This is a genomic window from Kribbella sp. NPDC050459, assembly GCF_040655315.1.
Taxonomy (GTDB): Bacteria; Actinomycetota; Actinomycetes; order Propionibacteriales; family Kribbellaceae; genus Kribbella.
Genome location: NZ_JBFAJQ010000017.1, coordinates 1 through 55116, shown reverse-complemented (window position 1 = coordinate 55116; position 55116 = coordinate 1). Strand labels below are relative to the sequence as shown.

Annotated in this window: 67 protein-coding genes and 1 pseudogene (1 of these 68 only partly in view); 64 read left to right on the top strand and 4 right to left on the bottom strand. The window is 67.8% G+C overall.

Annotated elements, in window-relative coordinates; all coding sequences use genetic code 11:
• A protein-coding gene (locus AB0I12_RS37470) for a RidA family protein (protein ID WP_355699428.1) crosses the window boundary here: on the top strand, positions 1–195 show its final stretch. The gene continues 210 nt to the left of window position 1, outside the view; 195 of the gene's 405 nt are visible here — the last part of the coding sequence; its start codon lies beyond the left edge, outside the window; its stop codon occupies positions 193–195.
• Positions 196–200: 5 nt separating this feature from the next.
• On the opposite strand, the gene AB0I12_RS37465 is transcribed toward AB0I12_RS37470, so the two are convergent.
• On the bottom strand, positions 201–803 hold the full coding sequence (locus tag AB0I12_RS37465; protein WP_359939483.1) for an SMI1/KNR4 family protein: 603 nt from the start codon (positions 801–803) through the stop codon (positions 201–203).
• A gap of 52 nt (positions 804–855) precedes the next feature.
• Between AB0I12_RS37465 and AB0I12_RS37460 the strand changes: the two genes are divergently transcribed.
• The 49 genes and pseudogenes from AB0I12_RS37460 (at position 856) to AB0I12_RS37220 (ending at position 44195) form a co-directional block, all read left to right on the top strand.
• Positions 856–1665 carry an IclR family transcriptional regulator gene (locus tag AB0I12_RS37460; RefSeq protein ID WP_359939481.1) on the top strand — a complete coding sequence of 270 codons (810 nt, stop codon included), beginning with the start codon at positions 856–858 and terminating at the stop codon, positions 1663–1665.
• Positions 1665–2840 carry an MFS transporter gene (locus AB0I12_RS37455; protein WP_359939479.1) on the top strand — a complete coding sequence of 392 codons (1176 nt, stop codon included), beginning with the start codon at positions 1665–1667 and terminating at the stop codon, positions 2838–2840. The genes AB0I12_RS37460 and AB0I12_RS37455 overlap by 1 nt, the downstream gene beginning before the upstream one ends.
• A gap of 216 nt (positions 2841–3056) precedes the next feature.
• A complete protein-coding gene (rplJ, locus tag AB0I12_RS37450; protein ID WP_359939476.1) occupies positions 3057–3677 on the top strand; it encodes a 50S ribosomal protein L10 in 621 nt (206 codons plus the stop codon).
• Between the two features lie 63 nt (positions 3678–3740).
• Entirely contained in the window at positions 3741–4130 is a 390-nt protein-coding gene (gene rplL, locus AB0I12_RS37445; protein WP_134107138.1) for a 50S ribosomal protein L7/L12, read from the top strand.
• Between the two features lie 223 nt (positions 4131–4353).
• Positions 4354–5301: an ABC transporter ATP-binding protein gene (locus AB0I12_RS37440; RefSeq protein ID WP_359939473.1), complete on the top strand. Its 948-nt coding sequence runs from the start codon at positions 4354–4356 to the stop codon at positions 5299–5301.
• Positions 5298–6071, top strand: coding sequence for an ABC transporter permease (locus tag AB0I12_RS37435; protein ID WP_359939470.1), 774 nt, complete (start codon positions 5298–5300; stop codon positions 6069–6071). Before AB0I12_RS37440 ends, AB0I12_RS37435 begins: the two co-directional genes overlap by 4 nt.
• A 1-nt stretch (position 6072) precedes the next feature.
• Entirely contained in the window at positions 6073–6903 is an 831-nt protein-coding gene (locus tag AB0I12_RS37430; RefSeq protein ID WP_359939467.1) for an ABC transporter permease, read from the top strand.
• A 1-nt stretch (position 6904) separates the two neighbouring features.
• Positions 6905–8242, top strand: coding sequence for an MCE family protein (locus tag AB0I12_RS37425; RefSeq protein WP_359939464.1), 1338 nt, complete (start codon positions 6905–6907; stop codon positions 8240–8242).
• Positions 8239–9270: an MCE family protein gene (locus AB0I12_RS37420; protein ID WP_359939461.1), complete on the top strand. Its 1032-nt coding sequence runs from the start codon at positions 8239–8241 to the stop codon at positions 9268–9270. The genes AB0I12_RS37425 and AB0I12_RS37420 overlap by 4 nt, the downstream gene beginning before the upstream one ends.
• Positions 9267–10280: an MCE family protein gene (locus AB0I12_RS37415; protein ID WP_359939459.1), complete on the top strand. Its 1014-nt coding sequence runs from the start codon at positions 9267–9269 to the stop codon at positions 10278–10280. Before AB0I12_RS37420 ends, AB0I12_RS37415 begins: the two co-directional genes overlap by 4 nt.
• Positions 10280–11467 carry an MCE family protein gene (locus AB0I12_RS37410; protein ID WP_359939456.1) on the top strand — a complete coding sequence of 396 codons (1188 nt, stop codon included), beginning with the start codon at positions 10280–10282 and terminating at the stop codon, positions 11465–11467. Before AB0I12_RS37415 ends, AB0I12_RS37410 begins: the two co-directional genes overlap by 1 nt.
• Positions 11464–12693: an MCE family protein gene (locus AB0I12_RS37405; RefSeq protein WP_359939453.1), complete on the top strand. Its 1230-nt coding sequence runs from the start codon at positions 11464–11466 to the stop codon at positions 12691–12693. Before AB0I12_RS37410 ends, AB0I12_RS37405 begins: the two co-directional genes overlap by 4 nt.
• Positions 12690–13982, top strand: a complete 1293-nt coding sequence (locus AB0I12_RS37400; RefSeq protein WP_359939450.1) for an MlaD family protein — start codon at positions 12690–12692, stop codon at positions 13980–13982. The genes AB0I12_RS37405 and AB0I12_RS37400 overlap by 4 nt, the downstream gene beginning before the upstream one ends.
• Complete coding sequence (locus tag AB0I12_RS37395) at positions 13979–14470, top strand: hypothetical protein (RefSeq protein ID WP_359939447.1); 492 nt, start codon at positions 13979–13981, stop codon at positions 14468–14470. Before AB0I12_RS37400 ends, AB0I12_RS37395 begins: the two co-directional genes overlap by 4 nt.
• The gene (locus tag AB0I12_RS37390; protein ID WP_359939444.1) at positions 14470–15264 is read left to right on the top strand and encodes a hypothetical protein; all 795 of its coding nucleotides are present in this window, start codon (positions 14470–14472) and stop codon (positions 15262–15264) included. The genes AB0I12_RS37395 and AB0I12_RS37390 overlap by 1 nt, the downstream gene beginning before the upstream one ends.
• A 262-nt stretch (positions 15265–15526) precedes the next feature.
• Positions 15527–19009 (top strand): DNA-directed RNA polymerase subunit beta, encoded by a 3483-nt coding sequence (gene rpoB / locus AB0I12_RS37385; RefSeq protein WP_359939441.1) that lies wholly within the window; start codon positions 15527–15529, stop codon positions 19007–19009.
• A gap of 68 nt (positions 19010–19077) precedes the next feature.
• Positions 19078–22938, top strand: coding sequence for a DNA-directed RNA polymerase subunit beta' (locus tag AB0I12_RS37380; protein ID WP_359939438.1), 3861 nt, complete (start codon positions 19078–19080; stop codon positions 22936–22938).
• Positions 22939–23103: 165 nt separating this feature from the next.
• Positions 23104–24414 (top strand): nuclear transport factor 2 family protein, encoded by a 1311-nt coding sequence (locus AB0I12_RS37375; RefSeq protein ID WP_359939435.1) that lies wholly within the window; start codon positions 23104–23106, stop codon positions 24412–24414.
• Positions 24407–25168, top strand: coding sequence for a maleylpyruvate isomerase N-terminal domain-containing protein (locus AB0I12_RS37370; RefSeq protein WP_359939432.1), 762 nt, complete (start codon positions 24407–24409; stop codon positions 25166–25168). The genes AB0I12_RS37375 and AB0I12_RS37370 overlap by 8 nt, the downstream gene beginning before the upstream one ends.
• 278 nt (positions 25169–25446) lie before the next feature.
• Positions 25447–25821 (top strand): 30S ribosomal protein S12, encoded by a 375-nt coding sequence (rpsL, locus tag AB0I12_RS37365; protein WP_130384649.1) that lies wholly within the window; start codon positions 25447–25449, stop codon positions 25819–25821.
• The gene (gene rpsG / locus AB0I12_RS37360) at positions 25821–26291 is read left to right on the top strand and encodes a 30S ribosomal protein S7 (protein WP_131286359.1); all 471 of its coding nucleotides are present in this window, start codon (positions 25821–25823) and stop codon (positions 26289–26291) included. Before rpsL ends, rpsG begins: the two co-directional genes overlap by 1 nt.
• A 71-nt stretch (positions 26292–26362) precedes the next feature.
• A complete protein-coding gene (fusA, locus tag AB0I12_RS37355; RefSeq protein ID WP_359939427.1) occupies positions 26363–28474 on the top strand; it encodes an elongation factor G in 2112 nt (703 codons plus the stop codon).
• 72 nt (positions 28475–28546) lie between these two features.
• Positions 28547–29740: an elongation factor Tu gene (gene tuf, locus AB0I12_RS37350; protein ID WP_359939424.1), complete on the top strand. Its 1194-nt coding sequence runs from the start codon at positions 28547–28549 to the stop codon at positions 29738–29740.
• A 360-nt stretch (positions 29741–30100) separates the two neighbouring features.
• On the top strand, positions 30101–30409 hold the full coding sequence (rpsJ, locus tag AB0I12_RS37345; protein WP_012923688.1) for a 30S ribosomal protein S10: 309 nt from the start codon (positions 30101–30103) through the stop codon (positions 30407–30409).
• 16 nt (positions 30410–30425) lie between these two features.
• Positions 30426–31082, top strand: coding sequence for a 50S ribosomal protein L3 (rplC, locus tag AB0I12_RS37340; RefSeq protein WP_359939421.1), 657 nt, complete (start codon positions 30426–30428; stop codon positions 31080–31082).
• Positions 31079–31771 (top strand): 50S ribosomal protein L4, encoded by a 693-nt coding sequence (gene rplD, locus AB0I12_RS37335; RefSeq protein ID WP_359939418.1) that lies wholly within the window; start codon positions 31079–31081, stop codon positions 31769–31771. The genes rplC and rplD overlap by 4 nt, the downstream gene beginning before the upstream one ends.
• Entirely contained in the window at positions 31768–32073 is a 306-nt protein-coding gene (rplW, locus tag AB0I12_RS37330; protein ID WP_130384643.1) for a 50S ribosomal protein L23, read from the top strand. Before rplD ends, rplW begins: the two co-directional genes overlap by 4 nt.
• On the top strand, positions 32073–32906 hold the full coding sequence (gene rplB, locus AB0I12_RS37325) for a 50S ribosomal protein L2 (RefSeq protein ID WP_355482555.1): 834 nt from the start codon (positions 32073–32075) through the stop codon (positions 32904–32906). Before rplW ends, rplB begins: the two co-directional genes overlap by 1 nt.
• A gap of 16 nt (positions 32907–32922) precedes the next feature.
• Positions 32923–33204: a 30S ribosomal protein S19 gene (rpsS, locus tag AB0I12_RS37320; RefSeq protein ID WP_130384641.1), complete on the top strand. Its 282-nt coding sequence runs from the start codon at positions 32923–32925 to the stop codon at positions 33202–33204.
• A gap of 54 nt (positions 33205–33258) precedes the next feature.
• Positions 33259–33648: pseudogene (gene rplV / locus AB0I12_RS37315) on the top strand (50S ribosomal protein L22); the annotation flags it as partial.
• A gap of 214 nt (positions 33649–33862) precedes the next feature.
• On the top strand, positions 33863–34708 hold the full coding sequence (gene rpsC, locus AB0I12_RS37310; protein ID WP_359939413.1) for a 30S ribosomal protein S3: 846 nt from the start codon (positions 33863–33865) through the stop codon (positions 34706–34708).
• Positions 34709–34711: 3 nt separating this feature from the next.
• On the top strand, positions 34712–35131 hold the full coding sequence (rplP, locus tag AB0I12_RS37305; protein ID WP_355699452.1) for a 50S ribosomal protein L16: 420 nt from the start codon (positions 34712–34714) through the stop codon (positions 35129–35131).
• Positions 35131–35412, top strand: coding sequence for a 50S ribosomal protein L29 (gene rpmC / locus AB0I12_RS37300; protein WP_355699453.1), 282 nt, complete (start codon positions 35131–35133; stop codon positions 35410–35412). The genes rplP and rpmC overlap by 1 nt, the downstream gene beginning before the upstream one ends.
• Complete coding sequence (gene rpsQ, locus AB0I12_RS37295; RefSeq protein WP_355482561.1) at positions 35409–35705, top strand: 30S ribosomal protein S17; 297 nt, start codon at positions 35409–35411, stop codon at positions 35703–35705. The genes rpmC and rpsQ overlap by 4 nt, the downstream gene beginning before the upstream one ends.
• Before the next feature lie 91 nt (positions 35706–35796).
• Complete coding sequence (gene rplN / locus AB0I12_RS37290) at positions 35797–36165, top strand: 50S ribosomal protein L14 (RefSeq protein WP_012923677.1); 369 nt, start codon at positions 35797–35799, stop codon at positions 36163–36165.
• 1 nt (position 36166) lies between these two features.
• Positions 36167–36556 (top strand): 50S ribosomal protein L24, encoded by a 390-nt coding sequence (gene rplX, locus AB0I12_RS37285; RefSeq protein WP_355699454.1) that lies wholly within the window; start codon positions 36167–36169, stop codon positions 36554–36556.
• The gene (gene rplE / locus AB0I12_RS37280) at positions 36556–37128 is read left to right on the top strand and encodes a 50S ribosomal protein L5 (protein WP_359939407.1); all 573 of its coding nucleotides are present in this window, start codon (positions 36556–36558) and stop codon (positions 37126–37128) included. Before rplX ends, rplE begins: the two co-directional genes overlap by 1 nt.
• A 1-nt stretch (position 37129) precedes the next feature.
• Positions 37130–37315: a type Z 30S ribosomal protein S14 gene (locus tag AB0I12_RS37275; RefSeq protein WP_012923674.1), complete on the top strand. Its 186-nt coding sequence runs from the start codon at positions 37130–37132 to the stop codon at positions 37313–37315.
• 94 nt (positions 37316–37409) lie between these two features.
• Positions 37410–37817: a 30S ribosomal protein S8 gene (gene rpsH, locus AB0I12_RS37270; RefSeq protein WP_131286345.1), complete on the top strand. Its 408-nt coding sequence runs from the start codon at positions 37410–37412 to the stop codon at positions 37815–37817.
• Between the two features lie 27 nt (positions 37818–37844).
• Positions 37845–38387, top strand: coding sequence for a 50S ribosomal protein L6 (rplF, locus tag AB0I12_RS37265; RefSeq protein WP_329003453.1), 543 nt, complete (start codon positions 37845–37847; stop codon positions 38385–38387).
• Between the two features lie 2 nt (positions 38388–38389).
• Positions 38390–38773 (top strand): 50S ribosomal protein L18, encoded by a 384-nt coding sequence (rplR, locus tag AB0I12_RS37260; protein WP_133789404.1) that lies wholly within the window; start codon positions 38390–38392, stop codon positions 38771–38773.
• 28 nt (positions 38774–38801) lie between these two features.
• Entirely contained in the window at positions 38802–39401 is a 600-nt protein-coding gene (gene rpsE / locus AB0I12_RS37255) for a 30S ribosomal protein S5 (protein WP_359939401.1), read from the top strand.
• Positions 39401–39583 carry a 50S ribosomal protein L30 gene (rpmD, locus tag AB0I12_RS37250; protein ID WP_355482575.1) on the top strand — a complete coding sequence of 61 codons (183 nt, stop codon included), beginning with the start codon at positions 39401–39403 and terminating at the stop codon, positions 39581–39583. The genes rpsE and rpmD overlap by 1 nt, the downstream gene beginning before the upstream one ends.
• 1 nt (position 39584) lies before the next feature.
• Positions 39585–40025, top strand: a complete 441-nt coding sequence (gene rplO, locus AB0I12_RS37245) for a 50S ribosomal protein L15 (RefSeq protein ID WP_167205895.1) — start codon at positions 39585–39587, stop codon at positions 40023–40025.
• A gap of 135 nt (positions 40026–40160) precedes the next feature.
• On the top strand, positions 40161–41462 hold the full coding sequence (gene secY / locus AB0I12_RS37240; protein ID WP_359939397.1) for a preprotein translocase subunit SecY: 1302 nt from the start codon (positions 40161–40163) through the stop codon (positions 41460–41462).
• On the top strand, positions 41462–42034 hold the full coding sequence (locus AB0I12_RS37235; RefSeq protein ID WP_355699458.1) for an adenylate kinase: 573 nt from the start codon (positions 41462–41464) through the stop codon (positions 42032–42034). The genes secY and AB0I12_RS37235 overlap by 1 nt, the downstream gene beginning before the upstream one ends.
• A 10-nt stretch (positions 42035–42044) precedes the next feature.
• Positions 42045–42869, top strand: a complete 825-nt coding sequence (gene map, locus AB0I12_RS37230; RefSeq protein WP_359939819.1) for a type I methionyl aminopeptidase — start codon at positions 42045–42047, stop codon at positions 42867–42869.
• Between the two features lie 64 nt (positions 42870–42933).
• Positions 42934–43380, top strand: coding sequence for a DUF1707 domain-containing protein (locus AB0I12_RS37225; protein ID WP_355699459.1), 447 nt, complete (start codon positions 42934–42936; stop codon positions 43378–43380).
• 11 nt (positions 43381–43391) lie between these two features.
• Positions 43392–44195 (top strand): hypothetical protein, encoded by an 804-nt coding sequence (locus AB0I12_RS37220; RefSeq protein ID WP_359939393.1) that lies wholly within the window; start codon positions 43392–43394, stop codon positions 44193–44195.
• On the opposite strand, the gene AB0I12_RS37215 is transcribed toward AB0I12_RS37220, so the two are convergent.
• Positions 44173–45024 (bottom strand): NAD(P)-binding domain-containing protein, encoded by an 852-nt coding sequence (locus AB0I12_RS37215; RefSeq protein WP_359939390.1) that lies wholly within the window; start codon positions 45022–45024, stop codon positions 44173–44175. The genes AB0I12_RS37220 and AB0I12_RS37215 overlap by 23 nt on opposite strands.
• A gap of 76 nt (positions 45025–45100) precedes the next feature.
• Here AB0I12_RS37215 and AB0I12_RS37210 point away from each other — a divergent pair, with 76 nt between their 5' ends.
• The 14 genes from AB0I12_RS37210 to AB0I12_RS37145 all read left to right on the top strand — a co-directional run bounded on the left by AB0I12_RS37210 (position 45101) and on the right by AB0I12_RS37145 (position 53587).
• Positions 45101–45424, top strand: coding sequence for a helix-turn-helix domain-containing protein (locus tag AB0I12_RS37210; protein ID WP_359939387.1), 324 nt, complete (start codon positions 45101–45103; stop codon positions 45422–45424).
• A gap of 92 nt (positions 45425–45516) precedes the next feature.
• Positions 45517–45738: a translation initiation factor IF-1 gene (gene infA / locus AB0I12_RS37205; RefSeq protein ID WP_012923661.1), complete on the top strand. Its 222-nt coding sequence runs from the start codon at positions 45517–45519 to the stop codon at positions 45736–45738.
• 35 nt (positions 45739–45773) lie between these two features.
• Positions 45774–45887 carry a 50S ribosomal protein L36 gene (rpmJ, locus tag AB0I12_RS37200; RefSeq protein ID WP_008361054.1) on the top strand — a complete coding sequence of 38 codons (114 nt, stop codon included), beginning with the start codon at positions 45774–45776 and terminating at the stop codon, positions 45885–45887.
• Positions 45888–46058: 171 nt separating this feature from the next.
• Positions 46059–46430 (top strand): 30S ribosomal protein S13, encoded by a 372-nt coding sequence (gene rpsM / locus AB0I12_RS37195; RefSeq protein WP_141854777.1) that lies wholly within the window; start codon positions 46059–46061, stop codon positions 46428–46430.
• 38 nt (positions 46431–46468) lie between these two features.
• On the top strand, positions 46469–46876 hold the full coding sequence (gene rpsK / locus AB0I12_RS37190; protein WP_131286332.1) for a 30S ribosomal protein S11: 408 nt from the start codon (positions 46469–46471) through the stop codon (positions 46874–46876).
• Positions 46877–46895: 19 nt separating this feature from the next.
• Positions 46896–47504, top strand: coding sequence for a 30S ribosomal protein S4 (gene rpsD / locus AB0I12_RS37185; protein ID WP_355482591.1), 609 nt, complete (start codon positions 46896–46898; stop codon positions 47502–47504).
• 100 nt (positions 47505–47604) lie between these two features.
• Positions 47605–48630, top strand: a complete 1026-nt coding sequence (locus AB0I12_RS37180; RefSeq protein WP_130384620.1) for a DNA-directed RNA polymerase subunit alpha — start codon at positions 47605–47607, stop codon at positions 48628–48630.
• A gap of 67 nt (positions 48631–48697) precedes the next feature.
• Positions 48698–49246, top strand: a complete 549-nt coding sequence (gene rplQ / locus AB0I12_RS37175; protein ID WP_359939379.1) for a 50S ribosomal protein L17 — start codon at positions 48698–48700, stop codon at positions 49244–49246.
• A gap of 72 nt (positions 49247–49318) precedes the next feature.
• Positions 49319–50131, top strand: coding sequence for a tRNA pseudouridine(38-40) synthase TruA (gene truA / locus AB0I12_RS37170; protein ID WP_359939376.1), 813 nt, complete (start codon positions 49319–49321; stop codon positions 50129–50131).
• A complete protein-coding gene (locus AB0I12_RS37165; protein WP_359939373.1) occupies positions 50124–50723 on the top strand; it encodes a methyltransferase in 600 nt (199 codons plus the stop codon). The genes truA and AB0I12_RS37165 overlap by 8 nt, the downstream gene beginning before the upstream one ends.
• 39 nt (positions 50724–50762) lie before the next feature.
• Positions 50763–51050: a hypothetical protein gene (locus AB0I12_RS37160; RefSeq protein ID WP_359939370.1), complete on the top strand. Its 288-nt coding sequence runs from the start codon at positions 50763–50765 to the stop codon at positions 51048–51050.
• Positions 51047–52234 (top strand): zeta toxin family protein, encoded by a 1188-nt coding sequence (locus AB0I12_RS37155; protein WP_359939367.1) that lies wholly within the window; start codon positions 51047–51049, stop codon positions 52232–52234. Before AB0I12_RS37160 ends, AB0I12_RS37155 begins: the two co-directional genes overlap by 4 nt.
• Before the next feature lie 65 nt (positions 52235–52299).
• The gene (locus tag AB0I12_RS37150; protein ID WP_359939364.1) at positions 52300–52833 is read left to right on the top strand and encodes a SigE family RNA polymerase sigma factor; all 534 of its coding nucleotides are present in this window, start codon (positions 52300–52302) and stop codon (positions 52831–52833) included.
• On the top strand, positions 52826–53587 hold the full coding sequence (locus AB0I12_RS37145) for a hypothetical protein (protein WP_359939361.1): 762 nt from the start codon (positions 52826–52828) through the stop codon (positions 53585–53587). Before AB0I12_RS37150 ends, AB0I12_RS37145 begins: the two co-directional genes overlap by 8 nt.
• 1 nt (position 53588) lies before the next feature.
• On the opposite strand, the gene AB0I12_RS37140 is transcribed toward AB0I12_RS37145, so the two are convergent.
• The gene (locus AB0I12_RS37140) at positions 53589–54755 is read right to left on the bottom strand and encodes a hypothetical protein (RefSeq protein ID WP_359939358.1); all 1167 of its coding nucleotides are present in this window, start codon (positions 54753–54755) and stop codon (positions 53589–53591) included.
• On the bottom strand, positions 54752–54961 hold the full coding sequence (locus AB0I12_RS37135) for a hypothetical protein (protein WP_359939355.1): 210 nt from the start codon (positions 54959–54961) through the stop codon (positions 54752–54754). The genes AB0I12_RS37140 and AB0I12_RS37135 overlap by 4 nt, the downstream gene beginning before the upstream one ends.
• Positions 54962–55116 lie beyond the last annotated feature (155 nt).

Genomic DNA, 55116 nt, shown 5'->3' with positions numbered 1-55116 from the left:
AGCATCGACGACGTGGTGATGCTGCGCGTCTACCTCACCGAGCGCGACAACTTCGCCGCGATGAACGAGGCGTACGACGAGTTCGTGTCGGCCCGCACGCCGAGCGGCGTCCTGCCGTCGCGCACCACCGTGTTCACCGGCCTGCCGCTGCCGGACATGCTCGTCGAGATCGACGCGCTGGCTGTCCTGAGCTAGTTGAGCTAGTTCTGCACCGGTGCCCGGACCAGCGGCTCGCCGTTGACGGACTGCTGGTCCGGGCCCCGATCCCACCAGAGCTCCTGGTGGATGGTGAGGTACGGGTACCAGCCGTTGACGCCGGTGCCGTGGTGCAAGGAGTGCACCACCTCCGCGAGGTAGGACGCGAGGCTCGGCCAGCCGGCCCTGAAGTCTCCTGATCCGTCGTGAAGCGCCATGCCCAGGCGCCCCCGTGCTGGGCCCGGGCGCAGGTCGATGACCTGCAGGTCCCCGTCGCTGTCGGCCCACGGGATCCAGGCCGGATGCCAGTACGGCTCCGAGGCCGGCGGGTGGACGGTGAACCCGTCGTACTCCGCGGCCAGGTCCATCCGCAGCTGCCAGTTCACGGCGATCTCGGACGCGCTCGACGGGAGCGCCTCCGGCAGCAGATTCGCCCACGACATCACGCCGTTGTGGCAGCTCAGCGATTCGACCAGCTCAGGCGGCAGTTCGACCGCGTCGCCTTTGAGTTCTGCGCCGGTGGCCGGGGGTGCGAGGACGTCGTACGTCGCGGGAGCGTGCCGGGCGAGCCAGTGGTCGATCCGGCCCCAAGAGGCGGTGATGCTCACCCGCTGGACACTACATCGACAAGCTTCCCGTATCGCGGGATATGGTTTCACAATGCAGGAAACGCGCGGTTCGGTGCAGTCGATCGACCGCGCTGTCGCGATCCTCCGGTGCTTCGACGCGCGGACGCCGGACCTCGGGATCAGCGACCTGGCCCGGGCCACCGGCCTGTCCACCAGCACCGTGCACCGGCTGCTGCTGGCCATGCAGGAGAACGGGCTCGTCCGGCAGACCGCGCACCGCCGCTACGCGATCGGTCCGCTGGTCGTGCAGTTGGCGCACAGCGGCGGGGTCCCGGCTGGCCTGCGCGACGCTGCTCTGCCGGTGCTACGTGCACTCCGCGATGACACAGGGGAGACCGCGGCCGTGCACGAACTGCTCTCGTCAGGGCAGCGCGTCGTGCTCGATCAGGTCGAGAGCCACCACCAGTTGCGCCGCACTTACACGGAGTTCGGTCTCCCGGTGGCACTGCCGCTCGGTGCGCCGGGCAAGGCGCTGCTGGCATTCCTGCCGCTCGAGCAGCAGCAGGAGGTGCTGCAGGGCCCGCTGGAGCAGGTGCAACCGGCAACCATCACCGACCCGGAGGTCCTCGCGGAGCAGTTCACGGAGATCCGTCGGCGCGGTTATGCGATGTCGCGGATCGAGCGGACGCCGGGGATCTGCAGTGTGGCGGCACCGGTGTTCGGCTACTCCGGCTCGGTCGCCGGGTGTCTGAGTGTCTCCGGCCCCGAGCTGCGGATGCCGGTCGAGCGGATGGAGGAGTACGGGATGCGGGTCGCCGAGGCAGCCTGGTCGGTGTCGGAGCTGCTGGGAGCGACCCCGGCCGCCCGGGACCGCAGTACGGCGCTGGCCGGCGGCCGGTGATGCGCAGCCTTTGGAAGATCGCCCCCGCTGTCTATCTGCCCGCTCTGCTCTACGGAATCGGGCAGGGCGCCATCGCACCCGTAGTAGCGCTGTCTGCCACCCACTTGGGCGCATCAGTTGCTGTGGCCGGCCTGGTTGTCGCTGCTGCCGGACTGGGGCAGGTGATCGGTGACATCCCGGCCGGGGCACTCACCAACCGCATCGGCGAGCGCAGCGCGATGCTGGCCGCCACCGTCCTCGTTGCGCTGGCCCTCGTGGCCTGTCTGGTGGTCCCGACGGTCTGGGGACTCGCAGTGGCGATCGGCTGCACCGGTCTGGCCGGCGCGGTCTGGGGCCTTGCACGGCAGGCCTATCTGAGTGAGGCAGTGCCGATCGAGCTCAGGGCGCGGGCCCTGTCCACGCTGGGCGGCGTACAGCGCATCGGCTCGTTCATCGGGCCGTTCCTCGGAGCAGGCGCGATGAAGTTCCTCGGTACCGACGGTGCGTACTGGGTGCACCTGGTGGCCGCCGTACTGGCCTGTGCGGTTCTGGTGAGCCTGCCGGACGTTGCCAACAGGCGCGGAAAAGGCCCGCTGGCCGCACAGTCCACCTGGGGTGTCATCCGCGACCACATCCCCGTACTGCGGACACTTGGCGTCGGAGCGTTGCTCGTCGGGGCCGTCCGGGCGTCGCGCCAGGTTGTGATCCCGCTGTGGGCGCAGCACATCGGACTGGATCCGCAGACGACCAGTGTGATCTTCGGGCTGTCCGGAGCCGTCGACATGTTGCTGTTCTATCCGGCTGGATCCGTGATGGACCGGCTCGGCCGGAAGTGGGTCGCCGTACCGTCGATGATCGTGCTGGGGCTGGCGCACCTGCTGCTCCCGCTGACGCACACCACGGCCACGCTGACCGCGGTCGCGCTGCTGATGGGGATCGGCAACGGCCTGGGCGCCGGCGTGATCATGACGCTCGGCGCGGACGCCTCACCGCCGGTGGGGCGGGCCCAGTTCCTCGGCGCGTTCAGGCTGTTCGCCGATACCGGCAACGGCGCCGGACCTCTGCTGCTGGCAGGGGCGACCGCGTTGCTGGGACTCGGGCCGGCGATCGTGATCATGGCGGGTACCGGCTGGGCCGCGGCCACGGCGATGCACCGCTGGATCCCGCCGCATCCGAGGACGGAACAGCCCACGTGAACCACCGATTTGGCTAAACACCTGTCCACCAGGCACACTGTCTACTGCCGAAGACCGCTGGTTGCTGCCCTAGGTAGCTGAAGGTCCCACTCAGGTGGGCGGCCCGCGCAGGTGACTTGGAAGTGACACTGTACGTTTCACGCCCTTGCGCCTGCGCAGGGGCGATTTTCTTTGTTCAGGGGTCCGAGGCGTGGAAGCCGATAGAAGGAGACCCCCATGGCGAGGCCGGACAAGGCAGCCGCTGTCGCGGAGCTGACGGACGAGTTCCGTAGCTCCAACGGCGCCGTGCTGACCGAGTACCGCGGTCTCACCGTCGCGCAGCTGAAGCAACTTCGGACTGCGCTCGGTGACGACGTGAACTACGCCGTGGTGAAGAACACGCTGACCAAGATCGCGGCCAAGGACGCGGGTGTCGACTCGTTCGACTCGCTCCTCGAGGGCCCCTCGGCGATCGCCTTTATCAAGGGCGACCCGGTGGTTGCGGCCAAGGGACTGCGTGACTTCGCCAAGGCGAACCCCCTGCTCGTCATCAAGGGTGGAGTGCTGGACGGTAAGGCACTCGGCTCTGACGAGATCAGCAAGCTCGCTGACCTGGAGTCGCGTGAGGTTCTCCTCGCGAAGCTCGCAGGTGCGATGAAGGCGGCCCCGCAGCAAGCGGTGTCGCTGTTCGCTGCTCCGCTGTCGCAGGCCGCGCGCCTGTTCGCGGCGCTGCAGGAGAAGTTGCCGGCCGACGCCGCTCCGGCGGACGTCCAGGACACGGTGCAGGACACCGTCCAGGACACGGCCGAGGCACCTGCCGAGGCGAGCACCGAGGAGACCGCCGCAGCGGACAGCTGAGGCATCTCACCGCAACACCCCATCAGTGATCACCAAGCACCATCGTTAGGAAGGACCGCCATCATGGCGAAGCTCAGCACCGAAGAGCTCCTCGGCCAGTTCAAGGAACTGACCCTGCTGGAGCTGTCGGAGTTCGTTAAGGCGTTCGAGGAGGAGTTCGGCGTCACCGCCGCCGCCCCGGTCGCCGTTGCCGCCGCTCCGGCCGCTGGTGGGGGCGCCCCCGCCGAAGAGGCCGCGGAGCAGGACGAGTTCGACGTCGTTCTGGAGAGCGCCGGCGACAAGAAGATCCAGGTCATCAAGGAGGTGCGCGGTCTCACGAGCCTCGGCCTGAAGGAGGCCAAGGACCTCGTCGAGTCGGCCCCGAAGGCCGTCCTGGAGAAGGTCGACAAGGCTGCCGCGGAGAAGGCCAAGGAGGCCCTCGAGGGCGCCGGCGCCACCGTCACCCTGAAGTGACCTCAGTTACGTTCCGTCAAGGAGCGTAACGAATGTGTAGAGAAGGGCGGTCCCCGCAAGGGGGCCGCCCTTCTGCCGTTACGTGATGGTTAGTATCGCAATCGCTTGACTTCCAGGGGTTACGCAAAACCGTACTCGTGCGTAACCTAGGCCACTGCTCCCTCGTTGGAACCCGCGTACTCGTCGGTTCGGGGCACCCAGAACATTCCCGTGAGGAGGACCGGTGGGCGTCGAAGTCCGCGTAGAAGGTCTCACCAAGTCCTTCGGTAGCCAGCTGATCTGGGGCGACGTGTCCCTGACTCTGCCGGCCGGTGAGATCTGCGTGATGCTCGGCCCGTCCGGTACCGGCAAGTCCGTGTTCCTGAAGACGCTGATCGGTCTGATCAAGCCCGACCGCGGGCATGTCTGGATCGAGGGCACCGACATCGCCACCTGCAGCGAGCGCGAGCTGTACGACGTCCGCCGGCTGTTCGGCGTGCTGTTCCAGGACGGCGCGATGTTCGGCTCGATGAACCTCTACGACAACGTCGCGTTCCCGCTCCGCGAGCACACCAAGAAGTCCGAATCCGACATCCGCTCCATCGTGATGGAGAAGATGGAGATGGTCGGCCTGGTCGGCGCCGAGCGGAAGCTGCCCGGCGAGATCTCCGGCGGTATGCGCAAAAGAGCCGGCCTGGCCCGGGCGCTCGTCCTGGACCCCGAGATCCTGCTCGTCGACGAACCCGACTCCGGCCTCGACCCGGTCCGGACGTCGTTCCTCAACCAGGTCATGATCGACCTGAACGAAGCCTTCGGCGCGACCTTCCTGATCGTCACCCACGACATCAACACCGCGCGGACGGTGCCGGACAACATCGGCATGCTGTACCACCGGCACCTGGCGATGTTCGGCCCGCGGGAGATGCTGCTGTCCAGCGAGGAGCCGGTGATCCGGCAGTTCCTGAACGCGCAGATGATCGGCCCGATCGGCATGTCCGAGGAGAAGGACGCCGACGAGCTGGCCCGGGAGATCGGCCAGGAGCTGCCCCCGCTGCCGCCGATCCCGATCCAGCAGCTGCCCAGCAGCGGCATGCTCCGCCCGACCCAGCGCCCGCCGGGCGAATGGTGCCGTGAGAACGGCATCGTCCCGCCACCCGGATCGTTCGAGGCGAAGGCCGTGGGGGCGCGGTGACTGTTTCCGCGACCGCCCCGCTGAAGCACGCTGGTTCGCTCTTCGCTTTCGCTCTCGACACCGGCCGGGCCACGTTCCGGCGGCCGTTCCAGCTGAAGGAGTTCCTGCAGCAGGCCTGGTTCGTCGCGAGCGTGACGATCATCCCGACCGCGCTGGTCGCGATCCCGTTCGGCGCGGTGATCGCGCTACAGGTCGGCGGCCTGATCAAGCAGTTCGGCGCGCAGGCGTTCACCGGTTCGGCCGCCGTGCTGGCCGTCGTCCGGGAGGCGTCGCCGATCGCGACCGCGCTGCTGATCGCGGGCGCCGGCGGTTCGGCGATCTGCGCGGACCTCGGCTCGCGGAAGATCCGCGAGGAGCTGGACGCGATGATGGTGCTCGGCATCGACCCGATCCAGCGGCTGGTGGTGCCGCGGGTGCTGGCGACGATGCTGGTCGCGTTCTTCCTGAACGGGTTCGTCAGCGTGGTCGGCGTGATGGGCGGCTACGTCTTCAACGTCGTCCTCCAGGACGGCACGCCCGGCAGTTACATCGCGAGCTTCACCGCGCTCGCCCACCTGCCCGACCTGTGGCAGGGGCAGGTCAAGGCGCTGGTCTTCGGCTTCATCGCCGCGGTCGTTGCGTCGTACAAGGGCTGCAACGCGGGCGGCGGCCCGAAGGGCGTCGGCGATGCCGTGAACCAGTCCGTCGTGATCACGTTCATGCTGCTGTTCGTCGCGAACTTCTCGATGACCGCGATCTACTTCCAGCTCGTCCCGCCGAAGGGGGCCTGACATGTCGGCCCTGATGGACGTGCTGGTCAGGAAGCCGCTGAGCTCGCTCGACCACCTCGGTGAGCAGCTCGCCTTCTACATCAAGGCGCTGGCCTGGTCCGGCAAGTCCGTCACGCGGTATCGCAAGGAGATCTTCAGGCTGCTCGCCGAGGTCACGCTCGGCAGCGGCGCACTCGCGGTGATCGGCGGCACGGTCGGAGTGATCACGTTCCTGGCGTTCTTCACCGGCACCGAGGTCGGTCTGCAGGGCTACTCGGCGCTGAACCAGATCGGCACGTCGGCGTTCGCCGGTTTCGTGTCGGCGTACATCAACACCCGCGAGATCGGGCCGCTGATCGCCGGGATCGCGCTCGCCGCGACCGTCGGCTGCGGTTTCACCGCCCAGCTCGGCGCGATGCGGATCAGCGAGGAGATCGACGCCCTTGAGGTGATGGCGATCCCGTCGCTGCCGTTCCTGGTCACCACCCGGATCATCGCCGGACTGATCGCCGTGATCCCCTTGTACGTCGTGGGTCTGCTGGCGTCGTACTTCGCGACCAGACTCACCGTGACGACGTTCTACGGGCAGAGTACGGGCACGTACGACCATTACTTCCACCTGTTCCTGCCACCCGGAGACGTGCTCTGGTCGTTCGGCAAGGTGCTGGTGTTCGCGGTGCTGGTGATCCTGGTGCACTGCTACCACGGCTACCACGCGACCGGCGGTCCGGCGGGTGTGGGCGTGGCCGTCGGCCGGGCCGTCCGGACGTCGATCGTCGTGATCAACGTCGTCGACCTGCTGCTGTCGATGGCCATCTGGGGTACGACGACCACCGTCAGGCTGGCGGGCTGACATGACCAGACTGATCTCGCACAAGGTGCTGGGCGTCGCGTTCATCGGCGTCCTGGTGTTCCTGCTGTGGCTGACCTACGCGTTCTACGCCAAGGTCTTCACCAAGACCGTGAACGTCGAGCTGAAGACCAGCCACATCGGCCTGCAGTTGAACGAGCACGCCGACGTGAAGCTGCGCGGCATCATCGTCGGCGAGGTGCGCGGCGTCTCGACGGACGGCGACGAGGCGACCGTCGACCTGGCGCTCAAGCCGGACCAGGTGGACGAGATCTCCGCCGCGGTCAGCGCGCGGATCCTGCCGAAGACGCTGTTCGGCGAGAAGTACGTCGCGCTGGTGCCGCCGACCGGCACCGAAGCGACCGGAGGCCGCCATATCAAGGCCGGCGACGTGATCAGCCGGGACAAGACCGCGGTCGGCATCGAGATCGAGAAGGTGCTGAACGACGCCCTGCCGCTGCTCCAGGCGGTCGACCCGGCCGACCTGAACGCCACGCTGAACACGCTCGCGACCGCGCTCGAGGGCCGCGGCGCCGAGATCGCCGGCACCCTCACCCAGCTCGACGGGTACCTGAAGAAGCTGAACCCGCACGTCCCGAAGCTGATGGACGCCCTCGCCAAGCTGACCCAGGTCGCGGACCTGTACGGCGACGCGACGCCGGACCTGGTCCGCGCGCTGCGGAACCTGACCATCACCGGCAACACGGTGGTCGAGAAGCAGAAGCAGCTGCAGCAGTTCTTCGTCGACGTGCAGAACCTGTCCACCACCGGGAACACGTTCCTGAAGGAGAACGAGGACCGGGTGATCCGGCTCGGCCAGGTCAGCCGCCCGGTGCTGGACCTGCTCGAGCGGTACTCACCCGAGGTGCCGTGCTTCCTGCAGGTGATGACCGACACCGCCCCGATCCTGAACGACACGTTCCGGGACGGCCGGCTGAACATCAACCTCGAGCTGATCACCAATCAGCCCACGCCGTACGAGCCGAACGAGAAGCCCGTGTACGCCGACCACCGCGGCCCGACCTGTGTCGGCAAGAACTACAGCCACCCGGGGGCGAAGCCGGGCCCCTACACGCAGGAGAACCCGGCGCCGTACATCACCGGTGACGACGGCGTGATCGGCGACCACAACAAGAACCAGCGCTTCCCGCTCGACCTGAAGCTGAACCGGGCGATGCCGGGCTTCGCGATGGACACCCAGGGCGTCGGCACACTGGCCGAGCAGGACGTCGTCAACTCGATCGTCGGCCCGGAGATGGGCGTGCCTGCGAACGAGGTCCCGGATCTGACCACGCTCATGGTCGGCCCGCTGCTCCGCGGAGGGCAGGTGAACCTAAGGTGACCTTCTTCGACAAGAAGACCACGTTCGACACCGTGCGGCTCGGGATCTTCGTGGTGGTGACCACGATCGCGACCGCGCTGCTGGCGGTGACGATCGGAAACATCAGCTTCAACCCGACCACGAAGTACCGGGCGGTCTTCACCGACGCGGTCGGGCTGAACCAGGGCGACGACATCCGGATCGCCGGCGTGAAGGTCGGCCAGGTCGACAAGATCCAGCTGTACCAGGACAAGCTCGCGATGGTGACGTTCAGCGTCGACTCCGACCAGGTGATCGACACCTCCACGCACGCGACGCTGCGGTACCGGAACCTGGTCGGCAACCGCTACGTCGCGCTCACCGACGGCGTCGGCGGCGGCGACCGGCTGAAGAAGAACGGCATCATCCCGAAGGAGCGGACGACGCCGGCGCTCGACCTGTCGGTGCTCTTCAACGGGTTCAAGCCGCTGTTCACCGCGCTCACCCCGGCGGACGTGAACCAGTTCGCGTTCGAGGTGATCAAGGTGCTGCAGGGCGAGGGCGGCACGATCGAGTCGCTGCTGGCCAAGACCGCGTCGCTGACCACCACGCTGGCCGACGCCGACCAGGTGATCGGCGACCTGATCACGAACCTGACCGGCACGCTGCAGATCGTCTCCCAGCGGCAGGCGAACTTCTCTCAGCTGCTGGTCAACCTGCAGCAGTTCATCACCGGCCTCAGCCAGGACATCACCCCGATCCTCGGCTCGCTGACCTCGATCAACTCGCTGAACACCAAGACCGCCGGCCTGCTGCAGCAGACCCGGGTGCCGATCAAGGCCGACCTGGACAAGCTCCGCGCGGTCGCCACCACGCTGGACGACACCCAGTCGATCTGGGTGAAGACCCTGCAATTCATGCCGGAGAAGCTCAACACGATGACCCGTACCGCGTCGTACGGCTCCTGGTTCAACTTCTACCTGTGCAACTTCGACGGCAACGTCACGCTGCCCACCGGAACCCGGATCCCCGTCTCGTACCAGCTCAACTCGGCGAGGTGCGCGAAGTGAAACCGTTCCGCGAGCAGAACCAGGTGACGATCGGCGTGATCGGGCTGACCGTGATCGGCCTGATCATGCTGGCCGCGTTCAAGGCGCAGGACCTGCCGCTGATCGGCGGCGGGACGAAGTACTCCGCGCAGTTCTCCGAGGCCGGCGGGCTGAAGCCGAACGACGAGATCCGGGTCGCCGGCGTCCGGGTCGGCAAGGTCCGCAAGGTCGAGCTCGAGGGCACCCACGTCCGGGTCGACTTCGTGGTCGACAAGGGCGTGAAGCTCGGCGACGAGACCGGCGCCGAGATGAAGATCAAGACGCTGCTCGGCCAGAAGTACCTGAAGCTCGACCCGGCCGGTTCCGGCGAGCTGAAGCCGGGCTCGGAGATCCCGCTGGCCCGGACCATCTCGGCGTACGACGTCGTGGACGCCTTCACCGACCTGGCCAACACCACCGAGCGGATCAACACCGCGCAGCTGGCCAAGGCCCTGGACACGCTGTCGGCGACCTTCAAGAACACGCCGGAAGAGGTGCAGGCCTCGCTGACCGGCCTGTCCCGCCTGTCCCGCAACGTGGCCAAGCGCGACGAGCAGCTCAAACTGCTGCTCCAGCACTCGAATGTGGTCACCAAGGTCCTCGCCGACCGCAACCAGCAGCTGATCAAGCTGATGAAGGACGGCAACACCGTCTTCCAGGCCGTGCAGGCCCGGCGGGCGCTGATCCACCAGCTGCTGGTGTCGACGCAGAAGCTGTCCGCGCAGATCACCGCGCTGGTCCGGGAGAACCGCAAGGACCTCGGGCCGACGCTGCAGAAGGTCAACGCGGTGCTCGCCGTCCTCCTGCAGAACCAGAACTCGCTGGACGCGAGCATCAAGGGCCTGGCGCCGTTCGTCCGCGTCTTCACCAACACCCTCGGCACCGGGCCCTGGTTCGACACCTACCTGCAGAACCTGGTGCCGGTCCCGGAGATCCCGCTGCCCAAGGTGCCGATTCCCGGACTGCCGACGATCCTGGGAGGTGGCGGCTGATGAAGGTCAACGCACTGTCCCGGTTGATCGCGGTCGGCGTGGTCGTGGTGATCCTCGCGGTCAGCGTCGTGACGCTGTGGCCGAAACCCGAGCGGGTGACGGCGACGGCGTACTTCCCGCGTGCGGTCTCGGTGTACCCGGGCTCGGACGTCCGGATCCTCGGCATCAAGGTCGGCGAGGTGGAGAGCGTCACCCCGGCCGGCCGGACGGTCCGGGTGAAGTTCTGGTGGGAGGCCAAGCACAAGGTGCCGGCCACCGCGAAGGCGGTGATCGCGTCGCCGTCGATCGTCGCGGACCGGTACGTGCAGCTCACCCCGGCGTACTCCAAGGGCGCCGTGATGGCCGACGGCGCGCAGATCCCGATCGAGCGCACCGCCGTACCGCTGGAGCTCGACCAGATCTACCAGAGCCTCAACGACCTGTCGGTGGCGCTCGGGCCGAAGGGCGCGAACGACCAGGGCGCGCTGGCCCGGCTGCTGGACGTCTCGGCGAAGAACCTGAACGGCCAGGGCGCCAAGCTGAACCAGACCATCACCGACGTCTCCAAGCTGACCAGCACGCTGTCCGGCAACTCGTCGGCGCTGTTCAACACGATCCGGCAGCTGCAGACCTTCGTGTCCGCTCTGGCCGCGAACGACCAGTTGGTCCGGCAGTTCAACACGAACTTCGCCGCGGTCTCGACCACTCTGGCCGGTGAACGCAAGGACCTGGGCGCGTCGCTGTCCCTGCTGGCGACCGCGCTCGGTGAGGTTGCGACGTTCGTCAAGGAGAACCGGACACTGGTGAAGAACACGGTCTCCGGCGCCACCAAGCTGTCGCAGATCCTGGTCAACGAGAAGGCCGCGCTGGCTGAGGTGCTCGACACCGCGCCGCTCGGCCTCGGCAACCTGGCCCGGATCTACAACCCGCAGTTCGGCACGCTGGACCAGCGGATCAACCCCGGGCAGCTCGACGACCCGGCGACGTTCGTGTGCTCGCTGCTGCTGCAGGCGAACCAGCCCTTGTCGACGTGCACAACGCTGAAGCCGGTCCTCGACGCGCTTGCGAAGCTGCCGCTGCTCAAGCAGCTGACCGGCACCGGGCCGACCAGCGGCGGCCCTGCCGGTACGCCGTGGGCGCCGAAGCCGCAGGCCCCGCTGAACAGTCCTGACCCGGTCGACCCGACGCTCGGGGGGCTGGTCCGATGAAGCGCCGTACGTCGATCTTTGCCGGAGTCGCCGCGCTCGCGATGCTGCTGAGCGGCTGTGACTTCAGCGTGTACTCGTTGCCGCTGCCCGGCGGCGCGAAGATCAAGGGGCCGTCGTACACGGTCACCGTCGAGTTCACCGACGTCCTCGACCTGGTGCCGAAGTCGACGGTGAAGGTCGACGACGTCACCGTCGGCACGGTCGAGAAGGTCTGGCTGGAGGGGTACGTCGCGAAGGTGCGGATCCGGCTGCCGAAGAGCCTCGACCTGCCGGACAACACGCACGCGACGATCCGCCAGACCAGCCTGCTGGGCGAGAAGTTCGTGTCGCTGTCGCGGCCGACCGGGACCGAGAAGGCGCGCGGCAAGCTCGACAACGGCGAGCTGATCCCGCTGTCCAGGACGACCAGCAACGTCGAGGTCGAGGAAGTGCTGTCCGCGCTCTCGCTGCTGCTGAACGGCGGCGGCGTGGCCCAGCTGCAGATCATCACCCAGGAGCTGAACAAGGCGCTCACCGGCAACGAGCCGGCGATCCGCAGCGTGCTGACGCAGCTGAACACGTTCGTCGGCACTCTGGACCAGAACAAGGCGCGCATCGTCACCGCGATCAAGTCCGTGGACGCCCTGGCCAAGAAGCTGAACGCGCAGAAGGCGACGCTCGCGACCGCGATCGACTCGCTGCCGGCCTCGATCGCGACGCTGGACAAGCAGCGGGCCGCGCTGGTCAAGACGCTGCAGGCGCTGGCCACGCTGGGCAACACCGCGACCCGGGTGATCACCTCGGCCCAGAAGGACCTGGTGGCCAACCTGAAGTCGCTCTACCCGATCCTCACCAAGCTGGCCGAGGCGGGGGAGAACCTGCCGAAGTCGCTGGAGCTGCTGTTCACCTATCCGTTCCCCGACAACGCCGCCAAGGCCGCGAAGGGTGACTACACCAACCTCGGGATCACGCTCGACGTGAACACCAAGAAGGCACTCGACAACCTGCTGGGCATCCAGTTGCCGACCGCCGGCCCGACCGCGATCCCGACCGGCCGGATCAGCCTCCCGGTGCACCTGCCGACGAGTCAGGCGCCGGGCAGCGTGCTGCCGTCGCTGCCGGTCCCGACGGGGACCACGACGACCTGCATCACGGTGCTCGGGCTGCCGGTCTGCTCGCCGACGCTGAACCGGTCCGGGCTCGATCCCGACCTGGCGAAGGCCCTGATGCCGGGGGTGGTCGGATGATCACCAGAGCGGTCCGGATCCAGCTGATGGTGTTCCTGCTGATCACTGTCGTCGGCGTCGCGTTCGTCGGCGCCCGGTACGCCCAGATCGACCAGCTGATCGTCGACGACGACTACACGGTGAGCGCCAGCTTCGCCGAGTCCGGCGGCATCTTCACCGGCGCCGAGGTGACGTACCGCGGCCAGCCGGTCGGCCGGGTCGGTCAGCTGAAGCTGCTCAGCGACGGCGTCCAGGTGAATCTGGACATCGACAAGAAGGTCAAGATCCCGAACGACCTGCTCGCCGTGGTCGCGAACCGGTCCGCGATCGGCGAGCAGTACGTCGACCTGCAGCCGCGCCGCGACGGGGCGCCGTACCTGCAGGACAACTCGCGGATCGACCGCGCGGACACCGCGATCCCGATCGACACCACCGAGCTGCTGCTGAACCTCGACCAGCTGGTGAACTCGGTCGACAAGAACAGCCTGCGGACCACGGTCCGCGAGCTCGGGACCGCGCTCAAGGGCAAGGGCACCGACCTGCAGAAGATCATCGACAGCTCCGGCAAGCTGATCGACGACGCGGACGCCAACGTGCTGCAGACGATCAAGCTGATCAACGACGGCGACACCGTGCTCGCCACCCAGGTGGCCAGCGGCGACGCGATCAAGACCTGGGCGAAGAACCTGGCGCTGCTGTCCGACACCCTGGTCAGCTCGGACGCCAACCTGCGCAAGGTCATCGACCAGGGGTCACTGGCATCCACGCAGGTCACGGGGCTGATCCAGGAGAACAGTGCGTCGATCGCGGTGCTGCTCGGTAACCTCCTGACGGTGAACGAACTGACCGCGGTCCGGCTGGACGCCGTCGAGCAGCTGCTGGTGGTGTACCCGGCGGTGTCGATGGGCGGCTACGTCGTACCGGCCAAGGACCCGGGCACCGGCCATTACGACGCGCACTTCGGCCTGGTCGTGGGACTCCAGCCGCCGGCCTGCCGGCCCGGGTACGGCGGCACCGACAAGCGGGTCCCGCAGGACCTCAAGAACACCCCCGCGAACACCAAGGCCGGCTGTACGGCGAACCCGGGCAGCGGGATCAACGTCCGCGGCTCACAGAACAAGCCGACCCCGTCGTCGCGGGAGGACCTGAACCGCGGCGGGTACGGGATCGGCTACGACCCGGCGACCGGCGCCGCGGGCGGAACCGATGGGATGCCGCAGCTGACCCTGGGCTCCACCGGTGGACAGCAGGAGCTGCTCGGCAGCGACTCCTGGAAGGCACTCATCCTCGGACCGGTGACCAGCAAGTGATCGCACGCAACGGCCGGCTCGTGCTGGCCTGGGCGCTCAGCGTCCTGCTCATCGTGGCGCTCGCGGGCCTCACGCTGTCGGTGGTCGCGCTGAGCAAGCAGCGGGCCGACGACTCGCAGCGCGACGGCGCGATGAAGGCGGCGCGGCAGTTGGCGCTGGACTTCACGACGTACGACTACACGACGTCGGAGGCGGACTTCAAGCGTGTGACCGACGAGTCGACCGGGCAGTTCAAACAGGAGTTCGAGGCCGGGATCGCCGCGGTGAAGACCGAGGTCGTGACGAACAAGGCGACCTCCAAGGGGGACGTCAAGGAAGCAGCCGTGGTCTCGAACGACAAGGACTCCGCCCAGGTGCTGGTGATCGTGAACGCGGTGGTGACGAACACGGCCTCGGCCGAAGGCGTCCAGCGCCGCTACCGGATCAAGCTGGACATGGTCCGCGAGCAGAACCGCTGGCTGACCGCCGACCTCCAGGTGGTGGGCTGATGCCTCGCTACCGCCCCCGCGTCGCCGGTTCCCGCCGCCCCCGCCCGGCGTCCGAGGTCCCGGAGACGCCGGAGACCCCGCAGCTCCCCGAACCGCCGGGACCGGGCAACTGGAAGCGGATGCCCGCACGCGGCGGCGGCTACTGGGTCCGGGCCGACCCGGAGCCCGAGGTCGAGCAGACGCCTGCGGAGACCGCCGAGGACACGGCTGCGGACGCTCAAGGGGATGTGACCCCGGCCACAGAGGAGCCCCTGGAGGACCTTCCCGAGAAGTCTCCAGCTGCCGAAATCTCTACGGAGAGTGAGCAGAAGCGGGGTCTGGGGACCACGTTGACGGCCGCCCTGGCGGTGGTTGTGGTGCTGACGCTGACCGTCGCTGCGGTGCTCGGGGTGAAGGCGTGGCACGGCAAGCAGGCCGAGGACGCCCGCAGCCAGGCCGCGGCGGCCGGGCGGAAGGCGGCCGAGACGGCGCTCAGCTACGACTACCGCGACCTGGACAAGAGCTTCGCCGCGGCGCGGGCGACGATGACCCCGGATTTCGCCGCCAAGTTCGACGAGACCGCGAAGGTCGCCGGCGAACTGGCCACCAAGACCAAGGCGACGGTGAAGGCCGAGGTCCGCGAGGTCGGGGTCCGCGACGGCGACGCCGACCGGGTCACGCTGATCATCTTCGTCAACCAGACGACCACCAGCACGATCACGAAGGGTAGTCCCCGGGTGGACCTGAACCGGACCCGGTTCACGATGGTCCGAAACGGCGACCGATGGCTGGTCCAGGAGATCGCCGGACTGTAATCTCTTCCTAACTCCGCACCAGAGGGGCGCCGGGTGTCTCGTGGGTGATCTACCCGCTGGAGACTCCGGGTCGGTCCTTGACGGAGAGGGTGGTCCGACGGCAAACTGTTGGACCCCATTGGACAGGCTTGCCTGGATCATGTAGCCTATTGCTTTGCGCTGCCTTTCTCTCGCCTCTGCTCGGGTCTCCGACTTGACTGGGGCGGCTTGGCGTGCGCTCCCAGCACCGATGTGATTTTGCGAGCCCGTGGAAGGACGCCCCTTGGTCGCCTCGCGCAACCCCCAGTCCGACAGCATTTCCAACGTCACCGGCCCCCGCCGCATCTCCTTCGCAAAGATCTCCGAGCCGCTCCAGGTTCCGGATCTGCTTGCGCTGCAGGTGGACAGTTTCGACTGGCTGGTCGGTAACGAAACGTGGCAGGCCCGGGTGGCCGCCGCTGAGGCCGAGGGGCGGTCGGACCTGTCCGGCCCCAGCGGCCTGGAAGAGATTTTCGAGGAGATCTCCCCGATCGAGGACTTCAGCGGCACCATGTCGCTGTCGTTCCGCGACCACCGTTTCGAGCCGCCGAAGAACACGGTCGACGAGTGCAAGGAGCGCGACGTCACGTACTCCGCGCCGCTGTTCGTCACGGCCGAGTTCATGAACAACGAGACCGGCGAGATCAAGAGCCAGACCGTGTTCATGGGCGACTTCCCGCTGATGACCCGCAAGGGCACGTTCGTGATCAACGGCACCGAGCGCGTCGTCGTGTCGCAGCTCGTCCGTTCGCCCGGTGTGTACTTCGAGCGCACGCCGGACAAGACGTCCGACAAGGACATCTTCACCGCCAAGATCATCCCGTCGCGCGGCGCGTGGCTGGAGTTCGAGGTGGACAAGCGCGACATGGTCGGCGTCCGCCTCGACCGCAAGCGCAAGCAGAACGTCACCGTCCTGCTGAAGGCGCTCGGCTGGACCGACGCGCAGATCCTCGAGGAGTTCGGGGACTACGAGTCGATCCGCCTGACCCTGGAGAAGGACCACACCTCCGGCCAGGACGACGCGCTGCTGGACATCTACCGCAAGCTGCGTCCGGGTGAGCCGCCGACCCGCGAGGCCGCGCAGGCGCTGCTGGAGAACTACTACTTCAACGGCAAGCGCTACGACCTGGCCAAGGTCGGTCGCTACAAGATCAACAAGAAGCTCGGCCGGGACGAGGCGCACGACCAGGCGGTGCTGACCGTCGACGACATCGTCGCCACGATCAAGTACCTGGTCGCCCTGCACGAGGGCAAGACCGAGCTGCCGGCCCCGCGCGGCGAGATCGTGGTCGAAGAGGACGACATCGACCACTTCGGCAACCGGCGCCTGCGGACCGTCGGCGAGCTGATCCAGAACCAGCTGCGCACCGGCCTGGCCCGGATGGAGCGCGTGGTCCGGGAGCGGATGACGACCCAGGACGTCGAGGCGATCACGCCGCAGACCCTGATCAACATCCGTCCGGTGGTGGCGGCGCTGAAGGAGTTCTTCGGCACCTCCCAGCTGTCGCAGTTCATGGACCAGACCAACCCGGTCGCGGGCCTGACCCACAAGCGCCGGCTGAACGCGCTCGGCCCGGGTGGTCTGAGCCGTGAGCGGGCCGGCTTCGAGGTCCGTGACGTGCACCCGTCGCACTACGGCCGGATGTGCCCGATCGAGACCCCGGAAGGCCCGAACATCGGCCTGATCGGCTCGCTCGCGTCGTACGGCCGGGTGAACGCGTTCGGCTTCGTCGAGACGCCGTACCGCAAGGTCGTCGACGGCCAGGTCACCGACCAGGTGGACTACCTGACCGCCGACGAGGAGGACCGCTTCGTCATCGCGCAGGCGAACGCCGCGCTGAACGACGAGAACCGGTTCGCCGAGGAGCGCGTGCTGGTCCGTCGCCGGCACGGCGAGGTCGAGCTCGTGCCGGTCGAGGACGTGGACTACATGGACGTCTCGCCGCGCCAGATGGTGTCGGTGGCGACCGCGCTGATCCCGTTCCTCGAGCACGACGACGCCAACCGCGCGCTGATGGGTTCGAACATGCAGCGCCAGGCGGTGCCGCTGATCACCTCGGACGCCCCGCTGGTCGGTACCGGCATGGAGTTCCGCGGTGCGGTCGACGCCGGCGACGTGGTCGTGGCCGACAAGGCCGGTGTGGTCAAGGAGGTCTCGGCCGACCTGATCGAGATCGCCGCCGACGACGGCACCTACCAGACCTACCGGATGGCGAAGTTCCGCCGCTCGAACCAGGGCACCTGCATCAACCAGCGCCCGCTGGTCGACGCCGGGGCCCGGGTCGAGATCGGGACGCCGCTGGCCGACGGTCCCTGCACCGACGAGGGCGAGATGGCCCTCGGCCGGAACATGCTGGTCGCGTTCATGACCTGGGAGGGCTACAACTACGAGGACGCGATCATCCTCAGCCAGCGCGTCGTGCAGCAGGACCTGCTGACCTCGATCCACATCGAGGAGCACGAGGTCGACGCCCGCGACACCAAGCTGGGCCCGGAGGAGATCACCCGGGACATCCCGAACGTCTCCGACGAGATGCTGTCCGACCTGGACGAGCGCGGCATCATCCGGATCGGCGCCGAGGTCACCACCGGTGACATCCTGGTCGGCAAGGTCACCCCGAAGGGCGAGACCGAGCTGACCCCGGAGGAGCGGCTGCTGCGCGCGATCTTCGGTGAGAAGGCGCGCGAGGTCCGCGACACGTCGCTGAAGGTCCCGCACGGCGAGGAGGGCACCGTCATCGGCGTCCGGGTCTTCGACCGGGACAACGGCGACGAGCTGCCGCCGGGCGTCAACCAGCTGGTCCGGGTGTACGTCGCCCAGAAGCGGAAGATCTCGGTCGGCGACAAGCTGGCCGGCCGGCACGGCAACAAGGGCGTCATCTCGAAGATCCTGCCGGTCGAGGACATGCCGTTCCTCGAGGACGGCACCCACGTCGACGTGATCCTGAACCCGCTGGGCGTGCCCGGCCGGATGAACGTCGGCCAGGTGCTGGAGACCCACCTCGGCTGGATCGCCTCCCGCGGCTGGGAGGTCGACCCGGAGAACGAGGAGGAGTGGGCGCAGCGGCTGATCAAGATCGGCGCCGGTGCGGCCGAGCCGATGACGAACGTCGCCACTCCGGTGTTCGACGGCGCTACGGAGGACGAGGTCACCGGCCTGCTGAGCTCCACGCTGCCGAACCGGGACGGCGTCCGGATGGTCAACGGGCAGGGCAAGGCGAAGCTGTTCGACGGCCGTTCGGGTGAGCCGTTCCCGGACCCGATCGGTGTCGGCTACATGTACATCCTGAAGCTGCACCACCTGGTCGACGACAAGATCCACGCGCGCTCGACCGGTCCGTACTCGATGATCACCCAGCAGCCGCTGGGCGGTAAGGCCCAGTTCGGTGGCCAGCGGTTCGGCGAGATGGAGGTGTGGGCCCTGGAGGCCTACGGTGCCGCCTTCGCGCTGCAGGAGCTGCTGACCATCAAGTCCGACGACGTCGTCGGACGGGTCAAGGTGTACGAGGCGATCGTCAAGGGCGAGAACATCCCGGAGCCGGGTATCCCGGAGTCGTTCAAGGTTCTGGTCAAGGAAATGCAGTCCCTCTGCCTCAATGTCGAGGTGCTCTCGTCCGACGGAAGCCGGGTCGAGATGCGCGACAGCGAGGAGGACGTCTTCCGGGCGGCGGAGGAACTGGGAATCGACCTGTCCCGGCGCGAGCCGAACAGCGTCGAGGAGGTCTGAGCGGGTTGCCGCTTGACATCAACAACCAACTCACTCAGACCACTTTTAGCAACGGGAGATAACACATCGTGCTCGACGTGAACTTCTTCGACGAGCTTCGGATCGGCCTGGCGACCGCGGATGAGATCCGCCAGTGGTCGCACGGCGAGGTCAAGAAGCCGGAGACGATCAACTACCGGACCCTCAAGCCCGAGCGTGACGGTCTGTTCTGCGAGAAGATCTTCGGTCCCACCCGGGACTGGGAGTGCTACTGCGGCAAGTACAAGCGCGTTCGCTTCAAGGGCATCATCTGCGAGCGGTGTGGCGTCGAGGTCACCCGCTCCAAGGTGCGCCGCGAGCGGATGGGCCACATCGAGCTGGCCGCGCCGGTCACCCACATCTGGTACTTCAAGGGTGTCCCGTCGCGGCTCGGCTACCTGCTCGACCTCGCCCCGAAGGACCTGGAGAAGGTCATCTACTTCGCGGCGTACATGATCACCGACGTCGACGACGAGGCCCGGCACCGCGATCTGTCCTCGCTCGAGGGCCGGGTGGACGTGGAGCGCAAGCAGCTCGAGAACCGTCGTGACAACGACATCGAGCAGCGGATGAAGAAGCTCGAGGAGGACCTGGCGCAGCTCGAGGCCGAGGGCGCCAAGGCCGACGTACGCCGCAAGGTCAAGGAAGGCGCCGAGCGTGAGGTCAAGCAGCTGCGCGACCGCTCGCAGCGTGAGATCGACCGCCTCGACGAGGTCTGGACCCGGTTCAAGAACCTGAAGGTCCAGGACCTCGAGGGCGACGAGATCCTCTACCGCGCCATGAAGGAGCGGTTCGGCAAGTACTTCGAGGGCGCCATGGGCGCCGCCGCGATCCAGCGCCGGCTGGAGACCTTCGACCTGAAGGCCGAGGCGGACAACCTGCGCGAGACGATCAAGACCGGTAAGGGGCAGCGCAAGACCCGCGCCCTGAAGCGGCTGAAGGTCGTCACCGCGTTCCTGGCGACCAACAACAGCCCGATGGGCATGGTGCTGGACTGCGTCCCGGTGATCCCGCCGGACCTGCGCCCGATGGTGCAGCTCGACGGTGGCCGGTTCGCGACCTCGGACCTGAACGACCTGTACCGCCGGGTGATCAACCGGAACAACCGGCTCAAGCGACTGCTCGACCTGGGCGCGCCGGAGATCATCGTCAACAACGAGAAGCGGATGCTGCAGGAGGCCGTCGACGCGCTGTTCGACAACGGCCGCCGCGGCCGTCCGGTCACCGGCCCGGGCAACCGGCCGCTGAAGTCGCTGTCCGACATGCTCAAGGGCAAGCAGGGCCGCTTCCGGCAGAACCTGCTCGGTAAGCGCGTCGACTACTCCGGTCGTTCGGTGATCGTCGTCGGCCCGCAGCTGAAGCTGCACCAGTGCGGTCTGCCGAAGGCGATGGCGCTGGAGCTGTTCAAGCCGTTCGTGATGAAGCGGCTGGTCGACCTCAACCACGCGCAGAACATCAAGTCCGCCAAGCGGATGGTCGAGCGTCAGCGCGCCCAGGTCTGGGACGTGCTGGAAGAGGTCATCACCGAGCACCCGGTCCTGCTGAACCGTGCACCTACGCTGCACCGGCTCGGCATCCAGGCGTTCGAGCCGCAGCTGATCGAGGGCAAGGCGATCCAGATCCACCCGCTCGTCTGCTCCGCGTTCAACGCGGACTTCGACGGGGACCAGATGGCGGTGCACCTGCCGCTGTCGGCCGAGGCGCAGGCCGAGGCCCGGATCCTGATGCTGTCGACGAACAACATCCTGAAGCCGGCCGACGGCCGTCCGGTCACGATGCCGACCCAGGACATGGTCATCGGCATCTACTTCCTGACCATGCTGAAGGAAGGCGCCAAGGGCGAGGGCCGGGCGTTCAGCTCGGTGGCCGAGGCGCTGATGGCCTTCGACCGCAACGAGCTGTCGCTGCAGGCCAAGATCACCATCCGGCTGGACGGGTCGGCCGCTCCGGCCGGCGCGACCGCGCTGCCGGGCGGCGGGTTCTCGCTGGAGACCACGCTGGGCCGGGCGCTGTTCAACGAGGCGCTGCCGGCGGACTACCCGTTCGTCGACACCGAGGTGGGCAAGAAGCAGCTCGGCGGGATCGTCAACGACCTGGCCGAGCGGTACACCAAGGTCGAGGTGGCGCACGCGCTGGACGCGCTGAAGGACCTCGGTTACTACTGGTCCACCCGTTCGGGTGTCACGGTGTCGATCGACGACTTCAGCACGCCGCCGTCGAAGCCCGAGATCATGGCCCGGTACGAGTCCCAGGCCGAGAAGGTCCAGAAGCAGTTCGAGCGGGGTCTGATCACCTCGTCCGAGCGGCGTCAGGAGCTGATCGAGATCTGGACCGGCGCCAACGCCGAGGTCGGCAAGGCGATGGAGGAGAACTTCGCCAAGGACAACCCGATCTGGATGATGGTGCACTCCGGTGCCCGAGGCAACATGATGCAGATCCGGCAGATCTCCGGTATGCGTGGTCTGGTGGCCAACCCGAAGGGCGAGATCATCGCCCGGCCGATCAAGTCCAACTTCCGTGAGGGCCTGTCGGTGGTCGAGTACTTCATCGCCACCCACGGCGCCCGGAAGGGTCTGGCCGACACCGCGCTGCGGACCGCCGACTCGGGGTACCTGACCCGGCGTCTGGTGGACGTGTCGCAGGACGTCATCATCCGCGAGGAGGACTGCGGGACCGAGCGGGGCCTGCCGAAGCAGATCGGCGAGAAGGGCCCGGACGGCAAGGTCGTGCACGCCGAGAACGTGGAGACCAGCGCGTACGCGCGGACCCTGGCCACCGACGCCCTGGACGCCGACGGCAACGTCGTGCTCGCCGGTGGCGCCGACCTGGGCGACGTGTCGATCGCGAAGCTGGTCGCGGCCGGCCTCGAAGAGGTCAAGGTCCGGTCGGTGCTCACCTGTGACGCCAAGACCGGTACCTGCGCGAAGTGCTACGGCCGTTCGCTGGCGACCGGCAAGCCGGTCGACATCGGCGAGGCGGTCGGCATCATCGCGGCCCAGTCCATCGGTGAGCCGGGGACGCAGCTGACGATGCGGACCTTCCACACCGGCGGTGTCGCGGGTGATGACATCACCCACGGTCTGCCGCGTGTCGTCGAGCTCTTCGAGGCGCGTCAGCCCAAGGGCAAGGCGCCGATCTCGGAGGCCGCGGGCCGGATCTCGATCGAGGACACCGACAAGACCCGGAAGCTGGTGCTGACGCCGGACGACGGGTCCGAGGAGGTCGCCTACCCGGTCTCCAAGCGCGGTCGCCTGCTGATCGAGGAGGGCCAGCACGTCGAGGTCGGCCAGCAGCTGACGCAGGGTACGCCGGACCCGCAGGAGGTTCTGCGGATCCTGGGTGTCCGCAAGGCGCAGGAGCACCTGGTGGACGAGGTCCAGGAGGTGTACCGGTCGCAGGGTGTGGCCATCCACGACAAGCACATCGAGATCATCGTCCGGCAGATGCTGCGCCGGGTCACGGTGATCGAGTCGGGCGACGCCCAGCTGCTGCCGGGCGAGCTCGCGGACCGCGTCACCTTCGAGGCGGAGAACCGCCGCGTGGTGGCCGAGGGCGGTACGCCGGCCTCAGGCCGTCCGGTGCTGATGGGTATCACCAAGGCCTCGCTGGCCACCGAGTCGTGGCTGTCGGCCGCCTCCTTCCAGGAGACGACCCGCGTCCTCACCGAGGCCGCGATCCACGGCAAGTCCGACTCGCTGGTCGGTCTGAAGGAGAACGTCATCATCGGAAAGCTGATCCCGGCGGGTACCGGCATGGACCGTTACCGCAACATCCGGGTGGAGCCCACCGAGGAGGCGAAGGCCGCGATGTACTCGATGGTCGGCTACGAGTCGTACGACTACGACTTCGGCCCGTCCAGCGGTCAGTCGGTCCCGCTCGACGACTTCGACCTCGGTTCCTACCAGAACTGAGCGCAGTCACACCGCCGAGGGCGGCACTTCCCCTGCCGGGGAGGTGCCGCCCTCGCGGCGTTTACAGGCCAGTACAGGGCTAGTACGGGGCCGGTACAGGGCGGGGTGGGAAAGACACTCGGGGTGGCGGCTGAAAGTGTGGGCGGGATGCGCCAAGATTGGTCCATGACGGATCTGCCGGCCTACCTGCGGCCTTTCGTCTTGGGGGTTCTGGAAGGTTCTGACGTACGTGTCGATCGCCTCGGGGAGATCGACCTGTACCGCCCGCCCGGTACCGCCCGAGGCGGCGCAATTCTCTTCGTGCACGGGGGACCCGGACCCGCGAACCTCGAGGTGATGCCTCGGGACTGGCCGGTCTACAAGGGCTATGCAACCGCTGCCGCCAGGCGTGGCCTGGTGTCGGCGGTGGTCGACCACAGCCTGATTCACGGCCTGGACCGACTGGTCACGGCCGCGGACGAGGTGGAGGCTGCGGTCGGCGTACTGCGTTCCGATCCACGCGTCGATCCCGATCGGGTCGGCCTGTGGTTCTTCTCGGGCGCCGGCCTGCTCGCCGGGGAATGGCTGGACAGCCGCCCCGACTGGCTGCGTTTCGTCGCCCTGACGTACCCCCTGCTCGCCACCCCGCCCGGTGTCGACGACCTGGTAACCGCCGCCGAGGTGATCGGCAAACACAAGGACCTGCCGGTTTTGCTGACCAGAGCTGGACTCGAGCGTGAGGAGCTCGCCGGTCCGGTAGCGGAGTTCGTCTCCGCGGGCGGCGCCGCGCTGGACATCATCGACGTACCGAAAGGGCACCACGGGTTCGACATGCTCGACCACACCGAAGAATCACGCGCCGCCGTCACCAAGGCCCTGGACTGGGCGATCGCCCACCTCGGCGAGGAACCCGGCGACGACACCAAGCTCCTCGTCCCGCCTCCGACCAAGAAGAAGACCACCTCCACCCGCCGTACGACGTCCGCCGCCAAGGCAGCCGTCGCGGTGAAGACGCCGCCGGCCCCGGCTGAACCCGCTACTCAGCCGGCCCCTGTCGTCACCACGCCTGTCCCGCCTGCCCCTGTCACACCTGCACCCGTCACACCCGCGCCGGTGGCCGCCCAGGCCCCGTTGGCCGATCTGGGCTTCGCGACGGTCGCGGCCGTCACCGCGGACACCCCGGCCGCGCGGGTGATCGCCCGTGAGCACGCCGCGTACGCCGCCCACGATCTCGAGGCCTTCCTGGCCATGTACTCGCCGACTGCCCGGATCCTGCGCGCGGACGGCTCCGAGCTGAAGGGCCGCCGGTTCCTGCGCGAGTTCTACCGGCCGCGCTTCGACGCCGGCGAGTGCAAGACCGAAGTCGTCCAGCGGTTGTCGCTGGGGGAGTGGGTGGTGGAGCACGTCGTCAGCTACGAGGACGGCGGATCCGCCCCGCAGTTGGCCCTGTACCGGGTCGTCGACGGGTTGATCACCGACGTCGAGTTCCGTGTCTGACCAACCGATCGACCATCTGACCGAGTTCGAGCGGGTGGCCGCGGAGTTCGCGGCCACCCTCGAACGGGTCGACCCGGAGGCGGCGGTCCCGGCCTGCCCCGGCTGGACGGTCGCCGACCTGGCCCTGCATCTGGGGTCGGGACAGCGCTGGGCCGCGTCGATCCTGCTGTCCGGCACCGCCCAGAAGGTGCCGGAGGTGCTCCGTACGACGATCTCCTGGGCGGACTGGTACGCCGGGACCAGCGCGGCCCTGGCGGCAGCGCTGCGGGCGGTCGATCCGGACGAGCCCTGCTGGAACTTCGCCCCGGTCGAGCAGCGGGCCGGGTTCTGGGCTCGCCGGCGCCTGCATGAGACGGCCGTCCATCTCGTGGACCTGCTCCAGGCCGCGGCGGCGACGGGCGAGCAGCCCGGGACCGCGCCGTACGTCGTCCGGCCGGCGATCGCGGCCGACGGAGTGGACGAGGTGTTCGAGGTGTTCCTGCCCCGGATGCTGGCCCGCGGATTCGCGCCGGCTGTCACCCGGCAGATCGGCGTCCGGGCCGTCGACACCGGCGACGAATGGACGCTGACGCCTGTGTCACAAGGGATTGCGCCGCGGGTGGAGCAGGCGAAGGCGGTCGGCGAGGCGGTCCTCACGGGCACCGCCGCGGACCTCGGCCTGTGCCTGTGGAAGCGCCTGCCGCCGACCGTTCTGACGGTCACCGGAGACGCTGCCGTGGCCACCGATTTCCTGGCCGGGAGGGCCACTCCGTAAGCCTTGTACACTGGAAGGGCGGAAGGCTCGCTACCGTGGTCGATTACTCATTTTGACCGTGCTAGGGGCACCCGCTAGTCTTAACGATCGTGCCCGGGGTCTTTCCTGGGCCGTCATGCGTGCCCCTCGTCCAACGGGTCGGGCCGCGTGGCACGGGACTCCTGCCGACAGTCTGGAAGATTACGGCGTCGGTCTGCTCGTGCGCACGCGACACACCCGACCGCGGGGGTCAGGCGAAAGCTACAAACCCAGCCGGACGACAGAAAGAGACCCACGCGGTGCCCACCATTAACCAGCTGGTCCGCAAGGGCCGCCAGGACAAGGTGTCCAAGAACAAGACGCCGGCCCTGAAGGGTTCCCCTCAGCGTCGTGGTGTGTGCACGCGCGTCTACACGACCACGCCGAAGAAGCCGAACTCGGCGCTTCGCAAGGTTGCACGTGTCCGCCTGACCAGCGGCATCGAGGTCACCGCCTACATCCCCGGCGTCGGCCACAACCTGCAGGAGCACTCGATCGTGCTCGTCCGCGGCGGTCGTGTGAAGGACCTCCCGGGTGTCCGGTACAAGATCATCCGCGGTTCGCTCGACACCCAGGGTGTGAAGAACCGGAAGCAGGCTCGCAGCCTGTACGGCGCGAAGAAGGAGAAGAGCTAATGCCGCGCAAGGGCCCCGCCCCGAAGCGCCCGGTCATCATCGACCCGGTCTACAGTTCGCCGCTCGTCACCCAGTTGATCTCCAAGATCCTGGTCGACGGCAAGAAGCAGATCGCGCAGAGCATCGTCTACAGCGCGCTCGAGGGCACCCGGACCAAGACCGGCACCGACCCGGTGATCACGCTGAAGCGTGCGCTGGACAACGTGAAGCCGAGCATCGAGGTGAAGAGCCGCCGCGTCGGTGGCGCCACCTACCAGGTGCCGATCGAGGTCAAGCCGGGCCGGTCGACCACGCTCGCGCTGCGCTGGCTGACGACGTACTCGCGGGCCCGTCGCGAGAAGACCATGTCCGAGCGCCTGATGAACGAGATCCTGGACGCGTCCAACGGTCTCGGTGCGTCGGTGAAGCGCCGCGAGGACACGCACAAGATGGCCGAAGCCAACAAGGCTTTCGCCCACTACCGCTGGTGATCCGGGGTCCGATCCGGACTCCAGCGCTCACCCCTTTGACGCAGTACAGAATCGAGAGGTAGACCACCGAGGTGGCCGTACAAATCACCACCGACCTGGCCAAGGTCCGCAACATCGGGATCATGGCCCACATCGACGCCGGCAAGACGACGACGACCGAGCGGATCCTCTTCTACACCGGTATCACTTACAAGATCGGTGAGGTCCACGACGGCGCCGCCACGATGGACTGGATGGAGCAGGAGCAGGAGCGCGGCATCACGATCACGTCCGCCGCGACGACCTGCACCTGGAAAGACCACACCATCAACATCATCGACACCCCGGGTCACGTCGACTTCACCGTCGAGGTGGAGCGTTCGCTGCGCGTCCTCGACGGTGCCGTCGCTGTCTTCGACGGTGTCGCCGGCGTGGAGCCGCAGTCGGAGACGGTCTGGCGTCAGGCCGACCGGTACGGCGTACCCCGGATCTGCTTCGTGAACAAGCTGGACCGGACCGGCGCGGAGTTCATGCGCTGCGTCGACATGATCGTCGACCGGCTGGCCGCGGTGCCGCTGGTGCTGCAGCTGCCGATCGGGTCCGAGGCCGACTTCATCGGCGTCGTCGACCTGATCGGGATGCGCGCGCTGACCTGGCGCGGCGAGACCACGATGGGTGAGGACTACACCGTCGAGGAGATCCCGGCGACCCACACCGAGATCGCCGCCGAGTGGCGCGACAAGCTGATCGAGACGCTGGCCGAGGCCGACGACGAGATCATGGAGCTGTACCTGGAGGGCGACGAGCCCACCCAGGAGCAGATCGTCGCGGCCATCCGCCGGGCGACCATCGCCAGCAAGCTGACTCCGGTGCTGACCGGGACGGCGTTCAAGAACAAGGGCGTCCAGCCGCTGCTGGACGCCATCAACGCCTACCTGCCGAGCCCGATAGACGTCCCGGCCATCGAGGGCCACGACGTCAAGGACTCCGACAAGGTCGTGCTGCGCAAGCCGGCCGACAGCGAGCCGTTCTCGGCGCTGGCGTTCAAGATCGCGGCCGACCCGCACCTGGGCAAGCTGACCTTCATCCGGGTGTACTCGGGCAAGCTCGAGACCGGCACCCAGGTGCTGAACCCGACCAAGGGCCGCAAGGAGCGGATCGGCAAGATCTACCGGATGCACGCGAACAAGCGTGAGGAGATCGCGTCGATCGGCGCCGGCCACATCGTCGCCGTGATGGGTCTGAAGGACACCACCACCGGCGAGACGCTGGCCGACCCGTCGAACCCGGTCGTGCTGGAGTCGATGCAGTTCCCGGCCCCGGTCATCTCGGTCGCCATCGAGCCCAAGTCGAAGGCCGACCAGGAGAAGCTGGGCGTCGCGATCCAGCGGCTCGCCGAGGAGGACCCGACCTTCCAGGTCCGGACCGACGAGGACACCGGCCAGACGATCATCGCCGGTATGGGCGAGCTGCACCTCGAGGTGCTGGTCGACCGGATGAAGCGCGAGTTCCGCGTCGAGGCCAACGTCGGCAAGCCGCAGGTCGCCTACCGCGAGACCATCAAGAAGAAGGTCGAGAAGGTCGACTACACGCACAAGAAGCAGACCGGTGGCTCGGGTCAGTTCGCGCGCGTGATCATCAACATCGAGCCGACCTCGGTCGAGGCCGGCGGCGAAGGCGGCTACGAGTTCGTCAACTCCGTGACCGGTGGCCGCATCCCCCGGGAGTACATCCCGTCGGTGGACGAGGGCGCCCAGGAGGCGATGGAGTTCGGTGTACTGGCCGGCTACCCGATGGTGGACGTCAAGGTCACGCTGACCGACGGCGCCTACCACGACGTCGACTCGTCCGAGCTCGCCTTCAAGATTGCCGGTTCGATGGCCTTCAAGGATGCCGCCCGCCGGGCGAACCCGGTCATCCTGGAGCCGATGTTCGCTGTCGAGGTCACCACCCCCGAGGACTACATGGGTGAAGTGATCGGCGACCTCAACTCACGCCGTGGCCAGATCCAGTCGATGGACGAGGGCCCCGGTGGCAGCCGGGTCGTGAAGGCCCTGGTGCCGCTGTCGGAGATGTTCGGGTATGTCGGTGACCTGCGGTCGAAGACCCAGGGCCGCGCGTCCTACTCGATGCAGTTCGATTCCTACGCCGAGGTTCCGAAGAACGTGGCGGAAGAGATCATCAAGAAGGCCCGGGGCGAGTAGTCTCTCGCTCCTGACCACCACACCCCAAGCGCGTCGGCGTACGGCGTAGTCAATTTATCTAGGAGGGCCCCAGTGGCGAAGGCGAAGTTCGAGCGGACTAAGCCGCACGTCAACATCGGCACCATCGGTCACATCGACCACGGTAAGACCACTCTTACCGCGGCGATCACCAAGGTGCTGCACGACAAGTACCCGACGCTCAACGAGGCATCGGCCTTCGATCAGATCGACAAGGCGCCGGAAGAGCGCCAGCGCGGTATCACCATCTCGATCGCGCACGTCGAGTACCAGACCGAGGCCCGGCACTACGCCCACGTCGACTGCCCGGGTCACGCGGACTACATCAAGAACATGATCACCGGTGCGGCTCAGATGGACGGCGCGATCCTGGTCGTCGCCGCCACCGACGGCCCGATGCCGCAGACGCGTGAGCACGTGCTGCTCGCCCGTCAGGTCGGCGTGCCGGCGATGGTCGTCGCCCTGAACAAGTGCGACATGGTCGACGACGAGGAGATCCTGGAGCTCGTCGAGCTCGAGGTCCGCGAGCTGCTCTCGGAGCAGGAGTTCGACGGCGACAACGCGCCGATCGTGCGGGTTGCCGCGCACCCGGCGCTGCAGGGCGACGCCAAGTGGGGCGAGTCGATCATCGAGCTGATGAACGCCGTCGACGAGTACATCCCGCAGCCGACTCGCGAGATCGACAAGCCGTTCCTGATGCCGGTGGAGGACGTCTTCACCATCACGGGTCGCGGCACGGTCATCACCGGCCGGATCGAGCGCGGTGTCGTCAAGATCAACGAGACCGTCGACATCGTCGGCATCCGTCCGGAGAAGCAGACCACCACGGTCACCGGTATCGAGATGTTCCGCAAGCTGCTCGACGAGGGCCAGGCCGGTGAGAACGTCGGTCTGCTGCTTCGCGGCACCAAGCGCGAGGACGTCGAGCGCGGCATGGTCGTCATCAAGCCGGGCACCACGACCCCGCACACGAACTTCGAGGCGTCGGTCTACATCCTGTCGAAGGAGGAGGGCGGCCGTCACACGCCGTTCTTCCAGAACTACCGCCCGCAGTTCTACTTCCGGACCACCGACGTCACCGGTGTCGTCACGCTGCCCGAGGGCACCGAGATGGTCATGCCGGGCGACAACACCGACATGACGGTCGAGCTTATCCAGCCGATCGCCATGGAGGACGGTCTGAAGTTCGCGATCCGTGAAGGTGGCCGCACCGTCGGCGCCGGCCGGGTCACCAAGATCCTCAAGTGATCTCATGAGGTCCGCGAGGGCTCGAACCTGAGCCCCCGCGGACCTCTGCTTTGTGCCTGATCCGGCGCTCAGGTGGTACCGGATCAGGCGTGAAGCCACCCGATTGGCGTTCCGGCGCCGATCTCTGGCACAATATTCAGGTTGCTCAGGCGAGGCCGCCGGGGTGCGCCCCAGATCTTCTTGATCTGGCTGGTGCGCTGGACCGGAGACCACGCCGAGGTTCCGGTCCGAGACCGGGCCCCGATCTCCAACCAAGGTCGACGAAGCGGTGAGTCACGCGCGTTCCGCGCCCGCGACACACCCGACCGCGGGGGTCGGAGCGACGAAGGCGAAGACGATAGAGAAGGACGAAGCGAAGCGATGGCGGGACAGAAGATCCGCATCCGGCTGAAGGCCTACGACCACGAGGTCATCGACAGCTCGGCACGCAAGATTGTCGACACGGTGACGCGTACTGGTGCGAAGGTTGCTGGCCCGGTGCCGTTGCCGACGGAAAAGAACGTGTTCTGCGTCATCCGCTCGCCGCACAAGTACAAGGACAGCCGCGAGCACTTCGAGATGCGCACCCACAAGCGGCTCATCGACATCATCGACCCCACGCCGAAGACCGTCGACTCGCTGATGCGTCTCGACCTGCCGGCCGGTGTCGACATCGAGATCAAGCTCTGAGGGACACGAACAACCAATGAGCAAGCTAAAGAACACGCGCGGTCTGCTGGGCACCAAGCTCGGCATGACCCAGACCTGGGACGAGAACAACCGCGTCGTCCCCGTCACCGTGGTCCAGGCCGGCCCCTGCGTCGTGACCGAGGTGCGTACCTCGGCCAGCCACGGGTACGACGGCGTCCAGATCGCCTTCGGAGACATCGACCCGCGCAAGGTCACCAAGCCGATGCGCGGCCACTTCGACAAGGCCGGCGTGACGCCGCGGCGCCACTTGCTGGAGCTGCGCACCGCCGACGCCAGCGAGTACACGCTGGGCCAGGAGATCAAGGCCGAGGCCTTCGAGGCCGGCGAGCGCGTCGACGTTTCCGCGACCAGCAAGGGCAAGGGCTTCGCCGGTGTGATGAAGCGACACGGCTTCCACGGTCTGCGCGCCACCCACGGTGTGCACAAGAAGCACCGCTCGCCGGGTTCCATCGGCGGCTGCGCCACCCCGGGCCGGGTCTTCAAGGGCCTGCGGATGGCGGGCCGGATGGGCGCCGAGCAGGTCACCACGCAGAACGTGTCGGTCCACGCGATCGACGTCGAGCGCGGCCTGATCCTGCTCAAGGGTGCCGTTCCCGGCCCCAAGGGCGGCCTCGTGCTGATCCGCAACGCCGCGAAGGGAGCTGCGAAGTGAGCACCGTCGACGTCGTCGTCGTGAAGGGCGACAAGGTCAGCAAGAACGGCTCCGCCGAGCTTCCGGCCGAGCTGTTCGACGTCCAGGTCAACGTGCCGCTGATCCACCAGGTCGTGGTGGCCCAGCTGGCCGCGGCCCGCCAGGGTACGCACAAGGCGAAGACCCGGGGCGAGGTGTCCGGCGGTGGCGCCAAGCCGTACCGCCAGAAGGGCACCGGTCGCGCCCGCCAGGGTTCGACCCGCGCGCCGCAGTTCACCGGCGGTGGCGTCGTCCACGGCCCGGTGCCGCGTGACTACAGCCAGCGGACCCCGAAGAAGATGATCGCCGCCGCGCTCCGCGGCTCGCTGTCGGACCGGGCCCGCGACGGCCGCGTGTTCGTCGTCGAGAGCTTCGTGGACGGCGACAAGCCCTCCACCAAGTCGGCGCTGAAGGTGCTCGGCGAGGTGACCGAGCCGGGCAAGGCGCTGGTCGTCGTCGACCGCGCCGACGAGCTCACCTGGCTGAGCCTGCGCAACGTGCAGCACGTGCACCTGATCGCGGCCGACCAGCTGAACGCGTACGACGTGCTGTGCAGCGACGCGGTGGTGTTCACCAAGAGCGCCCTCGACTCGTTCGTCGCCGGCGCGCCCAAGGGCAAGTCCGTCAAGGCCGTCGCCACGTCGACTGAGGCCGAGGAGGTAGAAGCATGAGCCACGGAGTCAACAAGGACCCCCGCGACGTGCTGCTCCGGCCGGTCGTGAGCGAGAAGAGCTACGGCCTGCTGGACGAGCAGAAGTACACGTTCGAGGTCGCCCCGGACGCCAACAAGACCGAGATCAAGCTCGCGGTCGAGAAGGTGTTCAAGGTCAAGGTCAGCGACGTCAACACCCTGAACCGCAAGGGCAAGCGCCGCCGGACCCGGTCCGGTTTCGGTAAGCGCCCCGACACCAAGCGGGCGATCGTGACCCTCAAGGGTGACGACCGCATCGATATCTTCGGAGGCCAGTCGTAATGGGAATCCGCAAGTACAAGCCGACGACGCCGGGCCGCCGTGGCTCGAGCGTGGCCGACTTCGTCGAGCTCACCCGTTCGACCCCCGAGAAGTCGCTGCTGCGTCCGCTGCCGAAGAAGGGCGGCCGGAACAACTCCGGCAAGATCACCACCCGGCACCACGGTGGCGGCCACAAGCGGGCGTACCGGCTGATCGACTTCAAGCGGTACGACAAGGACGGCGTGCCGGCCAAGGTCGCGCACATCGAGTACGACCCGAACCGGACCGCCCGGATCGCGCTGCTGCACTACGTGGACGGCGAGAAGCGCTACATCCTCGCCCCGTCCAACCTGCGTCAGGGCACGATCGTCGAGAACGGCCCGGCCGCGGACATCAAGATCGGCAACAACCTGCCGCTGCGCAACATCCCGGTCGGCTCCACGGTGCACGCCGTCGAGCTGCGTCCCGGCGGTGGCGCGAAGATGGGCCGCTCGGCCGGTGCCAGCATTCAGCTGGTCGCGAAGGAAGGCCGGATGGCCACCCTGCGGATGCCGTCCGGCGAGGTTCGGATGGTCGACGTGCGCTGCCGCGCCACCCTCGGTGAGGTCGGCAACGGCGAGCAGTCGAACATCAACTGGGGCAAGGCGGGCCGGATGCGCTGGAAGGGCAAGCGCCCGACCGTCCGCGGTGTCGCGATGAACCCGGTCGACCACCCGCACGGTGGTGGTGAGGGTAAGACCTCGGGTGGTCGCCACCCGGTGTCCCCGTGGGGCCAGCCGGAAGGCCGGACCCGCACCCGCAAGGAAAGCGACCGCATGATCGTCCGGCGCCGCAAGGCCGGCAAGAAGCGCTGATAGGGAGCCGGCCACAATGCCACGCAGCCTGAAGAAGGGCCCGTTCGTCGACCACCACCTGGCCAAGAAGGTGGAGGTGCAGAACGAAAAGGGCACCAAGAACGTCATCAAGACCTGGTCCCGCCGATCGATGATCGTGCCGGACATGATCGGCCACACGATTGCGGTGCACGACGGCCGCAAGCACGTGCCGGTGTTCGTGACGGACTCGATGGTCGGGCACAAGCTCGGCGAGTTCGCCCCGACCCGGACGTTCAAGGGTCACGAGAAGGACGACCGGAAGTCACGGCGTCGCTGACCCCCCGGGGATCAGTGACGAAGCGAAAGCAACCTACGGAGAGATTCGAACATCATGAGCGTTCAAGAGCGTAGGGCGATCAGCGCCCGTCGCGAGAGCCTGCTGGGCGAGCAGCCCGGGGCCTTCGCGGTCGCGCGCTTCGTCCGCGTGACGCCGATGAAGGCGCGCCGCGTGGCCGATCTGGTGCGCGGTGCCGGCGTCGACGACGCACTCGCCACTCTGAAGTTCGCCCCGCAGGCCGCTGCCGCGACCGTGTACAAGGTCGTCGACAGCGCCGCGGCGAACGCCGAGGGCACCGAGCACCTGAGCCGGGCCGATCTGATCGTGTCCAAGATCCTGGTCGACGAGGGACCGACGCTGAAGCGTCACCGCCCGCGCGCCCAGGGCCGGGCCACCCGGATCGACAAGCGGACCAGCCACATCACCGTCGTGGTCGAGCCGCGGGTCACCGAGGAGGCGGCTCCGAAGGCGCCGGCCAAGAAGGCCGCTGCCAAGAAGACCGCTGACACGGCGGACACGGCCAAGAAGGCCTCGGCGAAGAAGGCGGCCAAGAAGGCCGCCGACAAGCCGGCCGAGGCCGCCGAGAAGCCGGCCAAGAAGGCGACCGCGAAGAAGACGGCCGCCAAGAAGGCCACCGCTGAGAAGAAGGAGTCCTGACGTGGGACAGAAGGTAAACCCGCACGGGTTCCGTCTCGGCATCAGCACCGACCACAAGAGCCGTTGGTACGCCGACAAGCTGTACAAGGACTACGTGGGCGAGGACGTCAAGATCCGTCGTCTGCTGAGCAAGGGCATGGAGCGCGCCGGCATCTCCCGCGTGGAGATCGAGCGCACCCGTGACCGGGTCCGGGTCGACATCCACACCGCTCGTCCGGGCATCGTCATCGGTCGCCGCGGCGCCGAGGCGGACCGGATCCGGGGCGGCCTGGAGGAGCTCACCGGCAAGCAGGTGCAGCTGAACATCCTCGAGGTGAAGAACGCCGAGGTCGACGCCCAGTTGGTCGCGCAGGGCGTGGCCGAGCAGCTGTCCGGCCGCGTGGCGTTCCGCCGCGCGATGCGCAAGGCGATGCAGACCACCATGCGTGGCGGCGCCCTGGGCATCCGGATCCAGTGCTCCGGCCGGCTCGGTGGCGCGGAGATGTCGCGGTCGGAGTTCTACCGCGAGGGCCGCGTCCCGCTGCACACGCTGCGGGCCGACATCGACTACGGCTTCTACGAGGCCCGGACGACCTTCGGCCGGATCGGCGTGAAGGTCTGGATCTACAAGGGCGACGTCGCCGGCTCCCGCGCCGAGCGCGAGGCGCAGGCCGCGGCCCGGGCCGCCACCCAGCAGCGTCGGCCGGCTCGCCGGGACGACCGCGGTGGCCGTGGCGGCGAGCGTGGTGACCGCGGTGGCCGTCGCGACGACCGCCGGGACAACCGCCGCAACGACAACGCCGCTGCTCCGGCAGCGGAGGCGCCGGCGGCCGACAAGCCCGCCGAGACGACCGGAACGGAGAGCTGACCGATGCTCATCCCCCGCAAGGTCAAGCACCGCAAGCAGCACCACCCGAAGCGCTCCGGCGCGGCCAAGGGTGGTACGACGCTGGCCTTCGGTGACTTCGGCATCCAGGCGCTGGAGAGCCACTACATCACCAACCGGCAGATCGAGGCCGCGCGTATCGCGATGACCCGGCACATCAAGCGTGGCGGCAAGGTGTGGATCAACATCTACCCGGACCGTCCGCTGACCAAGAAGCCGGCCGAAACCCGGATGGGTTCCGGTAAGGGTTCGCCGGAGTGGTGGATCGCCAACGTGAAGGCCGGCCGCGTGCTGTTCGAGCTCTCCGGTGTTCCGGAGGACATCGCTCGCGAGGCGATGCGCCGCGCGATCCACAAGTTGCCGATGAAGTGCCGCTTCATCACCCGAGAGGCAGGTGAGAACTGATGGCTACCCTGACCGCCGCCGAGCTGCGGAACCTGGGCCGGGACGAGTTGCTGACGAAGCTCGGTGAAGCCAAGGAGGAGCTGTTCAACCTCCGGTTCCAGGCTGCCACGGGCCAGCTGGAGTCCCACGGCCGGCTGCGCGCCGTCCGCAAGGACATCGCCCGCATCTACACGGTGCTGTCCGAGCGTGCGCTCGGTATCACCGAGGAGGTCGACGCCCCGGTCGAGGCCGAGGCTGCCGCCGAAGAGACTGCGGACGACAGTGAGAAGGCCAACGCATGACCGAGAACGCGAAGGACGAGACCGTGAGCACGACCACCGAGGCGCGAGGCCGCCGGAAGACCCGTGAGGGCCTGGTGCTGAGCGACAAGATGGACAAGACCGTCGTGGTCGAGGTCGAGGACCGGGTGAAGCACAAGCTGTACGGCAAGGTCATCCGGCACACCAGCAAGCTCAAGGCGCACGACGAGCAGAACGCCGCCGGGATCGGCGACCGCGTCCTCCTGATGGAGACCCGGCCGCTGTCGGCGACCAAGCGCTGGCGCGTCGTCGAGATCCTCGAGAAGGCCAAGTAGTTCCCGGCTGCTGCCGGCAACCATTCGAAATTATTCGTTCCGCAAGGCTCGGCCCAGCTGAGAACCAGCGAGACAACCAGGAGATCAACAGATGATCCAGCAGGAGTCGCGACTGAAGGTCGCCGACAACACGGGCGCGAAGGAGATCCTTTGCATCCGCGTTCTCGGTGGCTCCGGTCGGCGCTACGCCGGTGTCGGTGACACGATCGTCGCCACCGTCAAGGACGCGATCCCCGGCGGTGGTGTGAAGAAGGGTGACGTCGTCAAGGCGGTCGTCGTGCGGACCGTGAAGGAGCGCCGGCGTCCGGACGGCTCCTACATCCGCTTCGACGAGAACGCCGCGGTGATCCTGAAGGCCGACGGCGAGCCGCGCGGCACCCGTATCTTCGGGCCGGTCGGCCGGGAGCTGCGCGAGAAGCGCTTCATGAAGATCATCTCGCTCGCGCCGGAGGTGCTCTGAGATGGCTGCCCAGAAGAAGCTGCACGTGAAGAAGGGTGACCAGGTCCGTGTGATCTCGGGTCGCTCGAAGGGCCTCGAGGGCAAGATCATCCAGGTCTTCCCGAACGACGAGAAGGTTATCGTCGAGGGCGTCAACCGGGTGAAGAAGCACACCAAGGTGCAGCAGGCCCAGCGCGGCGGCACCACCGGTGGCATCGTCACCCAGGAAGCCCCGATCCACGTCTCGAACGTGGCCCTTCTGGTCGAGGTCGAGAAGGACGGGAAGAAGCAGAAGGTGACCACCCGCGTCGGCTACAACCGCGTCGAGGTGCAGAAGCGCCGTCCCGACGGTTCGACGTACACCGGTTACCGGAGCGTCCGGATCGCCCGGCGTACCGGCGAGGAGATCTGATGACCACCGCAGTAACCGAGAACAAGATCCAGCCGCGGCTGAAGACGAAGTACCGCGAGGAGATCGTCGGCAAGCTGCACGAGCAGTTCCAGTTCGAGAACGTCATGCAGGTGCCCGGGCTCACCAAGATCGTGGTGAACATGGGCGTCGGCGAGGCGGCTCGCGACTCGAAGCTGATCGAGGGCGCGGTGAAGGACCTGGCCGCGATCACCGGCCAGAAGCCGCAGGTCACCAAGGCCCGTAAGTCGATCGCGCAGTTCAAGCTGCGTGAGGGGATGCCGATCGGCGCGCACGTGACGCTGCGCGGCGACCGGATGTGGGAGTTCCTGGACCGGCTGCTGGCGCTCGCGCTGCCCCGGATCCGCGACTTCCGCGGTCTGTCCCCGAAGCAGTTCGACGGCACCGGGAACTACACCTTCGGTCTGACCGAGCAGGTGATGTTCCACGAGATCAACCAGGACCGGATCGACCGCGTCCGGGGCATGGACATCACCGTGGTGACCACCGCGAAGAACGACGACGAGGGTCGGGCCCTGCTGCGGGCGCTCGGCTTCCCGTTCAAGGAGAACTGACGTGGCGAAGACAGCACTCAAGGTCAAGCAGGCCCGGAAGCCGAAGTTCGCGGTGCGTGGCTACACGCGCTGCCAGCGCTGCGGCCGGCCGAAGGCGGTCTTCCGCAAGTTCGGCCTGTGCCGGATCTGCCTGCGGGAGATGGCGCACCGGGGCGAGCTGCCCGGCGTGACCAAGTCCAGCTGGTGACCGTCTCCACCCCAGAACTTCTCCCCATTCACCACCATCTAGTCACCGTAGGTCGCCGAACGGCGAAACCACGGCGGGAAAGAGGCCCCAGGCCATGACGATGACCGACCCGATCGCAGACATGCTGACGCGTCTGCGCAACGCCAACCAGGCGTACCACGAGTCGACCTCGATGCCGTACAGCAAGATCAAGCAGGGCATCGCCGACATCCTCCAGCAGGAGGGCTACATCTCCTCCTACAAGGTGGAGGAGCCCAAGGAGGGCACCGTCGGCAAGACCCTGATCGTGGACCTCAAGTTCGGCCCGAGCCGGGAGCGCTCCATCGCGGGTGTTCGGCGGATCAGCAAGCCGGGCCTGCGGGTCTACGCGAAGTCGACCAGCCTGCCCAAGGTCCTCGGTGGCCTGGGCGTCGCGATCATCTCGACGTCCCAGGGTCTGCTGACCGACCGTCAGGCCAAGAACAAGGGCGTTGGCGGGGAAGTCCTCGCCTACGTCTGGTGACGAAGAAACCGGAAGGAGGACCACTGAATGTCTCGCATCGGTAAGCTCCCGGTCACGGTCCCGTCCGGCGTCGACGTCACGATCGACGGCCAGACGGTCACTGTGAAGGGTCCGAAGGGTCAGCTGTCGCACGTCGTCGCTGAGCCCATCGCGGTCGACCGGGACGAGGACGGCGCCATCGCCGTGACCCGCCCCGACGACCAGCGCAAGAGCAAGGAACTGCACGGCCTCTCCCGCACCCTGATCGCCAACCTGGTGACCGGCGTGACGGACGGCTACGAGAAGAAGCTCGAGATCGTCGGCGTCGGGTACCGCGTCCTGTCCAAGGGACCGACCCAGCTGGAGTTCTCGCTCGGGTACAGCCACACGATCACGGTCGACGCCCCCGAGGGCATCACCTTCAACGTGGAGGCCCCGACCCGGTTCTCGGTCATCGGCATCGACAAGCAGTCGGTCGGTGAGGTCGCCGCCAACATCCGCAAGCTGCGCAAGCCCGAGCCGTACAAGGGCAAGGGTGTGCGGTACGCGGGCGAGCAGGTGCGCCGCAAGGTCGGAAAGGCTGGTAAGTAACCATGGCGATCGGACTGCGTCCGCACAAGCACTCCGCCAAGAAGACGTCTTCCCGGCTGCGTCGGCAGATCCGGGTCCGGAAGAAGATCAACGGCACGGCCGAGCGGCCGCGGCTGGTGGTCTCCAAGTCCTCGAAGCACCTGTTCGCGCAGGTCATCGACGACGTCGCCGGCAAGACGCTGGTCTCGGCTTCCACCATGGAGGCCGACCTGCGGGGCGCCGAGGCGAACAAGACCGACAAGGCCAAGACCGTCGGCGGCCTGATCGCCGACCGGGCCAAGGCCGCCGGCATCGACTCGGTCGTCTTCGACCGGGCCGGGAACAAGTACCACGGCCGCATCGCGGCCCTGGCCGACGCCGCCCGCGAGGGCGGGCTCGGCTTCTGATGGCGACAAGGGAAGAAGGTAGTTCGAAATGAGCGGAGGCCAGCAGCGTCGCGGAGGCGGCGCCGGTGGTGAGCGCCGTGGCCGCGACGGTGGTCGCGGTCAGCAGGCGGACAAGACCGCCTACATCGAGCGCGTGGTAGCCATCAACCGTGTCGCCAAGGTCGTGAAGGGCGGTCGTCGCTTCAGCTTCACCGCCCTCGTGGTCGTCGGCGACGGTGAAGGCACCGTCGGTGTGGGTTACGGGAAGGCCAAGGAGGTGCCCGCGGCGATCGCCAAGGGCGTCGAGGAGGCCAAGAAGGCGTTCTTCAAGGTGCCGCGGATCCAGGGCACCATCCCGCACCCGGTCCAGGGCGAGAAGGCTGCCGGCGTGGTGCTGCTGCGCCCGGCCGCGCCCGGTACCGGTGTGATCGCGGGTGGCTCGGCGCGCGCCGTCCTGGAGTGCGCCGGGATCCACGACATCCTCAGCAAGTCGCTGGGTTCCTCGAACTCGATCAACGTGGTGCACGCCACGGTCGAGGCGCTGCGGAGCCTGGAGACCCCGGAGGCCGTGGCCGCGCGCCGTGGCCTGCCGGTCGAGGACGTCGCCCCGGCGGCCCTGCTGAAGGCGCGGGCGGAGGTGGCTTCCTGATGGCACGCCTGAAGGTGACCCAGATCCGTTCGGGCATCGGTGGTAAGCAGAACCAGCGCGACACGCTGCGCACCCTGGGCGTCAAGCGGATCGGCGACACCGCCGTCCACGAGGACCGTCCCGAGGTTCGCGGCATGGTTCGCACGGTTCGCCACCTCATCACCGTCGAGGAGGTCGACTGACATGGCGCTCAAGGTTCACCACCTGCGTCCGGCGCCCGGCGCCAAGACCGCCAAGACCCGCGTGGGTCGTGGTGAGGGCAGCAAGGGCAAGACCGCCGGCCGCGGTACCAAGGGCAGCAAGGCGCGTAACAACATCCCCGAGTACTTCGAGGGTGGCCAGATGCCGCTGCACATGCGGCTTCCGAAGCTGAAGGGCTTCAAGAGCAGGAACCGGGTGGAGTTCCAGGTCGTTAACCTGGACAAGCTCGGACAACTGTTCCCCGAAGGTGGCGAGGTCGGCGTGGCCGACCTGGTCGCCAAGGGCGCGGTCCGTCGTGGTCAGCCGGTCAAGGTGCTGGGTGACGGCGAACTGACCGTGGCACTGCAGGTCTCGGCGCACAAGTTCTCCAAGTCCGCCACGGACAAGATCCAGGCGGCCGGGGGAACCACGACCGAGGTGTGACACGAGGTCCAGGGCTCGTAACGATCGGTGCTTGATATCCTGCGCCGGTCGGACGAGCCCTGGTTCGTCTCTTGCCCAGAGGCTTAGCTAGGCCCCTGCCGTGCCCGCGGCCAGGGAAACTTGTGGGAGGACAGGGTGTTAGGCGCCTTTGCCAACGCGTTCAAGACTCCGGACCTGCGCCGGAAGATCTTGTTCGTGCTCTTCATCGTCGTGATCTTCCGGATCGGCTCGGTCGTTCCGGCGCCCGGTGTGAACGTCCAGTCGCTGCACACGTGTATCAAGATCTCGCAGGGCGGCCAGAACGCCAACCTGTACAACTTGATCAACCTGTTCTCCGGCGGCGCGCTGCTGCAGCTCGCGATCTTCGCGCTCGGCATCATGCCGTACATCACCGCCAGCATCATCCTGCAGCTGCTCACCGTGGTGATCCCGCGGCTGGAGTCGCTGAAGAAGGAGGGCCAGGCGGGTCAGGCCAAGATCACGCAGTACACCCGGTTCCTGACCGTCGGTCTGGCGATCCTGCAGTCGACCGCGTTCGTGGCGCTCGCCCGGACGCCGGGCCGGCTGTTCCAGGGCTGCAGCGAGCCGCTGCTGTACAAGGACGACTGGTTCACGATCACCGTCATCGTGCTGACCATGACCGCCGGTACCGGCGTGATCATGTGGCTCGGTGAGCTGATCACCGACCGTGGCGTCGGTAACGGTATGTCGATCCTGATCTTCACCCAGATCGTCGCGACCTTCCCGACCCAGCTGTGGAGCATCCGCAAGCAGAAGGGCATCACCACCTTCGTCGTGGTGATCGCGATCGGCCTCGTCATCATGGCGGCGGTCATCTTCATCGAGCAGGCCCAGCGCCGGATCCCGGTCCAGTACGCGAAGCGGATGGTCGGCCGGAAGATGTTCGGCGGCACCTCGACGTACATCCCGCTGAAGGTGAACCAGGCCGGTGTCATCCCGGTCATCTTCGCCTCCAGCCTGCTGTATCTCCCCGTTCTGGTCAGTCAGTTCCAGCAGGGCAAGAGCTGGTCCAACTGGATCCAGGGCAACTTGGTCAAGGGCGACCACCCGATCTACATGGCGACCTACGTCGCTCTGATCATCTTCTTCACGTACTTCTACGTCTCGATCACCTTCAACCCGAAGGAGGTCGCCGACAACATGAAGAAGTACGGCGGCTTCATCCCCGGGATCCGGGCGGGTCGGCCGACCGAGGAATACCTGAAGTACGTGTTGGACCGCATCACGCTGCCCGGCGCGATCTACCTCGCGGTGATCTCGATGATCCCGCTGGTCGCTCTCGTCCTGCTGAACGCGAGCCAGAACTTCCCGTTCGGCGGTACGTCGATCCTGATCATGGTCGGTGTCGGACTCGACACCGTGAAGCAGATCGAGAGTCAGCTGCAGCAGCGAAACTACGAAGGGTTCCTGCGCTGATGAGAATGTTGCTGATGGGTCCGCCCGGGGCGGGCAAGGGCACGCAGGCAAAGGTGCTTGCGGAACGCCTGAATATCCCGGCCGTGTCCACCGGCGACATCTTCCGTGCGAACGTGAAGGACGAGACGCCGCTGGGTGTCGAGGCGAAGCGTTACATGGACGCGGGCGACTACGTCCCGGACGAGGTCACCAACGCGATGGTGCGGGACCGGCTGTCCGAGGCCGACGCCGGCGACGGCTTCCTGCTCGACGGGTACCCGCGGACGCTGGCCCAGGTCGGCACGCTGGACGACATCCTCGCCGAGCACGGGCACAAGCTGGACGCGGTGGTGGCGCTGGTCGCCGACACCGACGTGCTGGTCGGCCGGATGCTCAAGCGGGCCCAGACCGAGGGCCGCACGGACGACTCCGAAGAGGTCATCCGGCACCGGCAGGACGTCTACACCGCCGAGACCAAGCCGCTGCTGCGGGTGTATGCCCAGCGCGGCCTGCTCGTCGAGGTGGACGGCGTCGGAGAGATCGACGAGGTCAGCGAGCGCGTGCTCGCGGCCCTCAAGACCGTCACCGAGTAAGTGATGTGCACTGATGTTTAGGGACCGCGGGATCGAGATCAAGACCCGCGAGCAGATCCTCGCCATGCGTAAGGCCGGCCTGGTGGTCGGCCGCACGCTGGAGCTGCTCCGCGGTGAGGTCCGGGCCGGCATCACCACCGGCGAACTGGACGCGATCGCGGAGGACAACATCCGGTCCTCCGGCGCGACGCCGTCGTTCAAGGGCTACCACGGGTTCACCGGCTCGATCTGCGCGTCGGTGAACGACGAGATCGTGCACGGCATCCCGGGCGACCGGGTGCTCGCCGACGGCGACCTGATCTCCATCGACTGCGGCGCGATCGTGGACGGCTGGCACGGCGACGCCGCGATCACGGTGCCGGTCGGCGAGGTCGACGCCGAGCTGCTGGAGCTCGCGCGGATCTGCGCGGAGTCGATGTGGCGCGGGTTCGCCGCGGCCCGGCTCGGCGGCCGGCTGTCCGACATCTCGGCCGCGATCGAGGCCCACGTCCGGGCGAACTCGTCGTACGGGATCGTCGAGGACTTCGTCGGGCACGGGATCGGGTCGGCCATGCACCAGCCGCCGAACGTGCCGAACTTCGGCCGCGCCGGCCGCGGGCCGAAGCTGGTCGAGGGGATGGCGCTGGCCGTGGAGCCGATGCTCACGCTCGGCAAGCAGGAGAATCACACGCTCGAGGACGACTGGACCGTCGTCACCAACGACGGGCGGTCGGCCGCACACACAGAGCACACGTTCACTCTCACTCCGCAAGGCCCCTGGGTGCTGACCGCCATCGACGGCGGCGAGTCCGAGCTCGCCGAGCTCGGCGTGAAGTTCGGCGCCCTCGCCGACTGACGGACCACGGGGGTCCACCCGTCGGGGGACGCGGAGCGGACCGGAGCTGAGGCACACTTGAGACATGCCTCAGTACCAGCCGCACCAGCGTTTCACCGAAGCCGACCGGGACAAGATCGCCGGCCGGTTGCGGGACGCGTTCGCGGACGGCCGGCTGGACCAGCCCGAGTTCTCGTCGCGCCTCGACCAGCTCTACACCGTGCAGACGTACGGCGAGCTCGAGCCGCTGGTGCGTGACCTGCCGCCGGTGCGGACGTACCAGACGCCCGAGGTGGTCAAGGACTCCAAACCCGCGCCGGAGCCGGGCAGCTTCCCGGAGCGGAAGAAGGACAACCACCCGCAGCACCGCGGCGGGGCGATCGGCGGCTTCACCGGCGTCGTGCTGATCAACGTGGTGATCTGGTTCGTGATCGGGCTGGGCAACGGCGGCCACTGGCCGCACTTCTGGCCGGTCTGGCTGCTGATCCCGTGGGCGATCATCGCCCTCGGCGGCCTCGGCAGGCGCCGTTGACAGCGGCCCCGATGAGTCGCCGCCTGGCCGGTCCGCGTCTACGGCCGGATCTGGCGTGGCAGGTGCATCAGGGAGCCGCGATCGTCTACGTGGTCTGGTTCGCCGTCGCCGTGCCGCTGGCGGTCGCCGGGCTGCTGCTGGAGCCCCGGTGGGTCGGGTGGATGGTGCTGGCCTGGTTCCTGGTGCTGCTCGGGTTCACGCTGGCGCTGCGGATCGCCGACAGCCGCCGCCGGCGGGAGTGGGCGGAGGCCGCCGGGCAGCTCGGCTGGCGCGTCAGCGCGTCCGCAGCGGAGCTGCTGGATCGTTGGCCGTTCCCACCGTTCGACGCGGACCCGGAGGCCGAGGTCGCCGACGTGACGTCGGGCCGGCATCGCGGCCGGGAGTTCTGGACCGGGCGGTTCCGGCACAAGGTCGGGCGCCGTGAGCTCGGCTTCGACTTCCTCGATCTCCATGTGGAGCGCCCGCTGCCGCCGTTGCAGGTGCTGCCCGCGGGGCTCGCGCCGGTCGCGGCGGCGAGCTTCCTGCCGTTGCCGTTGACGGTCGAGGGCCTGCCGGGGCAGTACCGCTTGTTCAACGGGCGTGAGGATCACGCGCTGGCCGTCCTGCATCCGCGCGCGGTCGAGGCGCTGGCCGACGTACCGGCGTTCGGCTTCAGCTGCGAGGGCCGGCGGTTCGTCGCGATCCTCCCGGCGTACCGCGACGCGACCACCGCCCTCGCGCAGCTCGACGCGGCCTGCGACCTGCTGGACCTCATGCCGGAGCAGGTCTGGCGCGCGGGCGAACAGTGGGCGGCTACGCAGTCCTCAGCAGACTGACGAGCGCCGACAGGTCAGCTTTGCCGTGGCCGGCTGCCACGGCCCGGTGCAGCAGCTCGCCCATCGGCGCGAGCAGCATCGGGTCGACGTCGTGTGCTTCTGAAGTGCTGATGAGGTTCTCGTAGGCAGCTGCCTGCATGGAGAGATTCGAACCGGCCGTCTCCGCAGAGCCGTTGTCGAGGTCCTCGGCGATGCGGGGCAGGCTCGTGAGCATGGCCGTCAGCCATGGGCTCAGGAACCGGGTGGTGAACGGCTCCGCCGCGAGGTCCTGACTGGTGATGAGGGCCAGCGCATGCTGGGCGCCGCCGAACATGCCGTACATGGCGCTCAGCAAGGCGATGTCGTACAGGGCGGCCAGCCCGGGGTCGGCGCCGACGTACGCCGGACGTGCCAGCACAGACAGGTCGGCGCTGTGCTTCTCGAAAGCCTCCGGTTCGCCGCTGTAGAAGATGAATGCCGCTGGACCGCCGATCATCGCGGGCACAGCCATGATGCCGCCGTCGACGTACTGCGCTCCCGCGCTCGTGAGCTGCTCTGCGGTGCCGCGGGCCTGGTCGGGTGTGCTGTTGGTGAGGTTGACGACCGTCTTGCCGGTGAGGTCGATGCCGTCGAGTGTGCTGCGGACGGTGTCGTCGACGAGCAGGCAGACGACGACCAGCGGACTGGCCGCGATCGCCTCGGCCGCTGTGGTGGCGCGTACGACGTCGAGTTCGGGGGAGCGGCCGGGGGTGCGGTTCCAGACGGTGGTCGGGTGGCCGGCGGCCAGGAAGGCCCTGGCGAGGGCGGTCCCCATCGTGCCGAGCCCCAGGACGGTGACAGGTGTCTTCATGCGGTCCACCCTGGATCCCACGCTTTAGGATGGACAAGTACCCACTAAATAGTCAGGTACTGACGGAAAGGTAAGTATGCGCCCGTACACGTGTGGCCTGGACGCCGCGGCGGATGTGATCGGCGGGAAGTGGAAGCCGCGCATCCTGTGGGCGCTGCATCACGGCCCGCTGCGGTTCGGCGAGCTGCGCCGGGAGATCCCCGGCGTCACGGAGAAGATGCTGATCCAGCAACTGCGCGAGCTGGAGTCGCGTGGCATCGTGCACCGGGAGGTCTTCCACCAGGTGCCGCCGAAGGTCGAGTACTCACTCACCGAGCTCGGAGTGTCACTCAACGTCGCGCTGATGCCCTTGGACGACTGGGGCGCCGAGCACATGGCGGAGCTGGAGAGTACCCGCTGAGGCCCCAATTGGGATCAATGCCGCGCGTGGCGTACACTTTTTCCTTGGCTCTTTGTAGCCATAGCCAGTCACGTCTACAGAAGTGCGAGGACATGCCCAAAAAAGAGGGAGTAATCGAACTCGAGGGCACCATCGTCGAGGCCCTGCCGAACGCGATGTTCCGTGTTGAGCTGTCCAACGGGCACAAGGTGCTCGCGCACATCAGCGGCAAGATGAGGCAGCACTACATCCGGATCCTCCCCGAGGACCGGGTCGTCGTGGAGCTGTCGCCGTACGACCTCACCCGGGGTCGGATCGTCTATCGGTACAAGTAAGACCCACACCAACACCTGTCGAAGAAAGAAGCTCGATGAAGGTCAATCCGAGCGTCAAGAAGATCTGCGACAAGTGCAAGGTGATCCGCCGTCACGGCCGGGTCATGGTGATCTGCGAGAACCCGCGGCACAAGCAGCGGCAGGGCTGACAAGCCTCACGCAGTAACACGGCACTTTCGCACCACAGCGCGCATGCTCATCCAGGTCACTGGATGTCGCCCCTGGAACAGAGGCCAGGGCCTTGCCGGTGAAGCACTCACCGAGGCGGGCAAGGACGCAGCGCGCCACCACACCTCTGCCGACGAAAGGAACACCGCCACATGGCACGCCTCGTAGGAGTCGACCTGCCGCGCGACAAGCGCATCGAGGTCGCCCTCACGTACATCTTCGGTGTGGGCCGCACGCGCGCCCAGGAAACGCTGAAGAACACCGGGGTCTCCCCGGACAAGCGCGTCCACGAGCTGGGCGACGACGAGCTGGTCAAGCTCCGGGACTGGATCGAAGGCAACTACAAGATCGAAGGTGACCTCCGTCGCGAGGTGACCGCGGACATCCGCCGCAAGATCGAGATCGGGTCGTACCAGGGTCGCCGGCACCGCAGCGGGCTTCCGGTGCGCGGTCAGCGCACGCGGACCAACGCCCGTAGCCGCAAGGGTCGCCGTAAGGCGATCGCCGGCAAGAAGAAGAAGTGACCCGGATGACTGTCGACCACCCCAGGAGCAACTGACCTATGCCTCCCAAGAGCCGCACCGCGGCCGGCGCGAAGAAGGTGCGCCGCAAGGAGAAGAAGAACGTGGCCGCCGGCCACGCGCACATCAAGAGCACGTTCAACAACACGATCGTGACGATCACCGACCCGACCGGCGCGGTCATCTCGTGGGCCTCCGCGGGCACCGTCGGCTTCAAGGGTTCGCGCAAGTCCACCCCGTTCGCCGCGCAGATGGCCGCCGAGGCCGCCGGGCGCCGCGCGATGGAGCACGGCATGCGCAAGATCGACGTGTTCGTGAAGGGTCCCGGCTCCGGCCGTGAGACCGCGATCCGTTCGCTGGGTGCGGTCGGCCTCGAGGTCGGCACCATCCAGGACGTCACCCCTGTTGCCCACAACGGCTGCCGCCCGCCCAAGCGGCGCCGGGTCTGACCCAGAGAGGAGCACGAAAATGGCCCGTTACACCGGACCCATGACCAAGAAGTCGCGCCGTCTCGGGGTCGACCTCGTCGGTGGCGACAAGGCGTTCGAGCGTCGTCCGTACCCGCCGGGTATGCACGGCCGCGGCCGCCCGAAGGAGAGCGAGTACCTGCTGCAGTTGCGCGAGAAGCAGAAGGCGCGCTACTCGTACGGCGTTCTCGAGAAGCAGTTCCGCCGGTACTACGAGGAGGCCTCGCGGCGCTCCGGCAAGACCGGTGACAACCTGCTGCAGATCCTGGAGTCCCGGCTGGACAACGTGGTGTACCGCTCCGGTCTCGCCCGTACCCGCCGCCAGGCCCGTCAGCTCGTCGTGCACGGTCACTTCACCGTGAACGGCATCAAGGTGAACATCCCGTCGTACCGCGTCTCGGCGCACGACATCATCGATGTCAAGCCGAAGTCGGTGGAGACGACGCCGTTCATCATCGCCCGGGAGACGCACTCCGAGCGCGTCGTCCCGGCCTGGCTCGAGGTGATGCCGGAGCGTCTGCGGATCCTCGTCCACCAGCTGCCGACCCGGCAGCAGATCGACACCCAGGTCGCCGAGCACCTGATCGTCGAGCTCTACTCGAAGAACTGACCCGGAACCGGTCGGCGGCCTGCGGGCCGCCGGCCGGATCGGTGCGTTCTTCACTCGCGACCTCAAATAGTGGTCGTCGCGACACAGAAGGAACAAGAAGTTGCTTATCGCACAGCGCCCCACCCTGACCGAAGAGGTCGTCGACGAGTACCGCTCGCGGTTCGTGATCGAGCCGCTGGAGCCGGGCTTCGGTTACACCCTCGGCAACTCGATCCGCCGGACCCTGCTGTCCTCCATCCCGGGGGCGGCCGTCACCAGCATCAAGATCGACGGTGTCCTGCACGAGTTCTCCACCGTTGCCGGGGTCAAGGAAGACGCCACCCAGCTGATCCTGAACCTGAAGGACCTGGTCGTCTCCTCCGAGCACGACGAGCCGGTCACCATGTACCTGCGCAAGCAGGGCCCCGGTGACGTCACCGCCGCCGACATCGCGCCGCCGGCCGGTGTCGAGGTGCACAACCCGGACCTGAAGATCGCCACCCTGAACGAGAAGGGCCGGCTCGAGATGGAGCTGGTCGTCGAGCGGGGCCGCGGTTACGTGTCCGCCGTCCAGAACAAGTCCGCCGACGCGGAGATCGGCCGGATGCCGGTCGACTCGATCTACTCGCCGGTGCTCAAGGTCACCTACAAGGTCGAGGCCACCCGTGTCGAGCAGCGCACCGACTTCGACCGCCTGGTGGTCGACGTCGAGACCAAGCCGTCGATGCTGCCCCGCGACGCCGTCGCGTCGGCCGGTAAGACGCTGGTCGAGCTGTTCGGCCTGGCCCGTGAGCTGAACGTCGAGGCCGAGGGCATCGACATCGGCCCGTCGCCGGTCGACGAGCAGATGGCCGCCGACCTGGCGCTGCCGGTCGAGGACCTGCAGCTGACCGTCCGGTCGTACAACTGCCTCAAGCGCGAGGGCATCCACACCGTGGGTGAGCTGATCTCGCGCAGCGAGCAGGACCTGCTGGACATCCGGAACTTCGGCTCCAAGTCGATCGACGAGGTCAAGCTGAAGCTGGCCGAGATGGGCCTGTCGCTGAAGGACTCCCCGCCCGGGTTCGACCTCCGCGCCGCGTCCGGTGCCTACGGCAACGAGGCGGACGACGAGGACGAGAGCTTCGCCGAGACCGAGCAGTACTGAGCTGACCAAAGGCCCGTCGGGCCGTATCCCCACGGCTCGACGAGCCTGAGATTCCTGGAGTTATGAGATGCCTACCCCCACCAAGGGTGCCCGGCTGGGCGGCAGCCCGGCGCACGAGAAGCTGATCCTCAGCAACCTCGCGACGTCGCTGTTCGAGCACGGCGCCATCACCACCACCGCGGCCAAGGCCAAGCGCCTGCAGCCGCTGGCGGAGCAGATGATCACCAAGGCGAAGCGTGGTGACCTGAACTCGCGCCGCCAGGTGATGAAGCGGATCAAGGACAAGAGCGTCGTGCACGTGCTCTTCACCGAGATCGGCGAGCGGTACGCCGACCGTCCGGGTGGCTACACCCGGATCACCAAGCTCGGCCCGCGCAAGGGCGACAACGCCCCGATGGCGAAGATCGAGCTGGTCGAGGCCCTGGCCGACAGCCCGAAGGCCAAGAAGACCGCCGCGAAGAAGGCTCCGGCCAAGAAGGCAGCCGCTCCGAAGGCCGAGGAGAAGGCCGACGAGCCGCAGGACGAGGCCAAGGTCGAGGACGTCCAGGACGAGAAGGTCCAGGACGTCGTCGCCGAGGACACCACCACCGAGGACGCGAAGACCGACGACAAGTAAGTCGCCGGCTCGTAGTCACCACAGAGCCCCCTCACCGCACGGTGAGGGGGCTCTGTTGCGTTAGATTGCCGTGTGCGCTGGCGGATCGACCTCAGGTATGACGGAGCAGCCTTCCACGGGTGGGCCCGTCAGGAAGGTCTCCGTACCGTGCAGGGGGAGCTCGAGGAAGCGGTCCGCGTCGTACTGCGGCTGCCGGAGCCGGTGACTGTGACCTGTGCCGGCCGGACGGACACCGGGGTGCACGCCCGCGGACAGGTCACCCATGTGGACGTAGAAGGCGCTGTGGACCCGCTGAGGCTTCTCAGAGGGCTGAACGGCGTCCTGCCCGCGGATGTGGCTGTCACGGCCGTTACGGCGGCCCCAGAGGGCTTTGACGCCCGGTTCTCGGCTCTGGCGCGCCGCTACGTGTACCGGCTGTGCGACGACCCGGCCGGCTGGGATCCGCTCACCCGCGGACACGTGCTGCGGGTGGGCCGTCCGATGGATGTTGACCGTATGAACGCGGCCGCGACCGGTCTCCTCGGGGAACACGACTTCGCGGCGTTCTGCAAGAAGCGGGAGGGTGCCAGCACAGTGCGGGCGCTGCTGGAGTTCTCCTGGCAGCGGACGGGCGTCGGGCAGCTGGAAGGCACTGTGATCGCAGATGCGTTCTGTCACTCGATGGTGCGGGCTCTGGTGGGCTCGATGATCCCGGTGGGCGACGGACGCCGGGACGTCTCCTGGCCCGCAGCGGTGCTGGCCGGGAAGGTGCGGGACTCCGCCGTGTCCGTCCTGCCGGCGCACGGGCTGACACTGGAGGAAGTGCGCTACCCGGCAGACGACGAGCTGGCCGCGCGGGCTCTGCAGGCCCGTCAGGTCAGGGGAGAGGTGCATCAGCGTGGGTGACCACTTCTTCTCGGCGGATCCGCAGTCGGCGGACGTACGGCGTACCGTCGAGGCCCGGATCTGGGGGCGGCCGTACGTCTTCACCACGGCGACCGGAGTGTTCTCCCGGGACCGCTTGGACATCGGTACGTCGGTGCTGCTGCGCTCGGTGGAACCGCCGACCGGGCCGGGGACCTTTCTCGACCTAGGGGCCGGCTACGGACCCATCGCCTGCGCGCTGGCGGTGGAGGCCCCGGAAGCGACGGTGTGGGCGGTCGATGTGAACAACCGCGCGCTGGAGCTCACCCAAGTGAACGCGGAGGTAGCCGGCGTCGCGGACCGCGTACGCGCGGCGCTGCCGGACGACGTACCCGACGACGTGCGGTTCGACCAGATCTGGTCGAACCCCGCGATCCACATCGGTAAACCCGAACTCCACAAGATGCTGCTGCGCTGGCTGAGCCGTCTCGCGCCGGACGGGACCGCCTGGTTCGTGATCGGAAAGAATCTGGGCGGTGACTCGCTGCAGCGCTGGCTGACCGACCAGGGATACCCGTCCGAGCGGGTCGGCAGCGCCAAGGGTTTCCGGGTGTTGCGGACCCGCCGGGAATAACTTGCCGCAGGCATCTATGCCCGGGGTAGGGTCGCGCTGATGACGCAAACACCGCACCCGGAGCCGAATCCGCGCTGGTCGTTCGACGACGAGCGCGCCTACGAGTCCGCGCGGAACCGGATCGGCGCGGTGATCGCGGCGTACAGCGCCCGGATCGGGGATGCCGAGGACGCCGGCGACGACGCCGAGGCGGATCGGCTGGCCGCGGCGTCCGCGGAGTACGAGGAGCTGCGGCGCCGGCTGTCCCCGGACGACGGGGGCGAGATCGCGCGGATCAACGCGGAGTTCCCGGAGTTGCTGGCCCGGGTTCGCGCCGGTCGGCAATGAGCCGGCTGTCGAAGGAGAAGCTGGGGGAATTCTACCTGCGGCGGATCCGGCCGGGACTCGCCGGGCACGGCCGCGGGCGCCCGCCGTGGCGGCAGCCGACCGTGCTGTTCATCGCGGGGCAGCCCGGCGCGGGCAAGACCACGATGCAGGCGGCGGCGATCGACCGCCTCGGCATGAAGACCGCGTACGTCGTGGACCACGACGAGCTGCTCGAGAAGCACCCGAACTATGCGCGGGGCGCGCTGGAGGACGACTACAGCGCCTCCGGGGTGTACGGGCAGGACGCGAGCGCGTGGCGCGGCTGGGCGTTGCAGGACGTGCAGACTCGGCGGATGGACGTCGTCGTACCGTTCCCGATCTCCGGACAGTACGACCTCGACCTGATGAGGCAGTTCCAGGACAAGGGGTACCGGGTCGAGGTCGCGCTCGCGGCGGTGCACGAGTCGCAGAGCCAGCTCGGGATCATGGAGCGGTTCCTCGACGGGCGGCAGGAAGCCGGGTACGGGCGCTGGATCGGTGCTGATCAGCACGATCAGATCTACCAGGACATGCTCGGCACGGCGGACGCGATCGAGGCGCAGGGACTCGCCGACGCCCTGCACGTGTACCGGCGGGGCGAGGCCGAGCCGGTGTTCACGAACGAGCGGAAGAAGGGCGTCTGGCAGCACCAGATCGGCTCGACCCGCTGGGCGATCGAGAGCGAGCGGAACCGCCCGTGGACGGACCGCGAGGTCAACCACTTCGTTCGCGGCTACAACAGACTGGCCGCTCTGGCCCAGCGCCCGCTCAAGGACCACTTCAAGGCGATCCCCCTGATGGCGTCCAACGAAGGCCGGCGCCTCCTCGCCAAACTGCACCACACAGCCGCCCCCAAACTGGCCGAACACCGACACCTGGCCACCCTGAAAGCGCAGGCCGACGCCGCGCGAGCCCAACTGCAGCAGGCGCCTCCGCGGCCGGTGCAGGCTCCGCATGGGCAGTTCGTGGCGCAGCCGTGGCAACAGCAGCAGGGGCATGACTGGCAAGCGTTTGCGGTTCGGTTACAGGCAGAGCAGAGCCCCGCGTCTGGTATCTCTGTGCCTGGGACCGACGCACACCAGCAGGGTGAGCAGCGGCCTCAGCGGGGACAAGGTGCGGCTCGGGACGAACGAGGCGGCGGAGGCAGCGGTCAGCTGGCCCGCTGACCCGACCGTGCCGGAACTGCAACGAAGAGCGGCACACCGGCGTCCTGAGGGGTATGGAGGCAGTCTTGGCGGCAGCGGAGGTGCGGACGGAGCCGCTCGACTTCGAGGCATGGGTGACCGAGAAGGCCGATGCCCTGCTGCGGTTCGCCTACGTCCTCACCGGCGACGCGAATCTGGCCGAGGACGCCGTACAGGACGCTCTGACCACAGCCTGTGCGCGCTGGGGGCGGGTGAGCCGCGCCGACGACCCCGAGGCGTACGTGAAGCGCATGGTGGTGAACGCGCACATCTCCTGGTGGCGGAGGTTCCGCCGGCGTGAGGCGCCGGTGGACGACCCGGTCCGCACCGCACGAGCCGTCGGGGACGGTACGGCGGCGCGCGCCGAGTCGGACGCCATCTGGGCCTTGTGCGCAACGCTCCCGGACAAGCAGCGGGCAGCCGTCGTACTGCGGTTCTACGAGGAGCTGTCGTACGCCGAGATCGCCCAGCTGCTGCACTGCGCGGAAGCGACCGCCCGCTCGCATGTGCACCGCGCACTGGCAGCACTGAAGACCACACTGAGCAGCGAACGAGGGACGGAAGGAGCCGAGAATGCCTGAGCACGATCCTGAGCGGGAGCTCGGCCCCAAGATCACCTCGGCGCTCCAGGGCCACGCGGACACGCAGGGGATGCAGGCGACCGATCTGGCGCGGGAGGCCCGTCGGCGCGTGCACCGCCGCCGCCAGGGGATGTCGGTGGCGGCCGCCGCGGTCCTGGTGGCGGCAGCAGTGGGCGGCGTCTGGAGCGTGATGGGCAGTGATTCGCCGGTCGCCACGAGCCACAGCGACTCGGCCGGCGAAGGCAAGGCCGCGGGCCCGGAGCGGACCTCGCAGGGCATCCAGCCGAATGCGGCGGCGAACACCGCCTGTCCGGCGCAGCATCCGATCCAGCAGGTCGCCGGGCCGAGCGACGTACCGACCGGGACCGGGCTCGACCTGAACACTCCGGTGACGGGTCTGACCGCGTGCCGCTACAGCACCGGGCAGGGCGGTCTGCTCGGACAGATGCAGTTCGATGGCGCGGTGGCGCAACAGGTCGTCGATGCGATCAAGGTGCTCCCGGAGCGGAATCCGGAGCTACCGGTCTTCAAGTGCGCGCCACAGGTTACTAAGCCGTCCGAGGCGATCGCACTGCGCTTCGCCACGGCAAGTGGCGTCAAGGAGATCTGGGTGGTGTACGACGGCTGCACGGACGCCGGCTTCTTCACCGGCACGCACACCTACGGTCTGTTCTCCGCACCGCTGAAGCTGTTCATGAAGGACTCGGTCCGCCCGTCCGGTGGTACCTACCTGAGCGCGCTGAAGGACTGGTAGCTCACTCGACGCCGCGGTCCGGCCTCTTGGCGGACTTGATGGACCGCACATTGTCGGGGCGGTCGCCGCTCTCTGTCTGGGCGGCGGTGTGCCGGCTCGGTGCCGTGTGTGACCACAGGAACTGCTGCAGCCTGGCGATCTCCTGCTCGCGTTCGTTCGGGTAGAGCTGCTCCGGCAGTTGCTGGTAGTACGCCTGCTCGCGCCCCGCGACCGGACGCTGCGCCGGCCATCCGGCCTCGGCCCAGATCTGCCGAACCTCGTCCTCACGGTCCCGGAACGTCTCCAGCGCCGAGTCCGGCAGCTCCGGCGGCTCCACACCCGGGTGCTCGGCGTTCCAGGACTCGTAGTGGTCCTTGATGGTGTCGAGGTTCGTCTCGAACTCCAGCGCCGTCCACTCCGCCGAGCTGTCGCCCCATCTGGACTTCACACCCGGATCCGTGAGCCGGCTGTGCTCCGTCATCGCCAGTCCGCCGAGCCCGCGCCGCAGTGGCCCGGTCAGGTGCTCGCGTAGCTGGGCGCGGTGCGCGTCGGGGACCAGGTCGCCGACCTGGTGATCGATCGCCCGGTCGGCGATCGCGGCGAACCGCTGCGTTCGCTCGGTGCTCTCGACCAGGTCGCGTAGCTGGTTCACGCCCAGGCCGGTGGCGCCTGCCAGCGGGTACATCAGCCGGCCGGTGGCCGCTGTGTACGCCGGGAACGCGGACATGTGGCCGTGCGGCAACGAGTGCTCGGTCAGGTCCTCGGAGATCCGGCCGACGTACCGCTGGGTGAACTCGTCGGCCAGGCCGCGCTCGAGTGCGAGGTCCTCCCACGAACCGTTCGGCGTCGCGCCCGGCGCCGACTCGTCACCGAACTCCGACAGCGAGAGCCGGGCCTGGAAGACCGCCATCTCGGTCGCGCTCGAGGCCGCCCACCGCTCGTCGCGGGTCGGGGTCTGCTCCGCCGCGTAGACGGCCCGTGCCGGGTCGAGCACGTGCTTGCGGCTGATCGTCATGCTGCCGTCGGTGTGGTAGATCCCGCTGATGTCACCGTCCTGTTCGTACAGCTTCCCGTTCCAGTGCGAGTCGCGGCCGGCGTACTCGGCGGCCTTGGCGACGACCGATGCGACCCACTCGTACTCCCAGGTGCCGGGCAGGATCTCCGGACCGCGCCGGAGGAGGTCGTTCACCGGCTGCCCTCCGCGAGGCCGGCGATCTGCTCCGCGAGTGAGCTGTTCATCAGCAGAAGGGCGGCCCGCTGGTCAGCCGCCGCCTGCGGGACCAACTGCCCGATCCGCTGCAGTGCCTGCTCCAGCTGGGCGATCCGGTCCTGCCCCTGCGCAGCCGACATCGTCGCTTCGCCGTACAGCCGCTGGGCCTCGCGATACGCGTCCATCCGCACCTTTCCCTCACCTCAGGACGCCGTCGATCATTCCTCGTCAGAGGGTCGCCTAGCTGTGATGTCCAGGGAGGTTGTCCCGCGTTTCGGCGGTGAGTCGGGCTGACAGGTGAAGGCCTCCGGTTGTGAAGTGGAGCTGTCTAGTTCACCGC

Coding starts and splice junctions, on each gene's coding strand:
- AB0I12_RS37460 (WP_359939481.1), top strand. CDS start 856: ATGCAGGAAACGCGCGGTTCGGTGCAGTCGATCGACCGCGCTGTCGCG.
- AB0I12_RS37455 (WP_359939479.1), top strand. CDS start 1,665: ATGCGCAGCCTTTGGAAGATCGCCCCCGCTGTCTATCTGCCCGCTCTG.
- rplJ (WP_359939476.1), top strand. CDS start 3,057: ATGGCGAGGCCGGACAAGGCAGCCGCTGTCGCGGAGCTGACGGACGAG.
- rplL (WP_134107138.1), top strand. CDS start 3,741: ATGGCGAAGCTCAGCACCGAAGAGCTCCTCGGCCAGTTCAAGGAACTG.
- AB0I12_RS37430 (WP_359939467.1), top strand. CDS start 6,073: ATGTCGGCCCTGATGGACGTGCTGGTCAGGAAGCCGCTGAGCTCGCTC.
- AB0I12_RS37425 (WP_359939464.1), top strand. CDS start 6,905: ATGACCAGACTGATCTCGCACAAGGTGCTGGGCGTCGCGTTCATCGGC.
- AB0I12_RS37410 (WP_359939456.1), top strand. CDS start 10,280: ATGAAGGTCAACGCACTGTCCCGGTTGATCGCGGTCGGCGTGGTCGTG.
- AB0I12_RS37405 (WP_359939453.1), top strand. CDS start 11,464: ATGAAGCGCCGTACGTCGATCTTTGCCGGAGTCGCCGCGCTCGCGATG.
- AB0I12_RS37400 (WP_359939450.1), top strand. CDS start 12,690: ATGATCACCAGAGCGGTCCGGATCCAGCTGATGGTGTTCCTGCTGATC.
- AB0I12_RS37390 (WP_359939444.1), top strand. CDS start 14,470: ATGCCTCGCTACCGCCCCCGCGTCGCCGGTTCCCGCCGCCCCCGCCCG.
- AB0I12_RS37375 (WP_359939435.1), top strand. CDS start 23,104: ATGACGGATCTGCCGGCCTACCTGCGGCCTTTCGTCTTGGGGGTTCTG.
- rpsG (WP_131286359.1), top strand. CDS start 25,821: ATGCCGCGCAAGGGCCCCGCCCCGAAGCGCCCGGTCATCATCGACCCG.
- rpsJ (WP_012923688.1), top strand. CDS start 30,101: ATGGCGGGACAGAAGATCCGCATCCGGCTGAAGGCCTACGACCACGAG.
- rplC (WP_359939421.1), top strand. CDS start 30,426: ATGAGCAAGCTAAAGAACACGCGCGGTCTGCTGGGCACCAAGCTCGGC.
- rplW (WP_130384643.1), top strand. CDS start 31,768: ATGAGCCACGGAGTCAACAAGGACCCCCGCGACGTGCTGCTCCGGCCG.
- rplB (WP_355482555.1), top strand. CDS start 32,073: ATGGGAATCCGCAAGTACAAGCCGACGACGCCGGGCCGCCGTGGCTCG.
- rpsS (WP_130384641.1), top strand. CDS start 32,923: ATGCCACGCAGCCTGAAGAAGGGCCCGTTCGTCGACCACCACCTGGCC.
- rplP (WP_355699452.1), top strand. CDS start 34,712: ATGCTCATCCCCCGCAAGGTCAAGCACCGCAAGCAGCACCACCCGAAG.
- rpmC (WP_355699453.1), top strand. CDS start 35,131: ATGGCTACCCTGACCGCCGCCGAGCTGCGGAACCTGGGCCGGGACGAG.
- rpsQ (WP_355482561.1), top strand. CDS start 35,409: ATGACCGAGAACGCGAAGGACGAGACCGTGAGCACGACCACCGAGGCG.
- rplN (WP_012923677.1), top strand. CDS start 35,797: ATGATCCAGCAGGAGTCGCGACTGAAGGTCGCCGACAACACGGGCGCG.
- rplX (WP_355699454.1), top strand. CDS start 36,167: ATGGCTGCCCAGAAGAAGCTGCACGTGAAGAAGGGTGACCAGGTCCGT.
- rplE (WP_359939407.1), top strand. CDS start 36,556: ATGACCACCGCAGTAACCGAGAACAAGATCCAGCCGCGGCTGAAGACG.
- rpsH (WP_131286345.1), top strand. CDS start 37,410: ATGACGATGACCGACCCGATCGCAGACATGCTGACGCGTCTGCGCAAC.
- rplF (WP_329003453.1), top strand. CDS start 37,845: ATGTCTCGCATCGGTAAGCTCCCGGTCACGGTCCCGTCCGGCGTCGAC.
- rplR (WP_133789404.1), top strand. CDS start 38,390: ATGGCGATCGGACTGCGTCCGCACAAGCACTCCGCCAAGAAGACGTCT.
- rpsE (WP_359939401.1), top strand. CDS start 38,802: ATGAGCGGAGGCCAGCAGCGTCGCGGAGGCGGCGCCGGTGGTGAGCGC.
- rpmD (WP_355482575.1), top strand. CDS start 39,401: ATGGCACGCCTGAAGGTGACCCAGATCCGTTCGGGCATCGGTGGTAAG.
- rplO (WP_167205895.1), top strand. CDS start 39,585: ATGGCGCTCAAGGTTCACCACCTGCGTCCGGCGCCCGGCGCCAAGACC.
- AB0I12_RS37235 (WP_355699458.1), top strand. CDS start 41,462: ATGAGAATGTTGCTGATGGGTCCGCCCGGGGCGGGCAAGGGCACGCAG.
- AB0I12_RS37225 (WP_355699459.1), top strand. CDS start 42,934: ATGCCTCAGTACCAGCCGCACCAGCGTTTCACCGAAGCCGACCGGGAC.
- AB0I12_RS37220 (WP_359939393.1), top strand. CDS start 43,392: ATGAGTCGCCGCCTGGCCGGTCCGCGTCTACGGCCGGATCTGGCGTGG.
- AB0I12_RS37215 (WP_359939390.1), bottom strand. CDS start 45,024: ATGAAGACACCTGTCACCGTCCTGGGGCTCGGCACGATGGGGACCGCC.
- AB0I12_RS37210 (WP_359939387.1), top strand. CDS start 45,101: ATGCGCCCGTACACGTGTGGCCTGGACGCCGCGGCGGATGTGATCGGC.
- infA (WP_012923661.1), top strand. CDS start 45,517: ATGCCCAAAAAAGAGGGAGTAATCGAACTCGAGGGCACCATCGTCGAG.
- rpmJ (WP_008361054.1), top strand. CDS start 45,774: ATGAAGGTCAATCCGAGCGTCAAGAAGATCTGCGACAAGTGCAAGGTG.
- rpsM (WP_141854777.1), top strand. CDS start 46,059: ATGGCACGCCTCGTAGGAGTCGACCTGCCGCGCGACAAGCGCATCGAG.
- rpsK (WP_131286332.1), top strand. CDS start 46,469: ATGCCTCCCAAGAGCCGCACCGCGGCCGGCGCGAAGAAGGTGCGCCGC.
- rpsD (WP_355482591.1), top strand. CDS start 46,896: ATGGCCCGTTACACCGGACCCATGACCAAGAAGTCGCGCCGTCTCGGG.
- rplQ (WP_359939379.1), top strand. CDS start 48,698: ATGCCTACCCCCACCAAGGGTGCCCGGCTGGGCGGCAGCCCGGCGCAC.
- AB0I12_RS37160 (WP_359939370.1), top strand. CDS start 50,763: ATGACGCAAACACCGCACCCGGAGCCGAATCCGCGCTGGTCGTTCGAC.
- AB0I12_RS37155 (WP_359939367.1), top strand. CDS start 51,047: ATGAGCCGGCTGTCGAAGGAGAAGCTGGGGGAATTCTACCTGCGGCGG.
- AB0I12_RS37145 (WP_359939361.1), top strand. CDS start 52,826: ATGCCTGAGCACGATCCTGAGCGGGAGCTCGGCCCCAAGATCACCTCG.
- AB0I12_RS37135 (WP_359939355.1), bottom strand. CDS start 54,961: ATGGACGCGTATCGCGAGGCCCAGCGGCTGTACGGCGAAGCGACGATG.